The organism is Nocardioides ureilyticus, from assembly GCF_051280745.1.
Lineage (GTDB): Bacteria > Actinomycetota > Actinomycetes > Propionibacteriales > Nocardioidaceae > Nocardioides.
In genome coordinates, this window is the sequence record NZ_JBNCOG010000001.1 from 110485 (window position 1) to 165641 (window position 55157).

Here is a 55157-nt window from a genome sequence, read left to right on the forward strand (position 1 = left end):
CAGCTCCGGAGCGAAGGTCGGGCGGAGCACGGTGACGCTGTCCTCGTCGCAGACGGTCTCGACGACCGGCAGCACGTCGTACGCCGTGCGCTCGCCCTCGGGGACCACGTCGCGCAGCGCCGTCTGGTCCGGCGCCTCCCACTCCTCGACCGGGCCGAGGAAGTAGCCGAGCAGCCGCCGGGCGGTCGCTACCGCCTCGCCGGACGCCACGGCGACGTCGACGACGCCGTTGGCGGTCATCACGTCGATGGGCCCGACCTCGGCCGCTGCCACGTCGCCCAGCCCGCCTCCGGCGATCATCGCGGGCCCACCCATCCCGAGCGAGGCGCGCTCGGTGGCGACCACCAGGTCGGCGCAGCCGGCGACCACGGCGTTGCCGGCGAAGCAGTTGTCGTCGACGACCGCGATGCGGGGCACCCGCCCCGACAGTCGCGCCCAGGCGGCGAAGGTCGTGACGTCGAGCGCGGAGACGAGCGGGATGTCGGTGTCACCGGGCCGGCCGCCGCCGCCGGCCGCGAAGAAGACGGTCGGCAGGGCGAGCCGGTCGACGACGTGGAGGAGCCGGTCGGTCTTGCGGTGGCCGCGCATGCCCTGGGTGCCGGCCATCACGAGGTAGTCGTAGGAGAGCACCGCACACGCGTGGCCGTCGACGGTCGCGAGCCCGCCGACGATCCCGTCGGCGACCGTGCGGTCGAGCAGGTCGTCGACCTCCCGCTTGTCCTGCTGGGCCGCCGTGACGAAGCGGCCGTACTCCACGAGGCTGCCGGGGTCGACCAGCTCGCCGATGTTCTCCCGCGCGGTGCGCCCACCGCGGGCGTGGAGCCGCTCGACCGCGTCGGGCCGCGCGGCGTCCTCGGTCAGGGCCCGCCGTGCGAGCACCTCCAGCAGGTCCGCGCGGATCGACATGGCGCGGAGTCTAGGAGGCTGCCGGGGCCGCCGGGGGTCACCGACGGGTGACCCGGGCGGGCAGGTGGGTCCGCGGAGCCATCCGGGCGCCGTGCCGTGGCCGGCGCAGGCCTGCCGCGCCGAGGAGGGCGGGCACCCGGCCCCGGTGCGGGCGCCACGGCTCGAGGTACGCCTCGAGCTCGGCGTCGTCGAAGGGCACCCCGGTCAGCGCCCACCCGACGTCCTTCGCGACGTGGTAGTCGTCGAAGGAGACCGCGTCGGGGTCGCCCAGCGCCCGCTGGCGCACCTCGGCGGCGGTCCACCGCCCGATGCCGGGGATGGTGCAGAGCCGCCGCTCGACCTCGTCGCCGGCCAGGCCGGCGAGGCGCTCCAGGGCGTCGGCCACCCGGGCGACGGTCACGACGGCCCGCGAGCGCGCCGGGTCGACGTGCATCCGCAGCCACTCCCAGGACGGCATGCCACGGAGCGCGGCCGGGGTCGGCTGCACCCACAGGTCGAGGTCCGCGCCCGGACCGGGCGCGCGCTCGCCGTAGCGGCGCACGAGCATCCGGTAGCCGGCGAAGGCCTCCTGCCCGGTCACCCTCTGCTCCAGGATCGCGGGCAGCAGGGCCTCCATCACCCGGCCGGTCCGGCCGAGCCGGAGGTGCGGGTGGCGTCGGCGGGCATCGGCCAGGACGGGATGGCGCGGCTCGAAGCCGGTCCAGTCGTCACGTGCGCCGAGCAGGTCGGGGACCGAGGCCAGGACCCAGTCCGCGCCCGGGCCCCACGCCTCCGCCTGCACCTCGCCGGCCGAGGAGCGCGTCGAGAGGACCAGCGTCGCGGGACCCTCGGGGGTGCCGATGCCCCGCCAGTGCCGGCCGTGCCGGTCGACCCGGTACGTCGGGTCCCCGTCGCCGCGCTTGTGCGGGCGCAGCGTCCGCTCGACCGCGCACGGCCAGTCCGGGCGCCAGACGCGGGTGGAGGAGGTCACGGCGCAACGGTAGGCGTCGCGACCGACGACCGCCCGGTCCTGGAACGCGTTCCACCGGCGTCCTCCCGGCCGCCCTAGGGTGCCGGCATGCTGCAGACCTCCGACCAGCGCCGAGTGCGCACCCTCACGCTCGACCGGCCCGAGGCGCTCAACGCGTTCAACGAGGCGCTCTACGACGCCCTCGCCGACGCCCTGCTCGAGGCCGCCGAGGACCCGGCGGTGGCGGTCGTGCTGCTCACCGGGAGCGGCCGGGCCTTCAGCGCCGGCACCGACCTGCTGGAGATGCACCGGATCGCGACCGATCCGACGTTCGAGCGTGGCCGCCACGGGTTCCCCGGGCTCGTCGACGCGCTGGCGGCGTTCCCGAAGCCGCTGGTGGTCGCCGTCAACGGCGTGGGCCTCGGCATCGGCGCGACGGTGCTCGGCTTCGCCGACCTGGCGTTCATGGCGACCGACGCGCGGCTCAAGTGCCCGTTCACCTCGCTGGGGGTGGCGCCGGAGGCGGCCTCCTCCTACCTGCTGCCGCGGCTCGTCGGGCGCCAGCAGGCGGCCTGGCTGCTGCTGTCGGCGGAGTGGATCTCCGCTGCGGAGGCCGAGGAGATGGGCCTGGTCTGGCGGGTGTGCGAGCCGGAGGACCTCTTGCCCGAGGCGCGGCGCCACGCCGAGGTCCTCGCGGCCCGCCCGATCACCTCGCTGGTGGCCGTCAAGCAGACGATGACCGACCCCCTGCGGACCGGCATCGCCGACGCCCGGGCCCGGGAGAACGCCGCCTTCGCCGACCTGATGGGCGGGCCGGCGAACCTCGAGGCGCTGGCCGCGTTCGCGGAGGGGCGGGAGCCGGACTTCAGCGGTCTGTGAGCCGGCGATCCGCACAGAACCTGCACAGTTCGCACCCGGCCTCCGCGCGCCGACCTCCCTAGCCTTGCCGACATGAGAGCTGACGCCCACGGCACCCGTCGCCGGGTCCTCGTCGTGGAGGACGACCCGGTCATCAACCAGGCGGTCACGGACCGGCTGGCCGCCGAGGGGTACGACGTGGTGCGGGCCGTGGACGGGCCCGGCGCCGTCGCCGCCTGCGAGGAGCACTCCCCCGACCTCGTGGTGCTCGACGTGATGCTGCCCGGGTACGACGGGCTGGAGGTCTGCCGGCGGATCCAGGCCACCCGGCCGGTGCCGGTGCTGATGCTCACCGCCCGCGCCGAGGAGGCCGACGTGCTGGTGGGCCTCGGCGTGGGCGCGGACGACTACCTCACCAAGCCGTTCCGCATGCGTGAGCTGGTCGCCCGCGCCGGGGCCCTGCTGCGCCGGGTGGAGCGCGCCGCGCAGCTGGTCGACCGCCGACCGTTCGAGCTCGGCGACCTGCGGGTCGACGCGGCGGCCCGCCGGGTGTGGGTCGCGGACGAGGAGGTCCACCTGACGCCGACCGAGCTCGACCTGTTGGTCTGCCTGGCCGCCGACCCCGGTGCGGTGGTGTCGCGGGAGCGGCTGATGGCCCAGGTGTGGGGCTGGCCCGGCGCGTCCGGCACGCGCACCGTGGACAGCCACGTGAAGGGCCTGCGCGCCAAGGTCGGGGCCGACCGGATCCGGACCGCGCACGGAGTCGGCTACGCCCTCGAGACGGGGACGGACCGATGAGCCCCCTCGCCTGGGTCTCCTCCCTCAAGGTCAAGCTCGGCCTGCTCGTCGCCGCGAGCGTCGTGGTGGCCGCGCTGGTGGCGACCCTCGGGCGAGCCACCGGCGTGCCGCCTTGGCTCAGCGTGCCGGTGACCATCCTCCTCGCGCTGGCCGTGACCCAGCTCCTCGCGGTCGGCATGATCTCTCCGCTGCGGGAGATGACCGCGGCCGCCCGCCGGATGGCCACCGGCGACTACGCCGTGCGGGTCACCGAGACCTCCACCGACGAGGTGGGCGAGCTCGCCCGCACCTTCAACACCATGGCGCGCGACCTCGCCACCGTCGACGGCCAGCGGCGGGCGCTGGTCGCCAACGTGAGCCACGAGCTGCGCACGCCGCTGACCGCCCTCTGCGCGGTCCTGGAGAACCTGGCGGACGGCGTCGGCCCGCGCGACCCCGCCTCGCTCCGGGCGGCGCTGGACCAGGCCGAACGGCTCGGCGGCCTCGTCGAGGACCTGCTCGACCTCGCCCGTGTCGACGCCGGCAAGGCACCGCTCACGCCCGAGCCGGTCCGGGTCCGGCCGCTGCTCGAGGAGGCCGTGGCCGAGGCGCGGGTGCTCGGCAGGGACGTGGCGTACGACGTCTCCGTGGAGCCGGGCGACCTCGTGGTCCGTGCCGACCCCGCACGGCTGCGCCAGCTGGCGGCGAACCTCCTCGACAACGCCTCCCGGCACAGCCCCTCCGGCGGCACCGTCTCGGTGCTCGCGGTCCAGCACGGTGAGCGCTACCGGCTGGAGGTCCACGACGAGGGCCCCGGCGTGGCGGCAACCGACCGGGACCGGGTCTTCGAGCCTTTCGGGACACTGTCGGCGGCCGACGGCGGCGGTGGCGGCACCGGGCTCGGCCTGACGATCGCCCGCTGGGTCACCGACCTGCACGGCGGCACCATCGGCTTCGTGGACCCGGACCCCGGCCGCACCGGTGGGCGGGTCCGCGCCGACCTGCCGCTCGCACCGCCTGACCGGCCGGTGCCGTCGGTGCCTGCTGAGGAGGTGCCGGTGCGTGCGGCCCCGGCCGCGTCGGGGGCCCACCCGGCTGGGCTGGAGCCGGTCGCGGCGCGCTCCCTGCTCGACGACGTCTTCGGCCGCTTCTGGCCCGACCGCGGCGTCGGACCCCGCCTGGGCGTGCTGCTGGGAGCGGTCGCCACCGGCATCCTCGCCAGCATCCTGCTCCCCGAGCGACAGCTCGGGCTCGGCACCTTCCTCGTCCTCCTCGCGGCGGGAGGGGTGGTGCTGCTCGCCAGCCGGCACCGGGACGCGACGTTCACCCGGGCCTGCGCCGCGCTCTGCGTCGCCCTGGCCGCGACCACCCTCGTCCGTGCCGCCGAGTGGATCGTGGTCCTGTGCCTGCTCGGCGGGGCGGTGCTCTGCGTCTGCGGGGTCACCCGCGCCCGGTCCTTCCCGGGGTTCGTCCTCTCGGGGCTGGCGTGGCCGCTCGCCGGCCTCCGCGGGCTGCCGTGGCTGGGGCGCACCCTCGCGGTGCTGACCGGTCTCGGGCAGGGCGCGGCGCTGCTGCGCACGGTCGTCTGGTCGACGCTCGGCCTGTTGGTCTTCGGGGCGCTCTTCGCGTCCGCCGACGCCCTCCTGGCCGAGTGGGCCGACGCGCTGCTGCCGGACATCACGGTGGACGTGCTGGTCCTCCGCGCGTTCCTGGCGGTGGCCGTGGGCGGCGCGGTGCTCGCCGCGGCGTACCTCGCCCTCGACCCGCCCCGGGTCGAGCGCGGCGGCGACCGGCCCCGGCCGGTGGGGCGGCGGTTCGAGTGGCTCGCTCCGGTGGCCGTGGTGAACGCGGTCTTCGCGGCGCTGCTGGCGGCGCAGGCCACCGTGGCGTTCGGCGGCCACGACTACCTCCGGCGGACGACCGGCCTCACCTACGCGGAGTACGTGCACCAGGGCTTCGGGCAGCTGACGGTCGCGACCGCGCTGACGCTGCTGGTGATCTGGGCGGCCGCGCGGAAGGCGCCGCGGACGACGGCGGCCGACCGGGCGTGGCTGCGCGGGTCGCTCGGGCTGCTGTGCCTCCAGACCCTGGTCGTCGTCGCCTCGGCGCTGCACCGGATGCACGTCTACCAGGAGGCGTACGGCTTCACGCGGCTGCGGCTGCTGGTGGACGTCTTCGAGGGCTGGCTGGGGTTGCTGGTGCTCGCGGTCGTCGCCGCGGGGGTCACCCTCCGCGGTGGCTGGCTGCCACGGTTCGCCCTCGTCAGCGGCGTCGTCGCATTGCTCGGCCTGGCCGCCCTGAACCCGGACGCGTGGATCGCGGAGCGGAACCTCGACCGGTACGCCGAGACCGGTCGCGTGGACTGGACCTACCTCCGCTCGCTCTCCGCGGACGCCGTACCGGCCCTCGGCGACCTGCCCGCGGACGTCCGCCACTGCGCGCTCCCGCAGCCTCGCGTCCGGTCCGACCTCGACTCGAGCGACTGGCTGGAGTGGAACCTCGGACGCGCCCGAGCCGACGAGATCCTTGACCGCGTCGCCGCCACCCCGCCCCGGGGCTGCGTCGACTCCTGAGCCCGGTTCGGTGGTCGAGCAGCGTCCTCGGTGGTCGAGCAGCGTGTTCGGTGGTCGAGCTTGTCGAGACCACACGGGTCCTCGGTGGTCGAGAAGCGTGTTCGGTGGTCGAGCCTGTCGAGACGACGCCCGCCTAGTGGCTCAGATCGATGACACAGAACAGGTTCCCGTCGGGGTCGGCCAGCACGATGAAGTCGGCATCCTCGGGGTACTCCCAGTCCACTCGCCGAGCGCCGAGTGAGACGAGGCGCTCCACCTCGGCCAGCTGCTCGGCCTCGTCCTCGGCCCACAGGTCGAGGTGGGTCCTGTCGTCCGCGTCGAGGTGGAGCCGCGTACCGGGCGCTTCCTGCGGCACGAGGAAGGCCGGGTTGTGTGGCTGCCTGGCGTAGCCGAGCGCCTCGGCCCAGAAGCTCCCGGCCCGTCCGACGTCCGACACGTTCAAGACCACTGCTCCGAGTCGCAACATGCCCGCGACGGTGGCACGTGGAGGCGGGCTCATCAACCAGTCGACAACCAGGTCGTGGGGACGTCGGTCTAGATCCGTCGGTGGAAGGTGACGCTGCCGTCGCGATGTCGCTGGGTGGCGTAGGTGGGGTCGTGGATGCGGGCGTGGTGGTGGGGGCAGAGGTTGCGGGCGTTGGCGAGGTCGGTAGGCCCGCCGGAGTGCCAGGGGGTGTCGTGGTGGGCGTGGCAGAGATATGCGGGCCAGTCGCAGCCGACGGTGGTGCAGGTGGGTTGCGACTGGTTGAGGGCGGTGCGTTGGGCTTTGGTGAAGAGGCGGGTGGTGCGGCCGAGGTCGAGGACCTCGCCGTGGGTGCCGAGGACGGCGGGGATGATGCCTGCTTCGCAGGCGATGCGGCGGGCGTGGGCGGCGGAGATGACGCCGCCGGTGTCGAGCTGCGCGTGCTTGAGGCCGCCGAGGAGGGTGTCGAGGTCCATGGTGACCACGACGGTGGCGTTGGTGCCGCCGAGGTCGGGGAGCCGGTCGACAGGGAACCGCTCGATCAGCTCGACGAAGGCAGACCCGAGCCGTTCGGGTGAGGGCCGTCGTTCGTAGGCGCCGGCGCCGTCGGTGGCGGTGAGGTGCTTGGGCGCCGAGAGCGCCAGCAGCGCCTTGTGGAGCATCTGTCCCGCGGCTTCGGGCACGCTGAACTTCCCGACCATGCTGCCGCGACCGTCGGGGCACATCGTCAGGAAGGCGCGTGCCTCGGCTTCGCGTTCTTCCCGTTCCAGCGCCCGGGCGTCGTGGGCCTCGCCGATCTCGGGAGCGATGACGGTGAGCAGGTGCTTGCCGATCACCCGCAACGCTGTCGGGTCGTGATGGGCCGCCTCAGCCACCAAGTGCCGCTCAGCCCTGGAGTAGAGGTCGGGCTCCAACCCCTCGGGGAGTGCGTCCAACGCCCCGGTGATGACGCGGGCCTGCTCGGCGTTCATCCCACCGCCAGCGAGGGCACCGCGCACGAGGTGGAACCGCCCCAGCGCGTCTGCGAGCCGGACCCGGCCGGCGGCGGCACGCCGGTCCTGCCGCGTGGCGTGGGCCCACCAGCTCGCCGTCGACGTCGCACCGGTCTGCTCCTCGACACGAACCTCGCCGGCGTGCGCGGCCACGCGCAGCTCCAGCTCCGCGACCTGCGCCGCGAGCCCGGTCAGCTCCACCAGCGTCGCGCCGGTCTCCTCGGCGTCCAGGCCGAACAACGGCACCTCTGCCAGGCCGTCCAGCTCCGAACGCAGCCGCGCGACCGCACGCGAGACCGGGTGGTCTCCGCCGGGTCGCAGGTCCTTGGCCATGACCCCACTCAAGCACCGACCACCGACAGGTCGCTCGCTCTATTCACACACCTGTTCGACATCGCGAACACGTTCGGGGGTGCGATCGGCTTGGATGGCCCCATGCTCCTCGCCGACGTCGTCGCCACCTCGCAGGCCGTCGCGGCCACCCGGTCACGCAAGGCCAAGGTCACGGCTGTGGCCGAGCTGCTCCGTCGCCTCGTCCCGGTCGAGGGCGATCGGGACCGTGACGAGGCGGCGACGGTGGTCGCGTACGTCGCCGGGGCCCTGCGTCAGCGACGCACCGGCCTGGGGTGGCGCTCGCTCACCACGCTCCCGGCCCCGGCTGCGGAGCCGTCGCTGACCGTCCTCGGCGTCCACCAGCAGTTCGAGCGGATCGCGGGGATCGGTGGCGCGGGGTCGCAGGCCGTCCGGGCGACGGCCGTCGCGGACCTCTTCGGTCGCGCCACGGCCGACGAGCAGCACTGGCTGCGCGGACTCGTCACCGGGGAGGTCCGGCAGGGCGCCCTCGACGCGCTCGTCCAGGAGGGCGTCGCGGCCGCCGCCGGCGTCCCTCTGGCGGCCGTCCGGCGAGCCGCCATGCTCGCCGGGTCGACGATCGAGGTCGCGGTCGATGCCCTGGTGGGCGGCGAGGCCGCGCTGGCGTCGTACGGCTTGGAGGTCGGCCGACCGGTGCTGCCGATGCTGGCCTCGTCGGCGCCGTCGACCGAGGAGGCGATGGCCAAGGCGGGAGGCGGACGGGTCGCGATCGACACCAAGCTCGACGGCATCCGGATCCAGGTGCACCGCACCGGCGACGACGTCCGGCTGGCGACCCGGTCGTTGGACGACATCACCGACCGGCTCCCGGAGGTGGTGGCCGTCGCGCGCTCCCTCCCGGCGACGTCGTTCGTGCTCGACGGGGAGGCCATCGCGCTGGCCGACGACGGCCGGCCCCGACCGTTCCAGGAGACGGCGTCGCGCACGGCTCAGGAGTCCGGGATCGCCGTGACGCCGTACTTCTTCGACGTCCTGCACGTCGACGGCCGCGACTTCCTCGACGCCCCCGGCACCGAGCGGCTCGCCGAGCTGTCCCGGCTGGTGCCGCCGGAGCACCGCGTCGAGCGGCTGGAGACCGACGACGTCGCGGAGGCGGACCGGTTCGTCGCACGGGTGCTGGCCGCGGGCCACGAGGGCGTCGTGGTCAAGAACCTGGCAGCGCCGTACGACGCGGGGCGGCGCGGATCGGCATGGGTGAAGGTCAAGCCGGTGCTGACCCTCGACCTGGTGGTGCTCGCTGTCGAGTGGGGCTCGGGTCGTCGCCGCGGGTGGCTCTCCAACATCCACCTCGGCGCCCGCGACCCGGCGACCGGCGAGCTGGTCATGGTCGGCAAGACCTTCAAGGGGATGACCGACGAGATGCTCGCCTGGCAGACCGAGCGGTTCCTGGCGCTCGAGTCCGCCCGCGACGGCCACGTCGTCCACGTCCGCCCCGAGCAGGTGGTCGAGATCGCGATCGACGGCGTGCAGCGCTCGACGCGGTACCCCGGCGGCGTGGCGCTGCGGTTCGCCCGAGTCGTCCGGTACCGCGACGACAAGCGCCCGCAGGACGCCGACACCATCACCGCGGTGCAAGCGTTGTTGTGACGCTCGGAACCCGACGCGGCCTGCGGCCATAAAGAGGCATGAGCCAGATGTCGGAACGACCGCCGCCCACCGACGGGGAGCTGTGGCGCAGCGCCGCCACAGGCGACGGCGAGGCTTTCGGCCTCCTCTTCGACCGCCACTGCGAGGCGGTCCGCACGTACTGCGCGCGTCGCACCGGTTCCCTGGACGCAGCAGACGACCTCGTCTCCATGGTCTTCCTCGAGGCGTGGCGTCGTCGGGACGACGTCGAGCTCCACCACGACCAAGCGCTGCCCTGGCTGTACGGAGTCGCCAGGCGGATCGTCCAACAGCGGTGGCGCAGCGCCGTACGGCACCGACGCGCCCTCTCCCGCGTGCCCGCCACCGCCGTCACCGACGACCACGCGGACGGGGTCGCAGCCCGCGTCGACGACCAGGAGCAGCTCCGCCGCGTCGGCGAGGCCCTCGACCAGCTGCGACCGGCCGAGCGCGAGGTCCTGCTCCTGTGCGTGTGGCAGGAGCTCGACTACGTCTCCGCGTCGATCGCGCTCGGCATCCCGGTCGGGACGGTGCGCTCCCGGCTCAGCCGGGCCCGCGCCCGGCTCCGAGCCATCGAGGAGGGCCACGGCCCGGCCATCCCACCCACCGTCCCACACTGCGCCCAGGAGAACCGATGAGCACCCTCAGCCCCCTGCCGCCGCACCGGCACGCCGCGATCCGTCGGATGCTCGTCGAGCACGTGACCGCCGACGTCGACGCCGCTCCACAGGCCGCGCGGATCAGCCGCCGTGTCGGCTGGAGCCTGGCCGGCGCGAGCACCGTCGCAGCGGCCACGGCGGTCGGCGCCGTCGTGCTCGTGGCCACCGATCCGACGGCCCCGCCCTCGTACGCCAGCTGGACCGCCGTCCCTGAGACGGCACCCGGCGCGACGGTCACGGACGAGGACGCCCGCGAGTGGGCCTCGAGGTGCACCGACCTCGGCGTGGGGGGACTCACCTTGCCGTCGTACGTCGACAGGCCCGGCCCCGGCGACGTGCTGGTGGACCGTCGCGGGGACTTCACCTACTGCGTCGACATCCACCTCGGCGCCGGCACCGGCACCCACCCGCTCGTCGCACTGTCCGGCGTGCGGGCCGACGGCGGCCCCGAGCTGACCCACATGTCGGCGACCGTGTTCGACCAGCCGTACGAGGTGCCGACCGGTGGCGAGGTGTTGTCCCTCAACCAGCCCATGGACACACCGGACGAACCGGATCAGCACGTCCTCAGCCTCGACGTGCACCACCTGATGGGCCTGGCCGGGCCCGAGGTACGCGCGGTGGACATCGTGCTGAGCAACGGACTCCGCATCACCACCACCCTCGATGACGGCAGGTGGGCTGCCTGGTGGCCCGATGACCGTGGTCCCGCCAGCGGAGCCGTCCTCGAGGTCCGCACGGCGACCTCGACGAGAATCGTCACCCCGGCCGAGGTCGACATCTTCAACCAGTAGGCGCCGCGCGGACCGAGCCTCGCCCGGCCTGCGGCATGCTGACCGCCGTGCACTCCCGACGGCTGGCGGCCACGGCCCTCTCCTACGCCGTCCTGCACCACCTCGGGTTGCTGCCGGACGGGCTCGGCACCGCGCCGGAGGGCACCCGTTGGGCCGACTGGCTGGACCTCGCCGTGCCGTGGCTGGTCCTGGCACCTGCGGCGGCGACGCTCGCCTCGGCACCCGCCACCGGCCGCGCGTGGCTCACGTTCGGTGCCGGCGCCCTGGCGTACGCCTCTGGCCACGGCATCCACCTGGCGGCCAACTCGGTCGCCAACGCCGACCCGGGTCCCACCGCGCACCTGTGGGACGAGGTCGTCGGGCACGTGCTCTGGTACGCCGGCGTGGCGGTCGTCGCCGCCGCCGTCGCGACCACGATGCGCGGCCGCAGGCGGCCGACCGGGCACCGCGCCGCCGTCGGCATCGCGCTGGCCCTCGGGGTCGGGATCACCTGGGCGACGAACGCCCTCGGCGGCGTCGGTACGACGGTCCCCGGCCTCGTGGTGGCGCTGGCCGGCGCCGCCTGGGGATGGCGACACCGGCGCGAGCTCCCCGGACTCGTGCTCGTCGCCTCCGCAGCCGCTGTCGTGGTCCTGGGAGGGGCACTCGCGCTCCGAGCGACCTAGCGCCCGTCGATCGCGTCACACACGTGCAACTGCGAGTTGCACCATCGCTACGATCGGCGCCATGTCCACCGAGCGACCCGTGCCTGCCGTGCCGAGCGGACGGAGCGCTCCGGCGACCGACGGCCGGCGCTCCGCCGCGGCCGCGCGGCGGCGGGCACGCGAGCAGGAGATCATCGCCGCCACCCGTCGCCTCTTCGATCTGCGCGGCGTCCGCGACGCGCAGATCGAGGACATCGCCTCGGCGGTCGGCATCAACCGGGCCATCGTCTACCGGCACTTCTCCGGCAAGGAGGAGATCTTCGCGCTGACCCTGGTCTCCTACCTCGAGGAGCTCCGCGAGGCCCTCGCCACCGCCGCACCCGTCGGGGCCGACGCGCGCACCCGGCTCGAGGCCCTCGTGACGGCCTTCGTCGACTACGGCTTGGCTCACCCGGCGTTCGTGGACTGCGCCCAGGCCCTGATGCGCCGTACGGGCAGCGAGCTGCTCGACGAGATCAGCGAGAGCGCGCTCTTCCGGCTCGGGCGCGGCATCTCCTCCTGCCTCTCCCTGCTCGCCGCCGCGCTGGAGCACGGCGTCGAGAGCGGCGAGTTCCGGGTCGACAACCCCGCGCTCCTCGCGAACACCCTGTACGCCAGCGGGCTGGGCGCCCTGCAGCTGGCGCGGCTCGGCATCCTGGTCGAGGAGGCGGCACCGGGCGTGCCGACGGTCGGGCAGATCTCCCCCGACCAGGTCCGTCACTACCTGGTCACCTCGGCGCTGGCGCTGGCCACGCACCCGCCCGCCTGACGGGCGACCGGCTCAGGACTGCCGGAGCCCGGCCTCGAGCTCGGCCAGGGCCGACGGCAGGTCGGTCGCCGGCGACCACCCCCACGCCCGAGCCCGGTCCGCGGCGATCCGCCCGGTCCAACCGGGGCCGTCCTCCCACACCGGCTCCACGTCCACGGCACGGGCCACCGTCTCGTGGTAGTCGCGGACCGTCGCCGGCGGGGCAGCGACGTTGACCGGGGTGCAGGCACCCTCGACCGGGCCGCTCGCGGGATCGCTCGCCGTGGGCACGCGTCCGGTGGCGACGTCGGCGACCAGGCTCACGAGGTCGTCGACGTGCACCCAGGCGAACGTCCGGTCCGGTACGGCGTGCCGCGCCTCGGGCTGGTCGCGGATGGCCTGGGGACGCAGCGTGTTCCACACCGACCTCTTCCCCGGCCCGAGGATCGCCGGCGGGCGGACCAGCACGGTGGTCAGGCCGTCGACCTCGGCCAGCGCCGCGTCGGTGTCGCGCTTCGTCACCGAGTACGGGTCGGCGTCGTCCGGCACCAACGCCGACGACTCGTCGATGTCACCGGCACCGGGCGACCGGTCGTAGACGGAGCCGGTCGACACGTGGACCAGCCGGTCGACACCCGCGTCCCGCGCGGCCCGGGCGAGCACGGGCGTGCCCACGACGGCGACCTCGTGCTGGGTCGCCAGGTCAGTGCCCATCGGGTGGACGGTGGTGACCACGGCGGTGGCGCCCCGCACGACCTCGGCCGCGAACGCCGGGTCGCCGAACTCGCCGACCCACTCCTCCACCCCCGGCAGGTCCGGCGCCGTACCGGGGCGACGTACCACCGCGCGGACGGTGGCACCGCGCTCGGCGAGCGCAGCGCAGGCACGGCCCCCGACGAAGCCGTTCGCGCCGGTCACCACGACGACAGGGTGCGAGGAGGACGAGGAGCTCGAGGCGGCCATGGCGCCAGCGTGGCACGCGGGGCAAGGCACGCTGCGGGGTGCTTGCTCAGCGCTCCAGGATCGCGACGACGCCCTGACCGCCGGCGGCGCAGATCGAGATCAGGCCGCGGCCCGAGCCCTTCTCGGCCAGCAGCTTCGCCAGGTTGGCGATGATCCGGCCGCCGGTCGCGGCGAACGGGTGCCCCGCAGCGAGCGAGGAGCCGTTGACGTTGAGCTTCGAGCGGTCGATCGAGCCGAGCGGCGCGTCGAGGCCGAGGCGCTCCTTGCAGAAGACCGGGTCCTCCCACGCCTTGAGGGTGGAGAGGACCTGCGAGGCGAACGCCTCGTGGATCTCGTAGTAGTCGAAGTCCTGCAGGGAGAGCCCGTTGCGCTGCAGCATCCGCGGCACGGCGTACGCCGGCGCCATCAGCAGCCCCTCGCCGCCGTGGACGTAGTCGACGGCGGCGGTCTCGGAGTCGACGAAGTAGGCGAGCACGTCGAGCCCGTGCTCCTCCGCCCAGTCCTCCGAGCCCAGCAGCACCGCGGAGGCACCGTCGGTCAACGGCGTGGAGTTGGCGGCGGTCATGGTTGCGGCGTCGCCCTTGCCGAAGACCGGCTTGAGCTTCGCGAGCTTCTCCACCGAGGAGTCGGGGCGCAGGTTGTTGTCGCGCTCGAGACCCCGGAACGGCGTCACCAGGTCGTCCTGGAAGCCCCTGTCGTACGCCGCCGCCAGCTTCTGGTGCGAGGAGGCGGCGAGCTCGTCCTGCTCCTCGCGGGAGACCTGCCACTCCAGCGCGGTCAGCGCGGCGTGGTCGCCCATCGACAGGCCGGTGCGCGGCTCACCGTTCTTGGGGATCTCCAGGCCGATGTCGGCCGGCCGGATCGCGCCGAGGGCGGCGATGCGGCCCTTGGTGTCCTTCGCGGCGTTGACCTTCATCAGCTTCTTGCGCAGCTTGTCGCTGATCGCGACCGGCGCGTCGGAGGTGGTGTCGGTGCCGCCCGCGATGCCGGAGTCGATCTGGCCGAGCGCGATCTTGTTGGCGACCTGGACCGCGGCCTGCAGGCCGGTGCCGCAGGCCTCTTGGATGTCGGTGGCCGGCGTGGTCGCGTCGAGCTTCGAGCCCAGCACCGACTCGCGGGCCAGGTTGAAGTCGCGGGCGTGCTTGAGGACGGCGCCGGCGACGACCTCGCCCACGCGCTCGCCCTCGAGGCCGTAGCGGGCGACGAGCCCGTCGAGCGCGGCCGTGAGCATGTCCTGGTTCGACGCCGACGAGTAGGCGCCGTTCGACCGGGCGAAGGGGATGCGGTTGCCGCCGAGGACGGCGACGCGGCGAGTCGTGTTCTCCATGTTCCTATCCTTGCCCCGCACGGCCCCTCACCCAAGCCACTGAGGGGCACGTCACGAAATGTGGACTCCGAGTTACACCTCTAGTTACATGGAGCGACATGAGCGACCGTTACCGCGACTTCACCTCGTCCCCGATCGGCAAGATCCTGGTCAAGAACCTCGGCCTGCCGAGCCCGACCAAGCTGGAGCGGTACGAGGCGGGCGCCCCCCTCGTGCGCGGCACCGTCGGCCTCGGCGGGCGCGGCCGGCTGGCCGAGTCGCTCGCCGGGATCCTCGACACCGTCGGCATCTCCTCGACCGAGGTCGCCGCCGCCACCGACGACGGCCAGACGTACAAGGGCCTGGTCTTCGACGCCACGGGCCTGAAGAGCTCCGAGGACCTCGTGGCGCTGCGTGACTTCTTCACGCCGCTGCTGCGCAGCCTCGAGACCAACCCGCGGGTCGTCGTCCTCGGCACGCCGCCGGAGCAGGTGCAGGGCGGCGAGCGCGTCGCCCAGCGGGCCCTGGAGGGCTTCACCCGCAGCCTCGGCAAGGAGATCGGCCGCGGCGGCACGGTCCAGCTCGTCTACGTCGCCGAGGGCGCCGAGGGCGCGGTGACCAGCACGCTGGCCTTCCTGCTCTCCCCCAAGTCCGCCTACGTCTCCGGCCAGGTGATCCGGATCGGCGCCCACGGGAGCACCAGCGCGGGCGACGTCGCCGACTGGCAGCAGCCGCTCGCCGGCAAGGTCGCGCTCGTGACCGGCGCGAGCCGCGGCATCGGCGAGCAGATCGCCCGGGTCCTCCACCGCGACGGCGCCACCGTCGTCGGCGTCGACGTCCCCCAGGCCGCGAGCGAGCTCCAGTCGCTCATGAAGGAGCTCGACGGCGACTGGCTGACGCTCGACATCACCGGGAAGGACGCGCCCCAGCGCATCGCCCACCACCTCAAGGAGAAGCACGGCGGGGTGGACGTCGTCGTCCACAACGCCGGCATCACCCGCGACAAGAAGCTCGCCAACATGGCCGAGGACCGCTGGGAGTCGGTGATCGGGGTCAACCTGACCGCCCCCGAGCGGATCACCCGCGAGCTGCTCGACCAGGACGTCGTCAACGAGAACGGCTCGATCGTCGGCGTCGCCTCGATCGCCGGCATCGCCGGCAACGTCGGCCAGACCAACTACGCCGCCTCCAAGGCCGGTGTCATCGGCCTGGTCGACTCCCTCGCCGACGAGCTCGACAAGGGCATCACGGTCAACGCGGTCGCGCCCGGCTTCATCGTCACCCAGATGACCGCCGCCGTGCCGTTCGCCACCCGCGAGGTCGGCCAGCGCCTCAACGCGATGGCCCAGGGCGGGCAGCCCGTCGACGTCGCCGAGACCATCGCCTGGTACGCCAACCCCGCCTCGACCGCCGTCAACGGCAACGTCGTGCGGGTCTGCGGCCAGATGATGCTGGGCGCCTGATGGCCGGCCCCGCCCCGCAGGCCGCCCCGACGCGGGAGGTCTCCGGCAACGCCGGCGGCCTGACCACGCTGCTCAAGGCGGCGCTGCCGTCGCTGCCGGTCGTCGGGCAGCTGCCCGGCGTCCGGAAGGCCCCGGTCGAGGGCTTCGGCGGGCTGTCGTTCAGCCGGCCGGCGGTCACGGTGGACCGTGCCCACGTCGAGCGGTACGCCGAGGTGTGCGGGTTCCCGGTCAAGGACGCCGTCCCGCTGCCGTACCCGCACATGCTGGCGTTCCCGCTGCACATGGCGGCGATGACGGACCCGGCTTTCCCGGCCCCCGCCATCGGCACCGTCCACCTCGAGAACTCCATCACCCAGCACCGGCCGGTGCGGGTGGGCGAGAGCCTCGTCGTGCAGGTGACGGTCGGCGCACCCCGGCCGCACGCGAAGGGACGGGTCTTCGACTTCCTCACCACCGCCTCGGTCGACGGGGAGACCGTCTGGGAGGAGTCGTCGGCGTACCTGCGGCGCGGGGCCTCGACAGGCTCGACCAGCGATGACGCCGCGCCGGCCGGCACGACGTACCCGGAGGCCCCGCCCACGGGCGCGGTGTGGTCGCTGCCGGGCGACCTGGGCCGCACCTACGCAGCGGTGTCGGGGGACCACAACCCGATCCACCTCTACCCGCTGACCGCCAAGGCGCTCGGCTTCCCGCGGCAGATCGCGCACGGCATGTGGACCCTCGCCCGGTCGGTCGCGGCGTTGGAGAACCGGCTCCCCGACGCCGTCCGCGTCGACGTGGCGTTCAAGAAGCCGGTCCTGCTGCCCGGGAAGGTCGCCTTCGGCTCCCGCCCGGTCGACGGCGGCTACGCGTTCTCGCTCAGCAACCCGCGCAACGGCGCACCGCACCTGGCCGGCCGCACCACCGAGCTGTAGGCCGAGCGCCCGGTCTCACCCCCGCGGCCGCCCGAACCTCAGGTCCCGGGCGGCCGCGCGGGCGACGGTCGGCGAGGTGGCCCGGCGCTGGCTGAACGTGGCCGTCGCGGGCGTCCAGGAGCCGAGGTCGGTGCGGCCGTTGGCGTCCCAGTCCCCGGTGACCGGCAGGTCACCCGGCCGGCCCCAGGCGACGCTGGCCGTCCACACCGTTCCGTCCGCGTCGACCCGGCGCAGCGTGTAGGTGGCGGTGGTGAGGTCGTACACGCCGACGTCGGTCACGCCGTTGCCGTCCCAGTCACCCGTGACGGGCAGGTCGTCGGCGTCGCCGAGCGCCACCGTGGCGAGCGCACCGTCGGCCGCCCGCAGGAGGAAGTCGGCGGTGGCGGGCCGGTGGACGCCGATCTCCCAGGCACCGTCACCGTCCCAGTCCCCGGCGACGGCCGTGTCCTCCGTGGCGCCGAGCACGACCTCGAGCGTGCCGGCGCGCGACTTCAGCTGGAAGGTGCCGGTGGCGGGCGAGCGAACGCCGGGGTCGGTGCGCCCGTCGCCGTCCCAGTCGCCCACGACCGGCTGGTCGGTGGCGGTGCCGATGCGCATCACCCGCGGCTTCTTCTTGCCCCGCATGATCCGGAACGACGCGCGGTCCGCCCGCCGGAAGACGGCCAGCTCGGCGGCGGGCCCGCCGACGAAGTTGCCCGCCGCCGGGACGTCGACGCAGTTCTGGGACGTCTGGCTCCCGGGGGCGAACGCCGCGCCGTGGAACCACGCGTCCTGCACGGCCGACCCGACGCGCTGCTCGTAGTGCAGGTGCGGCCCGCTGCTGTTGCCCGTCGACCCGAGCAGCCCGAGCAGCGTCCCCTGGTCGACGGCCTGGCCCGCGGTGACCGCCAGCCGGTTCAGGTGGGCGTAGACGGTGGAGCCGCCCGAGGCATGCTCCACCACGACGTACGTGCCGTAGCCACGGCTGCCCTGGACCGCGGTGGTGACCCTGCCCGCCGCGGAGGCGACGACCGGGTCGTCCACGTCGTCCGGCCGGTTCCAGTCGATCGACTTCACGCTGGGGCTGTGGTGCGCCCGGGTGCTCCCGGTCCACGTCTGCCCGCACGGGAACGGCATCTCGTACGCCGTGGCGGGCGCCGTCGGCGGCTCGTCCGCCGTGGCGGCCGAGGCCGACGACAGTGCGGTGCCGGACAGGGTGGTGGCCGTCAGGCCACAGGTGAGTCCACCGACCAGCAGGGAACGTCCGAGCGCGCGCATGGGTGGCCTTCCGCCGAGGTGGGCAACGCTCGTCACATCCGTCGCAGGAGTGCACTCACGTCACAGCAGCGCGCTCACGTTACTCAGTGACGGCGTGTCGCGGCACCAATGTCTAGAATCACACCGGTGTAGTGCTATGCGCCTAGTCGTCGCGCGGCTCGCGGAGCGGCCGGATCAGCCCCTCCTGGGCGACCGTGGCGACGAGGGCCCCGTCCTCGGTGAAGACGTGGCCGAAGGAGAGCCCCCGGCCACCGGAGGCCGACGGCGACCACTGGTCGTAGAGCCACCACTCGTCGGCCCGGAACGGCCGGTGGAACCAGATGGTGTGGTCCAGCGAGGCCATCATCGTCCGGTCCGGGCTCGTGTCGTGCGCGGCCAGCGAGGCGCCCAGCAGGCTGATGTCGGTGGCGTAGGTGAAGACCGCGAGGTGGTCGACGGCGTTCTCGGAGAGGTCACCGTCGGCGCGGATCCACATCTGCGCCTGCGCCCGGTGGACGGGGTGCGGCGGCAGCCCGCGCCGGGTGTTGCCGAGGTAGCGGACGTCGATCGCGGCCCACTCCCGGCCCAGCGCGTCGGCCTCCGCGCCACCGCGGCGACGCATCAGCTCGACCATGGGGATGCCGTCCTCGGGCCGGCCGACCGACGGCATCGAGTCCTGGTGCACCCAGCCGTCCTCGGGCCGCTGGAAGCTGACGGTCTGGTAGTAGATCGGCCGGCCGTGCTGACGGGCGACCACGCGGCGGGTCGAGAACGAGCGGCCGTCCCGGATCCGCTCGACGTCGTAGACGATCGGCACGGAGTAGTCGCCGGGGAGCAGGAAGTAGGAGTGCAGCGAGTGCACGACCTGGTCGGGCCCGGCCGTGCGCACGGCCGCGATGAGCGCCTGCGCGGCCACCTGGCCGCCGTACACGCGGGCCCGCTCCGACGGCGGCTGGGCGCCGCGGAAGAGGTCGACGTCGATGTCCTCGAGGTCGAGCAGCGCGACGAGCTCCGCCAGCGGGGAAGCCATCCCTTACGCCTTATCCCGGGCCTTGCGCAGCAGCGCCTCCTGCGCCACGGACGCCACCAGCCGGCCGTCCGTGATGTGCACCCGGGCGTGGACCAGTCCGCGGCCGGCGCCGGCCCACGGCGACTCCTGGTCGTAGAGCCACCACTCGTCGGCCCGGAACGGGCGGTGGAACCAGATCGTGTGGTCCAGCGAGGCCACCATCGCCTCCCGGCCACCGATCCGGATGCCGTGCGGCGCCAGGGCCGCGCCCATCAAGGTCATGTCCGAGAAGTAGGTGAACGCGGCGACGTGGAGGAACGGGTCGTCGGGCAGCCGGTCGGAGACCCGCAGCCACACGCGCTGCCGGCCGGTGCCGGTGGCGTCGGGCTCGAGCATCCCGTCCAGGGTGCTGCCGACGTAGCGCAGGTCCATCACGTCGAACTCGTCGTCGCCCTCGCGCCGCGGCAGGTGCGCACGCGGGTCGATCGCCTCCTCCGGCGGAGGGACGACCGGGGCGGTCCGCTCGTGCTCCCACCCGTCCTCGGCGCGGTGGAAGTCGGCGGTGAGCGCGTAGATCGGCCGGCCGTGCTGGCGCCCCAGCACCCGCCGGGTCGCGAACGAGCGCCCGTCGCGCACGGTCTCCACGTCGTAGATGATCGGCGCCGAGGTGTCCCCCGGCTGCAGGAAGTAGGAGTGCAGCGAGTGGAGCAGGTACGACGGGTCGACGGTGCGGCCGGCGGCCACCACCGCCTGCGCGGCCGCCTGGCCGCCGAAGACCCGCGGCAGGGCCGACTCCGCGCGGGCCCCGCGGAAGAGGTTGGTGTCGATGGTCTCGAGGTCGAGCAGCTCGACCAGCTCGGCGGCGTTGCGGGGCATCAGCCGTTCTCGTCGTCTCGGGGGTCGTTCTTCGGGTCGTCGTCGAGCTGCGCGAGGAACTGCTCGAACTGCTGGCCGAGCTCCTCCCCGCTGGGCAGCGGCTCGTCGGCGGCCAGCAGGTTGCTGCCGGACTCCTCGGCGCGCTCGAAGGCGTCGTACTGGCGCTCGAGGGCGGCCACCACGTCGGCGACCTCCTCGTTGGTGGCGAGGTAGCGGCCGATCTCGACCTCGCGGTCCTCGGCCTCCGCGCGCAGCCCGGAGAGGTCGATGGTCAGCCGGCCGGCGAGCTCGACCTGCTCGAGGAGCACCGCCGCGGCCTTCGGGTAGTCGAGCTGCGCGAGGTAGTGCGGGATGTGCGCGACGAAGCCGAGCGCGGCGTGGCCCCACTCCCCCAGCCGGATCTCCAGCAGCGCCTGGGCGCTGCTCGGCACCCGCAGCTCCCCGCGCCACGGGCTCTGGCCGACCGGGGCCGCGTGGTCGTTGGCGTGGTGGGTGACCGCGATCGGTCGGGTGTGCGGGACGGCCATCGGTACCGAGCCCATGGAGACCACCCGGCTGACGCCGAGGCGCTCGACGACCTCGCGGACCGCGCGGGCGAAGGCCTCCCAGCGGTTGTCGGGCTCCGGCCCGTGCAGCAGCAGGTACGGCGTGCCGCCGGTGTCGTGCAGCAGCCGCACGACCAGCCGCGGGGCGTCGTACTGCTCGTAGTGGTCGCGGACGAAGGAGACCGCCGGCCGGCGCGCGCGGTAGTCGTGGAACTGGTCGACGTCGAAGGTCGCCACGACCTTGCCGCCGCTGAGCGGACCGTCGGAGAGGTCGACGAGGTGCTGGGCGGCGCGCGCGGCGGCGTTCCCGGCGTCGAGGAAGCCGTCGAGCACCAGCACCATCGTCACGTCAGCGGCGCCGTCGAGCTCGGGCACGTCGTCGACGATGTGCACGAGGCGGGCGTCAGAGGTCACCGGAGCAGCCTAACGGCGCAGGTCACCGGCCCCGAGACCAGCCTCGCGGGCGCGGATGATGGCCGCGGCCCGGTCCGTCGCCTGCAGCTTCGCGAGGATGGTGGAGACGTTGTTGCGCACCGTCTTCGGCGACAGGTACAGGTGCTGGGCGATCTGTGCGTTGTTCCGACCTGCCGCCACGAGGTCGAGGATCTCGAGCTCGCGCTCGGTCAGCTGCGGGAAGGCGGACCGGCTCGGGGTCGGCGCACCGGAGAGCAGCTCGGCGATGCGCAGGGCGAGGCTGGCCCCGAAGACGAGCCCTCCGGCGTGGACCGTGGAGATGGCGCGGCGCACCTCCTCCTGGCTCGCGCCCTTGACGAGGTAGCCCCGGGCCCCGGCGCGCATGGCGGCCAGGACGGTGCCGTCCTCCTCGCCCATGGTGAAGACCAGGACCCTGGTGCCGGGAAGCTCCGCGGCGAGGCGTCGGGTGGCCTCGATGCCGTTCATCCCCGGCATCTGCAGGTCCATCACCACTACATCGGGTCGGTGCACCAGCGCGTCCTCGACGGCGGCGAGACCGTCGGCGGCGCGCGCGACGACGACGATGCCCGGCTGGGTGCTCAACAGGGAGGCGAGGCCGTCCCGGAAGACCGGGTGGTCGTCAGCGATGAGCACGCGGACGGGCGGGCCGTCGACAGGCTCGGCGGTGGGCTCGGCGGTGGGCTCGGCGGTGGGCTCGGCGGTGGGCTCGGTCATGGGCTCTCCTCGCTGCTCGAGCGGCTGACGGGCAGCCAGGCGCGGACGCGGGTGCCGCCGGAGGCGGGGCACACGATCTCGGTGCGCCCACCGAGCTCCGCGGCGCGTTCGCGGATCGACCGCAGCCCCACACCAGCGGTCACGGCCGGGTCGATCCCCGTGCCGTCGTCGGTGACCTCGACGAGCAGCTGCCCCGGCTGGCCGACCAGGCGCAGGCACGCGCGAGCGGCACCGGCGTGCCGGACGACGTTCGTGAGTGCCTCGGAGGCGATGCGGTACGCCGCGACCTCCACCGCCGCCGGCAGCACCGGCACGTCGACCGCCTCCAGTCCGACGTCGAGCCGGTCGCGCGTCCGGTCGACCTGCTGGCGGAGGGCGTCGAGCAGCCCGAGGTCGTCGAGTGCCGGTGGGCGCAGGCCGTGCACCAGCCGGCGGACGTCGGCGAGCGCCTCGGTGATGTCCTGGCGCGACTGGGCGACCATCGTGCGCGCGGCCGACGGATCGGTCTCCATCGAGTTCGAGGCGGCGTCGAGGCGCATGGCGACTCCACCGAGCACGGGGCCCAGCCCGTCGTGCAGGTCGCGGCGGATGCGCCGCCGATCCTCCTCCCGGTCGAGCACCAGCCGCTCACGGCTGGCCTGCAGGTCCTCGGCGAGGCGAGCGCTGCGCACCGCCATCGCCGCCTGCCGCACGACGTCGAACAGCAGCTCCTGGTCGCGGCGGCTCAGCATCGACCGCACGCCGCGGGCGGGCAGCACCAGGCGGCCGACGTCCTCGGTGCCGTACCGGATCGGGACCTCCCGCGTCGCAGCGGGCTCCGTGCCGTGGGTGGCGCTGTGGGTTCCCCCGCCGTGCCCGATCACCTCGACCCGGACGAACCTGAGCTTGAAGGCGTGCGCCACCGCGCCGGCCAGCGCCGGCAGCTGCGTGCGGACGTCCGGGGACCCCTCGAGCTGCGCGGCCAGGCCGACGACGACGTCGTACCGATCGCCTCTCCGGCCGACGAGCAGCCTCCGGACGGCGGCGACCGCCCACGTGCGCAGGGGCCCGTACGCCGCGACCGCCACCAGGAGGACCAGCAGGGTGACCTGCCGCTGGTCGAGCCGCTCCCCCAGGACGGCGTCGATCCCGGCGACGAGCACGACGTCGAGAGCGATGACGCAGGCGGCGACGAGGGCGTAGACCAGCGTGCCGCCCATCAGGGCGTCGACGTCGGTGAGGTCGGGACGCAGGATGCCGATCACGACGGACACCCCAGTCACGGCCAGGGACGCCACGAGCGCGACGGTGGTGACGGGCCCGTTCGGCGCGACGAGGGCCGCGAGGGTGAACAGCACGCACATGACGGCGGCCCACAGCAACCAGCGGACCTGGGCCCGTTCCAGCCCGTCGGCGCGGCGCTGACGCGCGAAGAGGACGGCGAGCGCGAGCGGCACCGAGAGCAGGGTCACGGTGCGCGCGACCGTGAGGACGGCGAGGAAGGTCTGCTCCGACATCGGCAGCTCGGGCATGCCCGTGGCCACGGGGAGCCCGTTGTCCCCCACGCGCGACATCGGCGCGAACGCCAGCAGCAGTGGCATGGCGAGGGCCATCGCGAGGGCGACGACGCTCACGGCACGCCAGGCACCCGGCATCAGCCGGCCAGTGGGGTAGAGCACGAGCAGGAGCGGGAGGCACAGCAGCAGCGACGCGCCCAGCTGCGCGACGACCCAGACCGAGAAGCCGGTCAGCGGCAGGTCCGGCGAGGCCGCCAGCCCTCGGGCCGCCCAGGACTCGGCGACCCCGTCGTACCCCCAGAGCAGCCCGGTCAGGGCCATCACCCAGCCGACGGGGTGCCGCACGTGGCGAGCGACGACCGGTACGGCGCACGCCACCAGCAGCAACCCGACCGACGCCGAGAAGGTCCCCCAGCCCATCATCGCCGCGCGACGCTCGGCCGCCGTGCTCGCGAGGTCGAGGACGAGCGTGGCGACCAGCGCACCGACGCTGAGGACAACCAAGGTGACGGGGACAGCCACGGTGACGGGGACAGCCACGGTGACGGGGACAGCCACGGTGACGGGGACGGGCAGGGTGCGGCGCACGCACAGATCATCGCGCTCCATGCGTCCCGCCGTCCCGGGATCAGCGTCCCGAGGCGGCGGGACGCGCCGACGGGTCGGCCGACGGGACGCCGGGCCCTGCTGCCCGGGACGGCGGGCGGCGGAGGCTCCCGGCATGGACATGATCTCGCAGACCCCCGCCCTTGCCCGCTCCGACGTCCGGTCGCCCCGCGGCACCTCGGCGTCCCCGACCCGGCCCTTCCGTCGGCACGGACTCCTGCTCAGCGCCGGCGCGGTCAGCTGGGGCATCGCCCAGCTGGCCGTGGGCGTGAACGTCGACCACGACGCGCTGGTCCCCAACCTGGCCTACTCCCTCACGGCCCTGCTGTTCCAGGCCGGCCTGCTCGCCCTGCTGAGCGTCGTCCTGCGCACCGGCGCCCTCGGCTCCGGCCGGCTCGCCCGGGCGCTCGTCCGGGTCGAGATGGCCCTGGTGGCGCTGGCCATGCTCTCCACCGCCGGCGACGCCGCGGGCCTGACCGACATGGACCAGCTCGGCTGGCTCCTGCTCGACATGAACTGGCCGCTGTCGATGCTCGGCATGTTCCTCATCGGCGTCCGGGTCGCCGTGGCCGGCCGGTGGCAGGGTCGCGCCCGTTACTGGCCGCTGCTCGCCGAGAGCTGGCTGGTCGTCGTGATGCCGACGATGGTCGTCCTGGGCGAGGGCGCCGCGACCGTCGTGTCCTTCCTCCACCTCACCCTCGGGTACGGCGTCCTCGGACGAATCGTGGCGGCGAAGGAGACCGATCGGGCATGATCCTGCGGTGATCAGAGTGCTCCCGGCCGTCGTGGTGTTCATCCTGTGGGCCTACTGCCTGGTGGACTCGATCGGTACGCGCGAGGACCGGGTGCGCAACCTGCCCAAGGTCGCCTGGGTCGTCCTGGTGCTCCTCTTCCCGCTCGTCGGGTCGATCGCCTGGCTCGTGGCCGGGCGTCCCCAGGGCGGTCCTGCGCTGACCCGTCCGCAGGGAGCGGCGCCCGGCTTCCCCGAGTACGAGCGGCCGGGGCGGATGGCGGCCAGTGACCCGGAGGCCGACGAGGCGTTCCTGCGACAGGTGCGCGAGCGCGCGGAGGAGCAGCGCCGCCGCTACGACGCCGAGCGCCGCCGCCGGTCGGAGGAGCCGGACGGCTCGGCCACCTGACCGTCGCCCGCCACCTCCTCGGACAGGTCCTCCGGCAGGCTGGACGGCGCGGTCGGCGGCAGCCGCTCCGGCGCGAACGTCGCGATCATCGCGCGGGCGGCCCTGCGGGCCAGCTCGCGCCCCGTGAGTCCGACGAGCTCCTCGAGGCGCGCCTCGGTGTCGACGTCACGGCCGTTCAGCTCCTCCAGCAGGGTCCACAGGGTCGCCTCGCCGAAGGACGACGCGAGGTACTCGCAGATCCACCAGGACAGCCCGTAGCCGACGACGGGGGCCTCTCCCGCCTCGAGGAACGACGCATCGCTGGGCAGGTCGTCGACCCCGCGCAGCGCGGCGTCGAGCGCGGCCGCTCCGACCAGCCGGTCCTGGCGCGGGATCGGTCGCACCGAGACGTACTCGGCGATGCCCTCGCTCAGCCACACCGGCACGCGGTCGTCGCGCTCCCCGAGGGCGACGTGGACCAGCTCGTGACGGACGAGGCGGTCGCGCTCCGCGCCGCTGCGCGCCAGCATCCGGGGGTGGAGGGCGAACCGGGTGGCGGCGACGCCCTCGGCGCGTGGTCCTGCGGGGACCGGGAACGCGACGCCGTCGAGCCGCTCCGGGCTGCCGCCGGGGAGGTCCTCGAGCCGCTCCAGGAAGTCCGTGGAGGACAGGGCGTAGACCACCACGGTCCGCCGCCAGTCCAACGGGACGGCCGCGGACACATCGGCGATCCCGCGCTCGACGGAGGCGATGATCGCCGGCGCCTCGCCCAGGCTGCCTGCGTCGAAGACGCCCAGCACCCCGTAGCCACCCCGCACCTGGACCGGGCCGAGGTCCCAGGGCTGGACGCGCGGCCGGTGCTCCTCCTCCCAGCCGCGGTCGGTGACCGAGGTGAGCAGCATCCGGGCGGGCCGCTTGCGGGCCGGGCGGAACCGGTACCGGTCGAGCGAGACCACCGGCCGTGCGTCGTACCCGGCGAGCTGGGTCTCGACCTGGACCACCACCCAGTAGGCGTCGCCGCGGCGCTCGACGTCGCGCGGGTCGAAGGCGTAGTCGAACCGGGCCAGCGGCAGCTGCACCATGTTGTCGAAGTACGTCGACTGCGCCCGCCGCACGCGGGGCTCCCGCGCCAGGCCGGCGGTGAAGGCCCGCCGGTCCCCCGCGCGGACCGCCCGCGCGCGGCGGTCCAGCGCGCGCTCCAGCGAGGCCACCACGTCCGGCGGCGCGGGGAGGCCGACGGTCGCCCCCGCCGGGTCCGCGACGGGGTCGCTGTCGTCACCGAGCAGCGAGCAGGCCGGGAGGAGCCAGACCACCAGGGCGAGCAGGACCCCCAGCGTGGCCGCGCGCGCGGAGCTGCGTGAGGGGTGAGGCGGCTCAGACCTGGTGATCGACATCAATGGGTGAACGACCGTCGTCGAGCGAGGTCATGTACTCGACGACGTCGAGCGCGAGCGCCTGCGCCGTGAGCCCGACGCGCTCGAGGATCGCGGCCCGCTTCGCGTGCTGCAGGAACTCCTGCGGGATGCCCCGGAGCCGCACCGGCGTGGTGACCCCGGCCTCGACGAGGGTCTGCAGCAGCACCGCGCCGCAGCCGCCGACGACGCCGTTGTCCTCGACCGAGAGGACCAGCCGGTGCTCCCGGGCCAGCTCCACGATCGCGGGGTCGACCGGCTTGACCCAGCGCGGGTCCACGACGGTGACGCCGATCCCCTGGGCGACCAGCCGGTCGGCGACGCCGAGCGCGACCTCGTTCATCGACCCGACCGCGACCACGAGCACGTCCTTGGTCCCCTTGCGCACCAGCACGTCGGCGCCGCCGGCCTTGCCGACCGCCTCGACGTCCTCGGGCGGCGGGCCCTTCGGGAAGCGCACGACGGTGGGGGCGTCCTCGACGTCCACGGCCTCGTTGAGCAGCTCGCGCAGCCGGGCCGCGTCGCGCGGGGCCGCCAGCCGGAGCCCCGGGACGACCTGGAGGACCGACATGTCCCACATGCCGTTGTGCGAGGCGCCGTCGTCGCCGGTGACCCCGGCACGATCGAGCACGAAGGTGACGCCGCAGCGGTGCAGCGCGCAGTCCATGAGGACCTGGTCGAAGGCGCGGTTGAGGAACGTCGCGTAGACGGCCACGACCGGGTGCAGGCCGCCGATGGCCAGCCCCGCGGCCGACGTCGCGGCGTGCTGCTCGGCGATGCCGACGTCGAAGGTCCGCTCCGGGAACCGCGCCTGGAAGTGGTCGAGCCCCACCGGGTGCATCATCGCCGCGGTGAGGGCCACGACGTCCTTGCGCCGCTGGCCGATGTGGACGATCTCGTCGGCGAAGACGTCGGTCCAGATCCGGCCGCGGGCCCGCTCCTCGCCGGTCTCGATGTCGAAGGGCTGCGGCGAGTGGAACTGGTCGGCCTCGTGGCGCTCCGCGGCGTCGTACCCGAACCCCTTGCGGGTCAGCGCGTGCACGATGACCGGTCCGCCGAACCGCTTGGCCTGGAGGAGCGCCTGCTCCATCGCGGCGCGGTCGTGCCCGTCGACGGGGCCGACGTACTTCAGCCCGAGGTCCTCGAAGAGCCCCTGCGGCGCCAGGGCGTCCTTGAGCCCCTTCTTCATCGCGTGCAGGGCGTCGTACGTCGTGCTGCCGACGCCGGGGACCGCCTGCAGGCGCTTCTTGACCAGGTCGAGGACCTGCTCGTATCGCGGGTTGGTGCGCAGCGTGGTCAGCGCGTTCGCCAGGCCACCGATGGTCGGCGTGTATGACCGGCCGTTGTCGTTGACGACGATGACCAGCTTGCTGTCCTTGGCGATGGCGATGTTGTTGAGCGCCTCCCAGGCCATGCCGCCGGTGAGCGCGCCGTCGCCGATGACCGCGACGGTGTGCCGGTCCTCGCCCCGGATGGCGAACGCCTTCGCGATGCCGTCGGCGTAGGACAGCGCCGTGGAGGCATGGGAGTTCTCGACCAGGTCGTGCTCGGACTCCGCCTGGCTCGGGTAGCCCGACAGGCCGCCCTCCTTGCGGAGGCCGTCGAACTGCCGCGCACGCCCGGTCAGGATCTTGTGCACGTAGGACTGGTGGCCGGTGTCGAGCACGATGCGGTCACGCGGGCTGTCGAAGACCCGGTGGATGGCGAGGGTCAGCTCGACGACGCCGAGGTTGGGGCCGAGGTGGCCGCCGATGCGCGAGCACGTCTGCACGAGCAGGTCGCGGATCTCGGCGCACAGGGTCTCCAGCTCCTCGGCGGAGAGCCCGCGGAGGTCCCGCGGACCGGTGATCGAGTCGAGGAGCGACATGCCGTCGAGTCTAGGACGTCACAGGTCGTGCACGGCGATCGCGGACTCGTGCAGGCTTCCCATCCAGACCCGACCCTCGTGCTCACGGACTCCGGTGACCATGTGGTAGCCCTCGCCGGGCAGGTCGAGGTCGTGGACCAGGCGGCCGGTCTCGTCGTAGGCCTGCACGCGCACCGTGCGAGCCGGCTTCGGCTGCAGCCGCTCGGGGATCCGGGTGGTCAGCTTGCGCACCGGCATCGGCGCGGACTGGAGCCGCTCCACGACGGGGTCGCGCGGGCTCGCGATGGTCACCCAGATGAGCCCGTCGCTGCCGCGGGCGATGTTGTCGGGGTAGCCCGGCAGGTTCTGGCAGAGCAGGTCCCGCATGCCGGCGCGGTCCCCGGTGAGCCAGCGGCGTACGACGGTGCGCGCGCCGGTCTCGGCGACGCACACGAAGTCCTCGCTCGCGCTCAGCGCCACGCCGTTGGCGAACGCGAGCCCGTCGAGCACGACCGTCACGGTGCCGTCCGGGTCGAGCCGCAGCAGCCGGCCGGTGCGGGTGTTGCGGATGAAGTCGTCCTTCCAGCGGTCGATCCCGAACTGGGTGGAGGAGTCGGAGAACCACACCGTGCCGTCGCTCGCGACCGCGGCGTTGTTGCAGAAGACCATCGGGGCCCCGTGCACCCGGTCGGTGACGGTCTCGACCCGGCCGGTGGCGAGGTCCACGCGGAGCAGGCCCCGCCGCGCGTCGCAGACCAGCAGCCGCCCGTCGCCGTCGAGCTCCAGGCCCAGCGGGCGCCCGCCGGTGTCGGCGACCTTCTCGACCCGGGCGCCGTCCGCAGCGACCCGGAAGATGCTGCCGTCGTCGGTGCCCGTGAGCACCGACCCCTCGTGCGGTCCGGAGGTGAGGACGACGACGTCCTCGGCGCCGTGGCCGGGGACAGGGACGACGGTCGGGGCGGTGCCGCGCGCAGGTGTGCTCATGGACACATGGTGCGGTAGAGGTCGCTGGCGAGGAACGCCGGGAGGATGTCGCGCGCGGATCCGGTGAGCGGCAGCGTCGGCACTTCGGCCGGGTCGACGAAGACGATCCGGCGGCCCTCGCCGCAGGTGATGTCGGCGTCGGTGAGGTCGACCGCCGCGACGTAGACGTCCATCTCCCCCGTCCCGAACGACGGGTGGGCGACCGCGAAGGTGCGCCACCTCCGCAGGTCCCCGTCCGCCAGCCGGACGCCCGTCTCCTCGGCGAGCTCGCGTCGGGCCGCCGGCCCGTAGGCCTCGCCCTCCTCGACGTGCCCGCCGGGGAGGCCCCAGCACTCGGGGTCGATCACGGGGTGCTCGTCGCGCTCCTGGAGCAGCAGCCAGCCGCGGCGGTCGACGAGCAGCACACCGGCGAAACGGGTCGGCTGGTCGGTCATGGTCGGACGGTAGCGGCCGGTGCCGAGGAGCACAGCGGCGATCTGCGTCATCCGACCGACCCAGGGGCATTCCCACTGACAGACTCGCCCGGTGATCCCCCGCGCCCGCCGAGGCCTCGCTGCGTCCCTCGCCATGTCCCTCACCGTGTCCCTCACCGTGTCCCTCACCGTGTCCCTCACCGTGTCCCTCACCGCGCCCCTGACCGCGTCGGCCGCCCCCGCCACCACCGTCCCGGCCGCCGACCAGCGGCCGTTGCCGACCACCGGCTACGTGCTCGCCAGCACAACCGCGGCGGTCATCGAGGAGAACGCCCCGGCGCTCGCGGCGCTCGGCGTCGCGTCGGTGCCGATCACCTCCGACGGGCGTGACGTGCGCTGGCCGGGCGCGCTCACCCGCCAGCTCCGGCGCGCGCACCAGCACGGGCTGCGGGCCGAGCTGCTGGTGAGCAACTACAGCAACGCGCTGGGCGGCTTCGACAGCCGGGCGGCGCGGCGCCTGCTGCGGCACGAGAGCCGGGTGCGCACGGTGGCGCAGCGGCTGGCCGGCATCGTGCGTCGCCAGGGCTGGGACGGGATCACCGTCGACCTCGAGTCGCTCTCGCGCGCGGACGGCCGGGGTCTGGTGCTCCTGCTGCGCGAGCTCCAGGCACGCATGCCCGCGGACCGCACCGTGACCGTCGACGTCCAGCCCTCGCCGACCGCCGCCGGCTACCGCGACCGGGGCTTCCGGATCGGCGCGATCGGCCGGGTCGCGGACGTCGTCGTGGTCATGGCCTACGACCGGCACGGCCCGACCTGGTCGGGCCCCGGCCCGGTCGGACCGCTCGACTGGCAGCGCACGGTGGTCGAGGCGGTGCTGACGGAGGTGCCCGCGGCGAAGGTCGACCTGGGGGTCGCCGGCTACGGCTACACCTGGCCCAGCGACGGCACCGGCCGGAGCGTCACCGTGCGCGGCGCCCGCAGGCTGGTGGCGGAGGACGGCGCCCGAGCCGTGTGGAAGGCGGGTGCCGGCGAGTGGCGCGCCCGGCTCTCCGACGGCACCGTCCTGTGGTGGGCCGACGGCCGGTCCTTCCGCCTCCGCGAGGAGCTCGCCCGGGATCTCGGCCTGCACGGCCGCGCGCTGTGGCGGCTCGGATCGGCGGACCCGCTGGTCTGAGTCGTCCGAGGCGTCCGGAGCGTCGGTGACTCTCCGTAGGCTCGGCGGGTCCACCGGGAGGATCCTGTGCAGTTGACGACCGACTCGTTCGAGCGGCCCGACGACCTCGGCGACCGCGCCGACCCGCGGGTGCTGTTCGCCCGCTCCTACCTGCTGATCCGCACGGTCGTCGGCCTGGTCGGCATCTGCCTGCCGATCGCGCTCCTGCTCCTCGACGCCGCCTTCCTCCGCGAGCCGATCACGGCCCGCGGCTCGCTGTCGGCGTACTACCACTCCGGGGCGCGCGACCTGTTCGTCGGCACGCTCTGCGTGACCGGCGTCCTGCTGATGACCTATCTCTCCGGGCGGCGCGACACCTGGGACCACTGGCTCAGCTCGGTGGCCGGCGTCGCCGCGCTGGGCGTGGCGCTGCTGCCGACCGCGCGGCCGGACGACGTCGGCGTCGCCGCGACTCCGCTTCAGCTACGGCTGGGTGAGGACGTCGTCTCGGCAGCCCACTTCGTGTGCGCCGCCGTGTTCGTGCTCAGCCTCGCGGGACAGGCCTTCGTCTTCGCCCACCGCGACCGGCGCCGTGGCGGTCGCGTGCTCATCCACCAGGTCTGCGGCGCGGTGATCCTGGCGGCCGTCGCGTGGGCCGGGCTGGGCTTCCTGCTGCCGCTCGACATCGGCTGGCTGACCTCGCTCTACCTGGGCGAGGTCGTCGCGGTCTGGGCGTTCGGGGTGTCGTGGCTGGCCAAGGGCCACGACCTGCGCCGGCTGTTCGGGCGTCGGCGGGTCACCAGGGACGGCCCGCTCAGCCGCCGAGGAAGCTGAGCCGCACCTGCCGCTCGTGGTTGTCGACGTTCAGGTCGACCAGGCAGATGCTCTGCCAGGTCCCCAGCGCCAGCTCGCCGCCGAGGACCGGCACCGACGCGTACGGCGGCACGAGGGCCGGCATCACGTGCGAGCGGCCGTGGCCCGGCGTCCCGTGCTGGTGCTGCCACCGGTCGTCGGCGGGGAGCAGGTCGGCCAGCGCCGCGAGCAGGTCGTCGTCGCTGCCCGACCCGGTCTCGAGGATCGCCAGCCCGGCGGTCGCGTGGGGCACGAACAGGTGCAGCAGGCCGTCACCGCGGCCGGAGACGAAGCCCGCGCAGTCACGGGTGAGGTCGAGGACCGTGTCGCGGTCGCCGGTACGGAAGGTCCTGGTCTCGGTGTCCATGGGTCCGATGCTGCCGGAGCCGTGGGCGCCGCGGGGCGTCAGACCGGCGAGCCTGGCTCGGGTGCTTCGCCCTGCGGGTCCGGAGTGCCGCCGGCACAGGAGGCGAACGGCTCCGGCGCGGTGCCGCCGTCGCCGTACCGCTCGATGAAGAGCTCCAGCCGCGGGTCGTCCGCGCCCACGAGCGCGAGCTGGCGACCCCAGACGGTGACGACCACCGGCGCGCCGAGGCCCGGGTACGGCGAGAGGATGCCGTTCTGCGGCAGCTGCTCGGCCAGGCGCTCGACGTCGTCGGCGGGCAGGTCCGGGTCGTGGGTGATCCAGACGGTGCCGTGCTCGAGGTCGTGGACGGCGTTCTCCTCGCGGACCGGCTCGTCGTAGACGCCGCAGTCCAGCCACACCGGGTCGTGGGGGCCACCGGCGGGCGGCACGGCCGGGTAGGTGACGTCGCCCTGGGTGTGCTGCGTGCTGAGGGCCTCGTAGCTCACGACGGCGTCCAGGTTGCGGGCCACCTCGGCAGCGTCGTCGGCGCGCATCTGTCCGACGGCGACGGGCAGGCCGATCGCGAGGAGGAGCACCGCGGCCGCGCCGAGGACGGCCAGGACCACGGCCGAGGACCGGTCGCGTCGCGGCGGCGGCCCGGTGGGGTCCGCGGCTGGGGCAGGATCCGCCGGGGCGGGGTCCGGGGCAGCAGTCGGGAGCGGGTCGTCCGACTCGCTCACTCCTGGCCCTCGGACCCGCCGAGCAGCCGCTCGACCCGCTCCACCTTGCCGGTCAGCTCACCGGTGTGGCCCGGGCGGATGTCGGCCTTGAGCACCAGGCCCACGCGCGGGGACACCTCGGCGACGACGTCGACCGCACGCTTGACCACGGCCATCACCTCGTCCCACTCCCCCTCGATGTTGGTGAACATCGCGTTCGTCTCGTGGGGCAGCCCGGACTCGCGGACCACCCGGACGGCGGCGGCCACCGCCTCGGAGACGCCCCCCGTCTCGTCACCGGTCGTGGGGCTGATGCTGAACGCGACGATCATGGCCCCACGGTAGCCGTGGCCTCGTCCTCCTCGACGGGGACCAGCGCACGCAGCCGGGCCAGGGCGTCGCGGGCCTGGGACTTCACCGTGCCCACCGCGATGCCGAGCGCCTCCGCGGTCTGCCGCTCGGTGAGGTCCTCGTAGTAGCGCAGCACGATGACCGCCCGCTGCCGCGGCGCGAGCCGGCCCAGCGCCACCCGTAGCGCCTCACGGTCGCCGGGATCGTCCTGCGCCCCCGAGACCTCGGGCACCTCGGCGGTGCTGACCTCGCGCCACCGCCGACGACGCCACCGCGAGACGCTCTCGCGCGCCAGGACGCGGCGGACGTAGGGCTCGGGGTGGTCGGCGATCCGGCGCCAGTGCGGGACCACCTTGACCAGCGCGACCTGGACCAGGTCCTCGGCGTCGTCGTGGTCGCCGGTGAGGAGGTACGCCGTGCGCAGCAGGGCCGGCCGCCGGGCCGCGACGTACTCCTCGAAGCCGACGTGGTCAGGGGCGGGCATGGCGCCTCCACAGCAGCACACCGAGCGCGGCAAGGACCAGGGCGAGGCCCGCGCCGGTCAGCAGCCGCGGGTCGGTGCGGGTCTGCGGCTCCGGCGGCTCCACCGACGGCGCGGTGAGGAGCTCCTCGGCGAAGTGGACGTCGGAGCCGCCACCGGTGTGCGCCGGGAACGTCGTCACCCGCTCCACCGATCCTGAGCGCACGTCGTGGCGCACCAGGTCGATGGGGCCGGCGATGCCATCACGGGTGCGCCAGCGCACCGCGGCCACGGTCGACTCGTCCAGCCACCCCAGCATCTGTGAGGTCCGCTCGCCGCCGGCGACCGGGCGGAGAGCGGACCGGCCGCGCGCCGCGACCTGCGCCACGTCGCCGACGGCCAGCGGCGCTGGGTTCCGGTTGCCGGGCAGCGAGGCGACGGCGCCGAGGTCGTCGCTCACCGCGACCGAGCCGCTGCCCATGGGCTCGAGCTGCAGCCACGGCGTGAGCCGCCGACCCCGGGTGTCAGTCCACCGGTAGCTACCGTCCGTGGGTCCTCCCCCGACGACAAGGCGGCCGTCGGCGGCTCCTGCGAGCCACCCCGAGGACGACCACCGCTGCAGCCGTTCCGGCGTGGAGCCCGGGACCCACACCTCCGGCGGCCGTCCTCTGCTGCTAGAGGACCGGTGGATGTCGTCGTAGCCGCCGACGATGTGGCCGTAGTGCAGGACGACGGTCTCCTCGTCCACCCAGCCGAGACTGTGCTGATGCAGCCCGTGCTCGGTCGGGATGTCGTGCCGCACCACCTCCCCCGTGGCGGCGTCCCACACCGCCACGCCGGTCACCGGCTCCTCGTCCCGGCTGGCGGGGAGCCCGCCGGTCTCCCCCGTCGTCCAGAAGACCACCCGCCGACCGTCCGGGGAGAGCTGGCTGAACCCGCCGGGTGAGACCCCCGGCACGGCGTCAGCGGGGAGGTCCAGCCAGACCAGGGACCCGTCGGCTGCGGAGACGCCCGCCAGCGCGCGCTCCGGCCCCGTCCACGTGCCCCGCTCGCCGCCGACGATCGCCGAGAGACGACCCGGCAGGCCGGCCTCGTCGGTCCCGAGCAACCAGGCTGGCGGGTCGCCGAGCCGGTCCGGCAGGACCGCCTCGTCGAGGGGCACGGGGCTGACCGGCGCCGGCCGGTCGCCTGTGACGTCCGGCGCCACGGCGAGGGCGAGGGTCCCGCTGCCGGCCACCACGGCGACCACGGCGGCCACCGCGAGCGCCCGACGCCGACGGGCGTACCTCCGCCCCCGGGCCCACAGCGCCGAGCCGGGAACGGCGCCACGCCCGTCGACGGCGGCGCCGGCCTCCCCCGCCAGGTCCACCAGCCGGTCGTGCAACGTGCTCATCGCGTCTCCTCCGTCGGGCTCTCCCCCTCACCACGCCTCGAGCACCCCAGGCGGAGGGGTCGGTCCGCGGAAACTTCCTCCGGACGACGACCCGGGACGCGGAACGGCCCGCCACCCAGAGGTGGCGGGCCGTCCGAGGCGGTCCTCGAGGTCTGGATCAGGCCTTGCGGAGGTTGCGCAGGACGTACTGCATGATGCCGCCGTTGCGGTAGTAGTTCGCCTCGCCCGGGGTGTCGATGCGGACCACCGCGTCGAACTCGGTGTCGCCTGCCTTGACCTTCACGGTCTTCGGCGTGCGGCCCTCGTTGAGCTCGGTGATGCCGGTGATGGAGAACTCCTCCTCGCCGGTGAGGCCGAGCGACTCGGCGCTCTCACCCTCGGGGAACTGCAGCGGGATGACGCCCATGCCGATCAGGTTCGAGCGGTGGATGCGCTCGTAGGACTCGGCGATCACAGCCTTGACACCCAGCAGCGAGGTGCCCTTGGCGGCCCAGTCGCGCGAGGACCCGGAGCCGTACTCCTTGCCCGCGAGGACGACCAGCGGGGTGCCCGCCGCGAGGTAGTTCTCCGAGGCCTCGAAGACCGTCGTCACCTCGCCACCGTTGGTGAAGTCGCGGGTGAACCCGCCCTCGGTGCCCGGCGCCAGCTGGTTGCGCAGCCGGATGTTGGCGAAGGTGCCCCGGATCATCACCTCGTGGTTGCCGCGGCGCGAGCCGTAGGAGTTGAAGTCCCGCTGCTGCACGCCGTGCTCGGCGAGGTAGGTGCCCGCCGGGGAGTCCTTCTTGATGGCGCCGGCCGGGCTGATGTGGTCGGTGGTGACCGAGTCACCGAGCTTCAGCAGGACGCGCGCGCCCTCGATGTCGGTGACGGGCTCCGGCTCGTCGGGCATGCCGTCGAAGTAGGGAGGCTTGCGGACGTAGGTCGACTCCGGGTCCCAGGCGAACGTGTCGCCCTCGGGCGTCGACAGCGAGCGCCAGCGCTCGTCGCCGGCGAAGACGTCGGAGTAGGAAGAGTCGAACATGTCCGACGAGATGGACTCGCCGATGACCCGCTCGACCTCCTGCGGGGAGGGCCAGATGTCCCTCATGTAGACGTCGTTGCCGTCGCTGTCCTGGCCCAGCGGGTCGTTGAACAGGTCGACGTCCATGGAGCCGGCCAGCGCGTAGGCGACGACCAGCGGCGGGGACGCGAGGTAGTTCATCTTCACGTCGGGGTTGATCCGACCCTCGAAGTTCCGGTTGCCCGAGAGCACCGAGACGACGGCGAGGTCCTTCTCCTGGACCGCGGCGCTGACCTCGGGGATGAGCGGGCCCGAGTTGCCGATGCAGGTGGTGCAGCCGTAGCCGACGAGGTTGAAGCCCAGCTTGTCGAGGTACGGCGTGAGGCCGGCGCGCTCGTAGTAGTCGGAGACCACCTGCGAGCCGGGCGCCAGCGTGGTCTTGACCCACGGCTTGCGCTGCAGGCCCTTCTCGACGGCGTTCTTGGCCAGCAGCGCCGCGCCGATCATCACCGACGGGTTCGAGGTGTTGGTGCAGGACGTGATCGCCGCGATCGCGACCGCCCCGTGGTCGAGCTCGAACTCGGTGCCGTCCTCGAGGGTGACCTTGACCGGGTTGCTCGGGCGGCCCTCGGCCTTGGCCGCAGCGGAGTGCCAGTCGGCCGGTGCCGCGGCACCGTCGTGGCCGTCACCGTTGCCGTTGGTCGCCGGCGGGTCCGAGGACGGGAAGGACTCGGCCGAGGCCTCGTCGGCGCCGGTGTTGACGCCGTAGGGCTGCTTGTTCCCCGGCACGCCCGGCTTGCGGTCCTCGGTGCCGGTCTCGTCGTCGCTGACGTACTCGGCCAGGGCGATGCGGAAGGCCTCGGCTGCGTCGGCGAGGGCGACGCGGTCCTGCGGACGCTTCGGTCCCGCGAGCGAGGGGACGACGGTGGAGAGGTCGAGCTCGAGCTTCTCGGAGTAGCGCGGCTCGGCGTCCGGGTCGTGCCAGAGGCCCTGCTCCTTGGCGTAGGCCTCGACCAGCTTCAGCTGCTCCTGGGGGCGGCCGGTGAGCTCGAGGTACTCGAGGGTCTGCTCGTCGATCGGGAAGACCGCGATCGTGGAGCCGAACTCGGGGCTCATGTTGCCGATCGTGGCCCGGTTGGCCAGCGGGAGCGCGGAGACGCCGGGGCCGTAGAACTCGACGAACTTGCCGACCACGCCGTGCTCGCGCAGCATCTCGGTGATCGTGAGCACCAGGTCGGTGGCGGTCGAGCCCTCGGGCAGGTCACCGTTGAGCTTGAAGCCGACCACCCGCGGGATGAGCATGGAGACGGGCTGGCCGAGCATCGCGGCCTCGGCCTCGATGCCGCCCACGCCCCAGCCGACCACGCCGATGCCGTTGACCATCGTGGTGTGGGAGTCGGTGCCGACGCAGGTGTCGGGGTACGCCACCTTCACACCGCTCTCGGCCTCGCGGACCATGACGGTGCGCGCGAGGTGCTCGATGTTGACCTGGTGGACGATGCCCGTGCCCGGGGGGACGACCTTGAAGTCGTCGAAGGCGCCCTGGCCCCAGCGGAGGAACTGGTACCGCTCGCGGTTGCGCTCGTACTCGATCTCGACGTTGCGCTCGAACGACTCGGGCGTGCCGAAGACGTCGGCGATGACCGAGTGGTCGATGACCATCTCGGCCGGCGCCAGCGGGTTGATCCGCGACGGGTCGCCGCCGAGGTCGGCCATCGCCTCGCGCATGGTGGCGAGGTCGACGACGCAGGGCACGCCGGTGAAGTCCTGCATGATCACGCGCGCCGGCGTGAACTGGATCTCCTTGTCCGGGTGCGCGTCCGCGTCCCAGCCGGCGAGCGCCTTGATGTCGTCGGCGGTGATGTCGGCGCCGTCCTCGGTGCGCAGGAGGTTCTCGAGCAGGACCTTGAGGCTGAAGGGCAGCGTCTCGACGTCCAGGCCCTCCCCCGTCACCGCGTCGAGGCGGTAGATCTCGTAGGACTGTCCGTCCACGTCCAGGGTGCTCTTGGCACCGAAGCTGTCCTGACTGGCCACTGCTGACTCTCCTCGTGACGTCCGTGGTGCGCGATCGCTGTGCGTCCGGTCCTTGCCATCTTGCCGCTGGGGCGGTGGCCGACGGAAGGAAGGCTTCCCTAAGCCGGGCTCGGTCCGGCGGATCGGCAATGTCTCTTGATATCAAGATACATGACGTCGAGGAATTCCGGCACCACGGCCGGGGCGCTCACCGCGTGAGCAGCGCGACGCACTCCACGTGGTGGGTCATCGGGAAGAGGTCGAAGGCCCGCAGGCGCTCGAGCCGGTAGCCGTGCTCGGCGAAGATCGCGACGTCGCGGGCCAGCGCGGCCGGGTCGCAGGCGACGTACGCGACCGCTCGGGGCGTGCGCGCCACCACCTGCTCGACGACCGGCCGCCGCGCGCCCTCCCGGGGCGGGTCCAGCACGACGAGGTCCCACGATCCGTGGACGCCGGCGTCCAGCACCTCGGCCACCGAGCCGGTGTGCACGTCGACCCCCGGGCAGTTGTGGGCCGCGTGGCGGGCGGCGGCCGGCTCCCCCTCGACGGCGACGACCCGGCCCTGCGGACCGACCACCTCGGAGAGGAAGCCGGCGAAGAGCCCCACGCCCGCGTAGAGGTCCAGCACCGACTCGCCCGCACGCGGCTCGAGGAAGGAGAGCACCGCGTCCGTCAGGACTCGCGGCGCCCCGGGGTGCACCTGCCAGAAGCCGTCGGACGCCACGGCGAACTCCCGGTCGCCGACCCGCTCGGTCCGCACGCCCGGCGCCGGCTCGCGCGCCTCGGGGTGGGCGATGCGGCAGTCGTCGATGACCACGACGTCACGGGAGCGGTGCCGTCGCATCGCGAGCGCACCGTCGGGCAGGCGGACGTAGCGCTGCCGGGTGCGCCAGCGCAGGCCGGCCAGCTGCTCGGGCAGGTCCCCGGCGACCGGCTCGACCTCGAAGCCGGCCAGGGCCTCGCCCTCCACCCCGGCCAGCCGCTGCAGCTGCTCGCGCACCACGTCGGCCTTCAGCTCGCGCTGGCGAGCCAGGTCGACGTGCTGGAAGTCGCAGCCACCGCACAGCCCGGGCCCCGCGAACGGGCACGGAGGAACCACCCGGTCCGGGGAGGCCTCGAGCACCTCGACCACGTCGCCGCGCCAGAACCGGTCGCCCTCGGTGCCCTCGGTGAGCTCGAGGACCACCCGCTCCCCCGGGATCCCGTGGCGGGTGAAGACGACCCGGGTCTCGACGGGCTCGACCGACGGATCGCTCACCACCCGGACGATGCAGTGCCCCCCGTGGGCGACCGGGCCCACGACCGCCTCGAACCGGCGGCCGACCACCGACGCGCCGCGCGCCTTGCGCTGACGCGGCTGCCGGCTCATCGGCCACCCGGGCGGCCGCGCTTGCCGACCCGCCCGCTGCGGAGGTCGCCGGCGCGCACCCGCAGCTCCTCGTTCTCGACGCGCTCGCGGGCCACCTCGGAGGAGCGCAGCTGGTAGGGCACGGAGGTCACCATGACACCCGGGGTGAAGAGCAGCCGGCCCTTGAGCCGCAGCGCCGTCTGGTTGTGGAGCAGCTGCTCCCACCAGTGGCCCACGACGTACTCGGGGATGTAGACCGCCACGACACCGCGCGGGTTCGCGCGGCGGATCTCGGCGATGTACTGCAGGAACGGGCGGATCAGCTCCCGGTACGGCGAGTGCAGCACCTTGAGCGGCACGTCGAGGCGCCGCTCGTCCCACTCCTCCAGCAGGCGCTGCGTCGCGGCGGGGTCCACGTCGACGTAGATGGCCTCGAGGACGTTCGGGCGGGTCGCCTTCGCGAAGGCCAGCGCCCGCAGCGTCGGCTTGTGCAGCTTGGAGACCAGCAAGATGGCGTGGACACGCGTCGGGAGGACCTTGTCCTCCTCGTCCGCGGCCAGCTCCAGCGCGACCTTGTCGTAGTGCCCCCGGATCGCGCGCATCACGACGTAGAAGGCCGCAAGCGCCAGGATCGTGATCCACGCGCCGGCGAGGAACTTCGTGACCACGATGATGACCAGCACCGCGGCGGTGAGGCCGAGGCCGAAGCCGTTGATCGCGCGCGAGCGCTGCATCCGGCGCCGCGTCGCAGGGTCGCCCTCCGAGCGCAGCAGCCGCGTCCAGTGCCGGACCATGCCGAGCTGGCTGAGGGTGAAGCTGACGAAGACGCCGACGATGTAGAGCTGGATCAGCCGGGTCACCTCGGCGTCGAAGGCGACGACCAGGGCGATGGCCAGTGCGGCGAGGAAGACGATGCCGTTGCTGTAGGCGAGCCGGTCGCCGCGCGACCCCAGGGCCCGCGGCGCGTACCCGTCGCGGGCGAGGATCGAGCCCAGCACCGGGAAGCCGTTGAACGCGGTGTTCGACGCCAACACCAGGATGACGCCGGTCGCGAGGATGACGAAGTAGTAGCCCGGCGGGAACGCCGCGAACACGCCCTCGGCGATCTGCGCGATCAGCGTGTGCTGGTCCATCTCCACCGGCTGGCCGTCGGCGTCGACGAGCCGGTCCAGCTCGTGCGGGTCGACGTAGCGCACCTGCATGGCGTTGGCCAGCGAGACCACACCGAGCATGAGGGTCACCGCGACCACGCCCAGGAGCAGGAGCGTCGTCGCGGCGTTGCGGCTCTTGGGCCGGCGGAAGGCCGGCACGCCGTTGGAGACCGCCTCGACGCCGGTGAGCGCGGCACAGCCGGAGGAGAAGGCACGGGCGACGAGGAAGACGAGCGCGACGGTGCTGATCTCACCGGCGTAGCCGTCGGCCTCGATGATCTGCAGGTCGGCGCTCTCGGCGAGCGGCAGCGTGCCCGCCATCGCCTGGGCGAACCCGACCAGGCACATCCCCCCGAGCGCCAGCATGAAGGCGTAGGCGGGCAGCGCGAAGGACGTCCCGGACTCGCGGACGCCGCGCAGGTTCATCAGGGTCAGGAAGACGACGAGCGCGGTGGCGACCACCGCCTCGTGGCCGGCGAGGAAACCCATCGCGGAGGCGGCGTACTGCGCGGCCGAGGAGAGCGACACCGCGACCACGAGCACGTAGTCGATGATCAGCGCGCTCCCGACGGTCACGCCGGCACGCGGGCCGAGGTTGACCATCGCGACCTCGTAGTCGCCGCCCCCGCTGGGATAGGCGTGGACCGTCTGCCGGTACGACGCGATGACGGTGAGCATCACCAGCGCGACGGCGACGGCCACCGGCCACGAGAAGGCGTAGGCCGACACCCCGGCCAACGAGAGGATGATGAAGATCTCGTCGGGCGCGTAGGCGACCGACGAGAGCGCGTCGCTGGCGAAGACGGGGAAGGCGACCTTCTTCGACAGAAGGGTCTCGCCCATCTGCGAGCTCCGCAGCTTGCGCCCCAGCAGGATCCGCTTGGAGACGTCACCGACACCCACGGGTGGGAACGGTACGGCACCGGGGCCGTCGAGCCCCCCTCGCCGAGCCGCAGGAGTACGGTCGTCCCGTGCACGTCGTGATCATGGGCTGCGGCCGGGTGGGCTCCACCCTCGCCCGCAGCCTCGAGGACCGGAACCACACGGTGTCGATCATCGACAACGAGCCGGACGCGTTCCGCCGCCTCGGGCCGGGGTTCAACGGGGACAAGATCGCCGGGGTCGGCTTCGACCAAGAGGTCCTGGGCAAGGCCGGCATCCGCCGCGCGGACGCGTTCGCCGCCGTCTCGTCCGGCGACAACTCCAACATCATCGCAGCGCGGGTGGCGCGGGAGACCTTCGGCATCCAACAGGTCGTCGCCCGCATCTACGACCCCGGCCGTGCGGAGGTCTACCAGCGGCTCGGGATCACGACCGTCGCCACCGTGAAGTGGACGGCCGACCAGGTGCTGCGCCGGCTGCTGCCGGCGGGCGCCGAGCCGGACTTCCGGGACCCCTCCGGCACCATCCGCGTCGACCACGTGCCGGCGCCGGAGGCGTGGGTGGGCCACCGCACCGTCCACTTCCAGGAGCAGACCGGCAGCCGGATCGCCTGGATCGACCGGCTCGGCGAGGGCATGCTGCCCAAGCGCGACTCGGTCATCCAGGAGGGAGACCTGATCCACCTGGTGGTGCGCGAGGAGAACGCTGCGCACGCGATGGCCGTCGTCAAGCGCGGACCGCGAGAGGACTAGGAACGCCATGCGTGTCGCCATCGCCGGGGCTGGAGCCGTCGGCCGCTCCATCGCCCGCGAGCTCATCCACAACGGTCACGAGGTGCTGCTGATCGACAAGAGCCCCCACTCCATCCGGCCCGAACGGGTGCCGGACGCCGAGTGGCTGCTCGCCGACTCCTGCGAGCTCTCCTCCCTCGAGGAGGCGCGCCTGGACCGCTGCGACGTCGTCATCGCCGCGACCGGCGACGACAAGGTCAACCTGGTGACCTCGCTGCTGGCCAAGACCGAGTTCGGCGTGCCCCGCACCGTCGGCCGGGTCAACCATCCCAACAACGAGTGGCTCTTCACCGAGGCGTGGGGCGTCGACGTCAACGTCTCGACGCCGCGGATCATGTCCGCGCTGGTCGAGGAGGCGGTGACGGTCGGCGACCTGGTGCGCCTGTTCACCTTCCGCCAGGGCGGCGCGAACCTCGTCGAGATGACGCTGCCGGCGGACTCGCCGTACGTCGGGAAACCCAGCGGCCTCATCCCGCTGCCGGAGAACTGCGCGCTGGTGACGATCCTGCGCGACGGCCAGGTCTACGTGCCGAGCGCCGAGCAGCCGGTGGAGTCGGGCGACGAGCTGCTGTTCGTCGTGCCGGCCGAGGGCGAGGACGCGCTCGAGCGGCTGCTGGCCCCCTCCAACCACGGCGGGTGAGCGGGGAGCCGCCTCCCGATCTGCCGCGGACAGCGCACGTCGGGCCGGGGGCGCGGGCAGGCAGGCGTCGCCGAACGTGCACAACGACGCTCGCGGCGACAGCCACCTGCGCACACGCATCCTGAGCGAGTGGTTGTGTACGTTCGACGACGGTCGACACTCCGCCGGTGGCCCGGTGAGCGCGCTGACGACCGCGACAGAGTCGGGTCCGTCGTCTGGGCGGTCCGGGATCGTGACCTGCACCGTGATGGCGACCGGGGGCTGGCGCGCCCGCGGAGTCGGTCGCTCGCGTGACAGACGTCCTCTCCTCCGCAGGTACCGACTTCCTGGCCCCAAGTACCGCGTGCGTCCGAACGGCGCCGATCGCACGCAGTCGGCCTTCAAGATTGGTCCGTGAACCCCTCTCCGCGCACCTTCTCGTCCGCCCTGGCCGTGGTCGGCGCCAGCCTACTGCTGGGCGGTCTGACCTCGTGGCTCCAGGGCCTGCTGCCCGACGCGCTCGCATCGTTCGCCAACTCGCCGTCCGGGTGGACGGCACTGACCGCCCTGCTCGTCGCCGCGGCGCGACCGTCACTGCCATGGGGCGCGGCGCTCGGAGTGGCGTCGTTCGTCGCCCTGGTGCTGGGCTACACCGTCGCCTCCGAGCTGCGCGGGCTCTCCTACGACCCGGTGTTCTGGAGTGTGGTCGGCATCATCGCCGGCCCGTTCGTCGGCGCAGCGGCTGCCGCGGTCGTGGGCCTTCGCGCCGTCCACGCGGCGCTCGGCGCGGGCGCCCTCGCGGGCGTGCTGATCGCCGACGGGATCTACGGCCTGACCGTCGTCGACTCCACCACCAGCCCGGTCTACTGGACCCTGTGCCTGGTGGCCGGTGCCGCCGTGGTTGGGCTCACGGCCGTCCGGCTGCGCACGCCCGCCGCCGCGGCAGGCGTCGTCGCCAGCGCCGCGGCGGCCACCGGCGTGCTGAGCCTGGGGTACGGCGTCCTCAACTCGGTGTACTGAACCCGCAACGACGAATGCCTCGCGCGGGCGGCGCGGTCAGGCAGCCGGACGGACCGGGGTGCGGTTGCGGCCGAGCACCCAGGCCATTCCCGCGAGCGCGGCGAGCTGGAGTGGCCAGCCCAGGGCGATCTTCAAGATGCCCAACGCCGCCACCACCGTGTCGACGTCCATCGCCCCGCCCTGCCCGGCCAGCCACAGCGGCGCCTGGACCACGACCCGCAGCAGGCACGGGAGGACGAGCAGCCAGGTCAGCGTGGTGCACAACCGCACCACCTGCGGGTCGTCGTGCCACGCGGTCGCGTCACCGGTGACGCTGCCCACCATGAAGCCGACCAGAGGCCAACCGACGAGGCAGGTGAGCGCCAGCACGACCGTGTAGCCGGTGTTGTAGAGGATCCCGGGCAGGAAGTACGCCAGGGCCTGCTCGCTCTCGCTGCCACCCCGGCTGGCCGCCATCCGGACGAAGAGCCACCCGATGCCGATGCCGAAGAGCGCGTTGAGCGCGAACTGGACCGTGCTCCGCTGGACCAGCCGCACCACGAGCAGCACCACGGCCGTGGCGACACTGATCGTCAACGACAGGGTGAGCCGGCTCGTCGTCAGCCACAGCACCGTGAACATGATCGTCGGCACGGCAGCCTCGACCATGCCCCGGCGGCCGCCGAGCGCCTTGGCCAGCTGGGCGCGGACGACGGCCTCGACGGTGTCGAGGGACGGCGCCTGCTCCGTGGTCACGGCATGAGCTCGTAGCGCGGGTTGTACATGATCCGGGTGCCGTCGTGCGTGCCGATCCGGCCCTGCACGTCGACCGAGCGGCCCGGGGTGATGCCGGCGATCCGGCGCCGGCCCAGCCACACGATGGTGATCGTCCCCGAGCCGTCGTACAGGTCCGCCTCGAGCGCCGGCACACCGCCGCGCGGCCGCAGCGTCACCGTCCGCAGCGTGCCCCTCAGGTGCACCCGCTCGCGGTCAGGCGCACAGTCGACGGTCTGGCAGCCCGTCATCTCATGGGCCTTGCGGGTGTCGCGCGCGTGCTGGTCCTCGGAGTCGGCCCACCGGCTCAGGCTGCGCCGCAGCCGGCTCACTGGACCTTCCTCGCGTTCTCCGGCACGGTCACCGGAAGCGGCTCGCCCGGGGGCAGCGCACCCTCGCCGCGCCGGACCGCCACGGTGGTGATCACGTCCTCCCACTCCCGGCCCGCCTCGGCGTCGACCGCGGGGCGGCCGAGCAGCGTCGCACGCAGCAGCCAGCGGCTGCCGTTGATGCCGATGATCCGCGAGGGCTGCGTTGCGGCCTGGCCGTCGGGGCGGGTGACGGGCAGGTTGCAGACCACCTCGGTGCCGAACCGGCCCTCCCGCTCGGTGGCCGTGCCGCCGCGCTGCGCCATCTCGGCCGCGATCCGCGGACGCAGCTCGCTCCAGAGGTCGCCGTTGCGGGGAGCGGCGAAGGCGCGCATCTCCAGCGCACCGTCCTCGGCGGTCAGCAGCACCGCCTGCACCTGACCGGTGCGCTCGTCGACCTGCAGCCGCAGGTCGCGCCCCGGCTGGGGCCCGATGAGCAGCGACCCGAGGTCGACCCGCTCGACGTCGTCCGGCGGGAGCTCGCTGACGTCGAAGGGACCGACCGGCGCCTCGGTGGGCTCCACGTCGGACGGCACCTCCTCCGTGGCGGCGGCCTCGGCGGACTTGCGGCGGAACTTCACGAACGACTCCCTCGACTGGCTTGCTGGCGGCCGGTCACGGGCGACCGAACCCACCGGTAGAACCGTAGCCTCCGTCGCCCCGTTCGGAAGAGGGGAGGACGTCCACCTCGACGAACGACGCGGTCTCGAAGCGCTGGACCACCAGCTGCGCCACCCGGTCCCCGCGCCGCAGGGCGACCGGCTCGATCGGGTCGAGGTTGACCAGCAGCACCTTCACCTCCCCGCGGTAGCCCGCGTCGATGGTCCCCGGGGCGTTGACGATGGAGACGCCGTGCCGGGCGGCCAGGCCCGAGCGTGGGTGCACCAGGGCGACGTACCCCTCCGGCAGCGCCAGGGCGATCCCCGTCGGCACCAGCGCCCGCTCCCCCGGTGCCAGCACCAGGTCGACAGTCGTGTGCAGGTCGGCGCCGGCATCGCCGCGATGCGCGTACGCCGGCAGCGGCAGGTCGCGGTCCAGCCGGACCACGGGGATCTCGAGCTCGCTCACGCCCGGACCCTAGAGCACCCGGAGGGCAGCCCTCGTCGGCGCGGGCGGGCGCGGGGATGGCAGGCTGGTGGGGTGCCCGGACAGCGCCCCACCGACCACCACGAGCGCCTGACGGTCCCCCTCCGCTGGTGGGTCCTCGGCGCGGGCTTCGTCGTCTCGCTCTGGCTCGCCGTGGATGCCGCCGCGCCAGCCCTCTTCTCGCTGGCGGTGGGAGTGGTGGGCATGGCGGTCCTGGCTGCACTCCTGCTGTCCTACGGCTCGCGGCGGGTGGAGGTCGCCGACGGCGTGCTCCGCGCCGGACGCGCCACGATCGAGGGCGAGCACCTCGGCGAGGTCGAGGTGCTCGACGCGGTGGCCACCCGCCGCACCGCCGGCCCGGAGGCGGACGCGCGGGCCTACCTCGCGACGCGCCCCTACGTCCGGACCTCGGTCAAGGTCGAGATCACCGACCCGGCCGACCGCACGCCGTACTGGCTGATCAGCACGCGTCGTCCCGAGCGGCTGGCCGCCGCGATCGGCGCCCTCCGCGAGGCGGGTCGGCGGGCCTGACGCCGCCGCGTGGCCGCGGGGCGGCTGGGTACTGTGCCGCCATGGCTTCTGACTCCTCCAAGGTGTGGTCGGTCTTCTCGCTGGTCTCCGCGCTCGGCGCGGCCGCGATGGCGAGGAAGGGGCTCGAGCGCGCGTGGCGGATCGCCACCGGCCGCAAGCCCCCGGAGAACCCGGCCGACCCGGACGTGGCGCTGCGCGAGGCGGTCGCCTGGGCCAACGCGACCGGTACGGCGGTCGGCGTGGCGCGGATGCTCGCGCAGCGGCGGGCCGCGTCGTACTACACCCGCTCCACCGGGCACCTGCCGCCCGGCCTGCACCCCGACGGCCAGTAGGCCGAGCAGGCCCCCGGGGGCGAACCGATCCCGAGCACGGCGAAGGCCCGCGACCACCAGGTCGCGGGCCTTCTCGATCAGTACTGATCGGTCTCGATCAGTCCAGCGTCACACGCAGTCGCGGCAGATCAGCTTCTTGCTGTCGGCCAGCTGGCTGCGGTGGTGGACCAGGAAGCAGCTCATGCAGGTGAACTCGTCGTCCTGCTTCGGCTTCACCTCGACGGCGAGCTCCTCGTGCGAGAGGTCGGCGCCGGGGAGCTCGAAGGACTCAGCGGCCTCCGCCTCGTCCTCGTCGACCTTCCCGGAGTTCTTGTCGTGGCGACGAGCCTTGAGCTCCTCGATGGACTCCTCGGACTGGTCTTCCTCGTTCTTGCGCGGTGCGTCGTAGTCCGTCGCCATGCGTCGCTCACTCCCCTCGTCCTCGATGCCTCGCCTGCCGGTCCGGCCCGGCACCGTGCCGTCGTCGGCGCCAGATTGTGCACCATCGGTCCTCGTCTGCCCACACCGGTGGGCGGTGCGGCAGGTGAACCTCCCGCGGTGGTGCCCTATTCCCCGTCCAGCGCCGGGTCATCCGTCCGGGTGTCCGCATACCCCGCGGCCAGCACCGCGTCGCGGAACTCGGCGAAGCCGTGCGCCGGCGCCGCCAGGAGGAGCGGGCTCCCGCCCACCCCTCGGAGCAGCTCGGTGCGGGCCCCCGCCGCCCGCGCCACCAGCCCTCCCGCAGCGTGGTCCCACAGGTGCACGCCCTCCTCGACGTAGGCATCGAGCGAGCCCTCGGCGAGGTGGCAGAGGTCGAGGGCGCACGACCCCATCCGACGGATGTCACGCACGCGCGGCAGCAGCTGCACGAGCGCCTCGGCCTGCAGCGCGCGCCGCCGGCTCTCGTAGGAGAACCCCGTGCCGACCAGTCGCCGGGCCAGCGGCGTCGGTGCCGCCACGGTGATGGGCGCACCGTCCCGGGTGGCGCTCGCCGTGCCGTCGGCGGCGACGTGCGCGCCGTACTCGGTGCCCGTCACGGCGTTGACGACGACACCCGCGACCACCTCCCCCGCCACCTCGGCGGCCACGGAGACGGCGTACTCGGGGATGCCGTAGAGGAAGTTCACCGTGCCGTCGATCGGGTCGACGATCCACCGGACCCCGCTGGTCCCCGGCACGTCGTCGCCCTCCTCGCCCAGCACCGCGTCGTCGGGCCGTCGCTCGGCCAGCAGCCGGCGCACCAGCGCCTCGCTCGCGCGGTCGGCCTCGGTCACGACGTCGACGTCGCTGCTCTTCGTCGCGGCGACCCCGACCCCGCGCTCCGCGTGCTCCCGCACGACGACCACCGCCGCACGCGCCACGTCGAGGGCGACCTCGCGGAGCTCCTGGGGACTCACCGGCACGTCACTGGTCGATCGGCTCGCGCTCACCGGTGAGGGCCGGGCGCGGCCCCTTCGGGTTCGCGCAGCAGCCCACGGGGCAGCGGTCCCACATCGGCCCGATCTCACCGACGGCGTTGCGGGCCACCGCCTCGCCGCGCTCCACCGCGGCCCGCTCGAGCAGCAGGTCGCGGACGGCCCGCACGAACCGGGGGTCCGAGCCGGCCGTGCCGGCCCGCCGGGCGGGCAGGCCCAGGCGCTCGGCGGTCGCCATCGCCTCGGTGTCGAGGTCGTAGATGACCTCCATGTGGTCGGACACGAAGCCCACCGGCACCATCACCACCGCCGGCACCCGGCGCTCGTGGAGCGCCTCGAGGTGGTCGTTGACGTCCGGCTCGAGCCACGGCACGTGCGGCGCGCCGGACCGCGAGCAGTAGACGAGCTCGTGCGCGTGGCTGCGACCGGTCTCCTCCCGGACGCGTTCCGTGATGACCTCCGCGACGTCGAGGTGCTGGCGGACGTAGGCCCCGCCGCCGAGCTCCGGCGGCCCGCTGCTGTCGTTCATCGCGGTCGGGATCGAGTGGGTGACGAAGGCGAGGTGCGCGCCGTCGCGGACGTCGTCGGGCAGGTCCGCGAGCGCGGCGAGGGTCGCGTCGACGACCGGCTCCACGAACCCGGGGTGGTTGAAGTAGTGGCGCAGCTTGTCCAGCCGGGGCGCCCGCTCCAGCGGGGCCACCGCGTCCGCGAGGTTCTCGCGGTACTGCCGGCAGCTGGACCAGGAGGAGTAGGCGCTGGTCATGAAGCAGGCCGCCCGCTGAATACCGTCGGCGGCCATCTGCGCCAGTGTGTCGGTGAGGTACGGGTCCCAGTTCCGGTTGCCCCAGTAGACCGGCAGGTCGACCCCGGACTCGGCGAGGTCGGCCCGCAGCGAGGCCAGGAACTCCCGGTTCTGATCGTTGATCGGCGAGCGGCCGCCGAAGAGGTGGTAGTGCTCGCCGACCTCCTCGAGCCGCTCGCGGGGGATCCCGCGGCCCCGGGTCACGTTCTCCAGGAACGGCACCACGTCGTCCGGCCCCTCGGGGCCGCCGAACGACACGAGCAGGAGGGCGTCGTACGGCGTGGGGTCGGTCGCGCGGTCGGGCGTCGGCATGACCACATCGTAGGGAGGGCCGGTGGCGCACCGGTCCGGCGCCCGGCGCCACCCTCGACGGGTGCGCGGGGATTGGCTGCGCGTGACCGCCGAGCCCTAACTTGAGCGCGCCATGCCCATGTTCGCCGCCTACCGCCGGGTGCTCTCCGAGCCCGGCGCCGCCCTGTTCTCGGCGACGGGTCTGGTCGCGCGCCTGCCGATCTCCATGGTCGGTCTCGGCATCGTGCTCCTCGTCGAGTCCTCGACCGGCTCCTACGGCCTCGCCGGGGCCGTCTCCGCGGCCTACATGGTCGCCAACGCTCTGCTCGCGATCGTGCAGGGCCGGCTCCTCGACGCGGCGGGGCAGGGGCGCGTGCTGTCGATCGCCAGCGTCGTCTTCGGGTTGGCGATGTCGGTGCTGGTCTGGTCGATCCAGGCCGAGCAGCCCCTAGCGCTGACCTATGTCGCGGCCGCCGTCGCCGGCGGCTCGTTGCCGCAGATCGGCTCGTGCGTCCGCGCCCGCTGGGCCTGGGTGCTGCGCGAGCCCGCCGACAAGCACACGGCGTACGCGCTCGAGGCGGTGGCGGACGAGGCGGTCTTCATCGCCGGACCGATCCTGGTCACCCTGCTCGCCACGACGGTGCACCCGGTGGCCGGCCTGGCCACCGCGGTCGTCGCCGGGGTCGGTGGCAGCCTGCTCTTCGCCGCCCAGCGCCGCACCGCACCGCCGCCCCACCGGCACGACCGGGCGACCGGCGCCCGGCCCCCGCTCCCCTGGCGCACGCTCGTGCCGCTCGCCGTGGTCAGCGCCGCCCTCGGCGTGCTCTTCGGCGCCGCCGAGGTGACCACGGTCGCGTTCGCCGACGAGCAGGGCAACGAGGCGTACGCCGGTGGGCTGCTCGCGCTGTGGGCGCTCGGCAGCCTGACCGCCGGCGTCGTCACCGGCGCGGTCACCTGGCGCCGAGGACCCGCGGCCCGCGTCCGCTGGGGCGCGGCCGCGATGGCCTGCGCGATGGCCCCGCTCTACCTTGCCGACTCGGTCGCGGTCATGGCCGTCCTGCTGCTGGCGGGGGGCGTCACCATCGCCCCGACGCTGGTCGCCACCATGTCGCTGACCGAGCAGACCATGCCGCCCGGCCGGCTCACCGAGGGCATGGCGATCATGCAGACCGGCCTGGTGGCGGGCGTCGCCCCCGGCGCGGCCGCGAGCGGGTACGTCGTCGACCACCACGGCGCCTCCGCGGCGTACCTCGTGAGCCTGGCCGCCGGGCTGCTGGCGGCCCTGGCGGCGCAGGCGATCCCCCGGCGGGAGTGACCCCCGCGCGGTACGTTGCGCCGGTGGAGTGGAGGAACTGGTCGCACCTCGAGACCGCCCGGCCCAGCCGCGTCGTACGGGTCCCCGACGCCGACGCGGTCGCGGCGGAGGTCCGGCGGGCGCGGGAGCGGCGCAGCACGGTGAAGATGGCGGGCAGCAGCCACTCCTTCACCGGCATCGCCGTGCCCGGCGAGACCATGCTCGTGCCCGACGCCCTGTCCGGCATCGTCGCCGTCGACCGGGACGCGATGACGGTGACCGCGCTGGCCGGGACCCGGCTGGCGGACCTCAACGCCGGCCTCGAGCGCCTGGGGCTGAGCCTGCACAACATGGGCGACATCGCCGAGCAGACGCTGGCCGGCGCGGTGTCGACCGGCACCCACGGCACCGGTGGGCTCGTCGGCGGGCTGGCCGGCCAGCTGGCGGGCCTGGAGCTGGTCACGGGCACCGGCGAGCTGGTCCGGGCGACCCCGGAGGAGAACCCCGAGGTGCTCGACCTCGCCCGGGTGGGCCTGGGCGCCCTCGGCGTGCTGACGACGGTGACGTTCCGCGTCGAGCCGCTGTTCCTGCTGGAGGCGGACGAGCGGCCGATGGCGTGGGACGAGGCCCTCGCGACGTACGACGAGATGGCGGCGAGCAGCCACCACCTCGACCTGTACTGGTTCCCGCACACCCACCGCACGCTGGTCAAGCGCAACGACCGGCTCGCCGACCCGCTGGCGCAGGCACGACCGCTGCCCCGGTGGCGTGCCTGGCTGGACGACGACCTGCTGGCCAACACCGTCTTCGGCGCGGTCACCGCTGCCGCGAACCGCGTCCCGGCCGCGATCCCGCGGGTGAACCAGGTGGCTGCTCGTGCCCTGGGTCCGCGGACCTACAGCGACGTCGCCCACCGCGTGTTCACCACGCCCCGGCGGGTGGTCTTCCGCGAGATGGAGTACGCCGTGCCGCGCGAGGTGGGCCTGGAGGTGCTCCGCGAGTGCCGACGCGTCATCGACGCCTCCGACGTGACGGTCAGCTTCCCGGTGGAGGTCCGCAGCACCCCTGCCGACGACGTGCCGCTGTCCACCAGCTCCGGCCGCGACTCGCTGTACCTCGCCTTCCACACCCACCGCGACGCCGACCACCGGCGCTACTTCGCGCTCGTCGAGCCGGTGCTGCGCGCCGCCGGGGGCCGGCCGCACTGGGGCAAGCTGCACTCCTGCACCGCGGCCGACCTCGCCCCGCTCTACCCGCGGTTCCCCGACTTCCTCGCCCTGCGCGACCGGCTCGACCCCGACCGGGTCTTCGCCAACGACTACCTGCGCACGGTGCTCGGCGACTGACCCCCTGCCGGCGCGGCCTCAGGTCTTCCGGTTGTACATCCGCAGGGCGACCGGGGCGAAGAGCGCCGTGATCGCCGCGGACAGCACCAGCACGACGAGGATGTCGCCGCCGTCCGGCGAGCCGTTCATCAGTCCGCGAGCCGCCTCGACCAGCAAGGTCACGGGGTTGACCTCGACGAAGGCCTGCAACCAGCCCGGCATCGTCTCGGGCGGGGCGAAGACGGAGCTGACGAAGGTCAGCGGGAAGAGCACCATCATCGAGGTGCCCATGACGGCGTTCGGGGTGCGGACCTTCAGGCCCACGATGAGCCACAGCCAGCTCAGCGAGAAGCAGAAGACGAGCAGCAGCACGACGGCCGCGAGGACCCCCGGCAGGCCGCCGGGCGCGCGGTAGCCGATCAGCAGACCGACCACGAGCACCATGGCCGAGGCGAGCGCGTAGCGCAGGGTGTCGCCCAGGAGCGCGCCGACCAGCAGGGCCGGCCGCCACACCGGCAGCGAGCGGAACCGGTCGAAGACGCCCTTCTCGATGTCGGTGTTGATGGTCAAGGCGGTGTACATCGTGATGAAGACGACCGTCTGGGTGAGGATGCCCGGCAGGGCGTACTGGAGGTACTCCCCGGGCGAGCCGGCGACCGCCCCGCCGAAGACGTAGGTGAACATCAGCGTGAACATGATCGGGAACATGGTCACGTCGAACAGCTGCTCGGGGACGTGCTTGATCTTGAGCAGCGCCCGCCAGCCGTAGGTGAGCGACGCGCTCACCGGGCCGGCGTGCCCAGGGCGCTCGGCGCTGCCGAGGGCTGCGACGACGGAGGCGTCCAGCGACGGCTCGGTCGTGGGGGTGGTCGTGCCGGCGCTCATGCGGGCACCTCCTCCTGGTCGGGTCGGTCGTCGGACGGCGAGGGTGCTCGGTCCTCGGCTGGTCGGCCGGTGAGGGCCAGGAAGACCTCGTCGAGGCTGGGCTGGCCCAGCGAGTACTCCGTGATCCGCAGCCCGCGCTCGCCCGCCTGCTGCAGGGCGCCGGCGACCCGCGTCGGGTCGGCGACGCGGAGCGAGAGCGAGGCCGGGTCGGAGTCGAGCACCGGCTCGGCCCCGAGGTACTGCCCCAGCAGCGCGCCGAGCGGCGCCCGGTCGGCCGGGTCGGCGACCCGGACCCGCACCGCTCCCGACCCGACCGACGCCTTCAGCTGGCCGCTCGTGCCCTCCGCGATCACCCGGCCGTGGTCGATGACGGCGATCCGGTCGGCCAGCTGGTCGGCCTCCTCGAGGTACTGCGTGGTGAGAAGGATGGTCGTGCCGGCGTCGACGAGCGCACGGACGATGCCCCACACCTGGTTGCGGCTGCGCGGGTCGAGCCCGGTGGTGGGCTCGTCGAGGAACATCAGGTCCGGGCGGACCACGATCGAGCCGGCGATGTCGAGACGCCGGCGCATCCCGCCGGAGTAGGCCTTGACCTGCTTGCGGGCCGCGGCCGAGAGGTCGAAGGCCTCCAGCAGCTCGAGGGCACGCCGCTTCGCCGAGGCCCGGTCGTGGCCGTGCAGCCGGGCGAGGAGCGTGAGGTTCTCCAGGCCGGTGAGGTCCTCGTCGAGGGACGCGAACTGGCCGGTGAGGGCGACCCGGGCGCGGACGGCCGCGGGCTCGCGCACGACGTCGTGGCCGAGCACCCGCGCGGTGCCGCCGTCGGGCACCACGAGCGTGGCCAGCATGCGGATGGTCGTGGTCTTACCGGCGCCGTTGGGCCCGAGCACGGCGAAGACCCCGCCGGTGGCGATCGACAGGTCGACGCCGTCGACGGCCCGGGTGTCGCCGTAGGTCTTGACCAGGCCGTGGGTCTCGACGGCGAGGTCGGTGCTTGCCGCGGTGTCGGGGTGCGAGGTCATGGTCGTCACCGTGCCACCACCCACCGACAGCGTGCACGCGCTTTCTGGGGACGTCGTCTGCTCATGGACCCTCAGACCGACGCCGGCCCGGGAACTCATCGGTCCCGGGCCGACTCTCACACGCTCGCCGACGTGGCCGGGGTGGGCGCCTGCCAGCCGCGCCACATCGCCAGCAGCCGCCACACCAGGCAGGTCGCCGCGCCGACCAGCGCCACACCCACCCGCGGCAGGTCCAGCTCGAGGCCCACGACCACCGCGGTCGCACCCGCGAGTGCCGGGATGGCGTAGAGCTCGCCGCGGAACACGACGGGGACCCGGCCGGCGAGCAGGTCGCGGACCATGCCGCCACCGATGGCGGTCACCATCCCCAGCAGCGCGGCCGGGATCGGCCCCAGCCCGACGTCGTACGCCTTGAGCGCCCCGGCCACGCAGAAGACCGCGAGCCCGCAGGCGTCGAAGACGTTGACCGTGCGCTCCATCCGGCCCAGCGTGGGGTGGTAGCCGAAGGTCAGCAGCCCGGCGCCGACCGGCACGAGCAGGTAGCGCCAGTCCGCCAGCGCGGCGGGCGGGGTCGCGCCGATCAGCACGTCGCGGAGGAAGCCGCCGCCCAGCCCGGTCGTCCCGGCCAGCACCAGGACGCCGAAGAGGTCGAGGTCCTTGCGGACCGCCACCAGCCCACCGGAGACCGCGAAGACGAAGATCCCGACCAGGTCGAGCACGACGAGGGTCGGCACGCTCGGAGGTTACCCGCCGGTGACGGCACGCTGGCGTAGGCTCGTCCGCACCTCGGCTGCACGCGGGGAGACCCATCCACGACCAGCAGGAACAGGCAAGGACCACGCCATGGCGCACCTCGAGCTCACCGGTGTGAGCGAGGACGGGAAGCGCCTGCTCCTGACCGACGAGACCGGCACCGAGCACGACGTCGTGATCGACCAGCGGCTGCGCGATGCGCTGCGGGAGAAGTCCGCCAGCGGCACGTCCCCGCGCGACCAGCCGTCGCGCCGAATGGAGAAGCAGATGGAGAGCACCCTCCGACCCCGCGACATCCAGGCACGGGTCCGTGCCGGCGAGAGCGCCGAGCGGCTCGCGGAGATCGCGGGGACGTCGGTCGAGCGGATCATGGCCTTCGCCGGACCCGTGCTGGCCGAGCGCCAGCACGTGGCCCAGCGCGCGCAGCGGTCCTCGGTACGCCGCCGCGCCGGCGAGTCGGCCGGCTCGGCGCGGACGTTGGGCGAGGCGGTCGAGGGCCGCCTGCGCG

General features: G+C 73.7%; 56 protein-coding genes (2 of these 56 only partly in view). 22 read left to right on the forward strand and 34 right to left on the reverse strand.

The window, feature by feature from the left end:
- Together ACSMHG_RS00575 and ACSMHG_RS00580 are read right to left on the reverse strand one after the other, a co-directional pair.
- On the reverse strand, positions 1-906 hold the 5' portion of the coding sequence (locus ACSMHG_RS00575; protein WP_435741375.1) for an acyl-CoA carboxylase subunit beta. It extends 630 nt beyond the left edge of the window; only the first 906 of its 1536 coding nucleotides appear in the window; it begins with the start codon at positions 904-906; its stop codon lies beyond the left edge, outside the window.
- A gap of 37 nt (positions 907-943) precedes the next feature.
- Complete coding sequence (locus ACSMHG_RS00580; protein ID WP_435741376.1) at positions 944-1876, reverse strand: DNA-3-methyladenine glycosylase family protein; 933 nt, start codon at positions 1874-1876, stop codon at positions 944-946.
- An 87-nt stretch (positions 1877-1963) separates the two neighbouring features.
- Here ACSMHG_RS00580 and ACSMHG_RS00585 point away from each other — a divergent pair, with 87 nt between their 5' ends.
- The 3 genes from ACSMHG_RS00585 to ACSMHG_RS00595 all read left to right on the forward strand — a co-directional run bounded on the left by ACSMHG_RS00585 (position 1964) and on the right by ACSMHG_RS00595 (position 6063).
- The gene (locus tag ACSMHG_RS00585) at positions 1964-2734 is read left to right on the forward strand and encodes an enoyl-CoA hydratase/isomerase family protein (protein ID WP_435741377.1); all 771 of its coding nucleotides are present in this window, start codon (positions 1964-1966) and stop codon (positions 2732-2734) included.
- Positions 2735-2806: 72 nt separating this feature from the next.
- A complete protein-coding gene (locus tag ACSMHG_RS00590; RefSeq protein ID WP_435741378.1) occupies positions 2807-3511 on the forward strand; it encodes a response regulator transcription factor in 705 nt (234 codons plus the stop codon).
- Positions 3508-6063, forward strand: a complete 2556-nt coding sequence (locus tag ACSMHG_RS00595; protein WP_435741379.1) for a DUF4153 domain-containing protein — start codon at positions 3508-3510, stop codon at positions 6061-6063. The genes ACSMHG_RS00590 and ACSMHG_RS00595 overlap by 4 nt, the downstream gene beginning before the upstream one ends.
- Before the next feature lie 133 nt (positions 6064-6196).
- On the opposite strand, the gene ACSMHG_RS00600 is transcribed toward ACSMHG_RS00595, so the two are convergent.
- The gene (locus tag ACSMHG_RS00600) at positions 6197-6529 is read right to left on the reverse strand and encodes a VOC family protein (RefSeq protein ID WP_435741380.1); all 333 of its coding nucleotides are present in this window, start codon (positions 6527-6529) and stop codon (positions 6197-6199) included.
- Between the two features lie 68 nt (positions 6530-6597).
- Entirely contained in the window at positions 6598-7851 is a 1254-nt protein-coding gene (locus tag ACSMHG_RS00605; protein WP_435741381.1) for an HNH endonuclease signature motif containing protein, read from the reverse strand.
- Positions 7852-7953: 102 nt separating this feature from the next.
- On the opposite strand from ACSMHG_RS00605, the gene ACSMHG_RS00610 reads away from it, so the two are divergent.
- The 5 genes from ACSMHG_RS00610 to ACSMHG_RS00630 all read left to right on the forward strand — a co-directional run bounded on the left by ACSMHG_RS00610 (position 7954) and on the right by ACSMHG_RS00630 (position 12400).
- Positions 7954-9477 carry an ATP-dependent DNA ligase gene (locus ACSMHG_RS00610; protein ID WP_435741382.1) on the forward strand — a complete coding sequence of 508 codons (1524 nt, stop codon included), beginning with the start codon at positions 7954-7956 and terminating at the stop codon, positions 9475-9477.
- 38 nt (positions 9478-9515) lie between these two features.
- Entirely contained in the window at positions 9516-10133 is a 618-nt protein-coding gene (locus tag ACSMHG_RS00615; protein ID WP_435741383.1) for an RNA polymerase sigma factor, read from the forward strand.
- The gene (locus ACSMHG_RS00620; protein ID WP_435741384.1) at positions 10130-10948 is read left to right on the forward strand and encodes a hypothetical protein; all 819 of its coding nucleotides are present in this window, start codon (positions 10130-10132) and stop codon (positions 10946-10948) included. The genes ACSMHG_RS00615 and ACSMHG_RS00620 overlap by 4 nt, the downstream gene beginning before the upstream one ends.
- Positions 10949-10995: 47 nt before the next feature.
- Complete coding sequence (locus ACSMHG_RS00625; protein WP_435741385.1) at positions 10996-11613, forward strand: hypothetical protein; 618 nt, start codon at positions 10996-10998, stop codon at positions 11611-11613.
- 61 nt (positions 11614-11674) lie between these two features.
- Positions 11675-12400 carry a TetR/AcrR family transcriptional regulator gene (locus tag ACSMHG_RS00630; protein WP_435741386.1) on the forward strand — a complete coding sequence of 242 codons (726 nt, stop codon included), beginning with the start codon at positions 11675-11677 and terminating at the stop codon, positions 12398-12400.
- A 12-nt stretch (positions 12401-12412) separates the two neighbouring features.
- Here ACSMHG_RS00630 and ACSMHG_RS00635 read toward each other — a convergent pair whose 3' ends face one another.
- Both ACSMHG_RS00635 and ACSMHG_RS00640 read right to left on the reverse strand, forming a co-directional pair.
- Positions 12413-13342, reverse strand: coding sequence for an NAD-dependent epimerase/dehydratase family protein (locus ACSMHG_RS00635; protein ID WP_435741387.1), 930 nt, complete (start codon positions 13340-13342; stop codon positions 12413-12415).
- A 46-nt stretch (positions 13343-13388) separates the two neighbouring features.
- Positions 13389-14669, reverse strand: a complete 1281-nt coding sequence (locus tag ACSMHG_RS00640; RefSeq protein WP_435741388.1) for an acetyl-CoA C-acetyltransferase — start codon at positions 14667-14669, stop codon at positions 13389-13391.
- A gap of 98 nt (positions 14670-14767) precedes the next feature.
- Here ACSMHG_RS00640 and ACSMHG_RS00645 point away from each other — a divergent pair, with 98 nt between their 5' ends.
- A complete protein-coding gene (locus tag ACSMHG_RS00645) occupies positions 14768-16111 on the forward strand; it encodes a 3-oxoacyl-ACP reductase (RefSeq protein WP_435741389.1) in 1344 nt (447 codons plus the stop codon).
- On the forward strand, positions 16111-17025 hold the full coding sequence (locus tag ACSMHG_RS00650) for a MaoC/PaaZ C-terminal domain-containing protein (RefSeq protein ID WP_435741390.1): 915 nt from the start codon (positions 16111-16113) through the stop codon (positions 17023-17025). Before ACSMHG_RS00645 ends, ACSMHG_RS00650 begins: the two co-directional genes overlap by 1 nt.
- 15 nt (positions 17026-17040) lie before the next feature.
- On the opposite strand, the gene ACSMHG_RS00655 is transcribed toward ACSMHG_RS00650, so the two are convergent.
- The 6 genes from ACSMHG_RS00655 to ACSMHG_RS00680 form a co-directional block, all read right to left on the reverse strand.
- The gene (locus ACSMHG_RS00655) at positions 17041-18282 is read right to left on the reverse strand and encodes a M23 family metallopeptidase (protein WP_435741391.1); all 1242 of its coding nucleotides are present in this window, start codon (positions 18280-18282) and stop codon (positions 17041-17043) included.
- Positions 18283-18424: 142 nt separating this feature from the next.
- On the reverse strand, positions 18425-19291 hold the full coding sequence (locus ACSMHG_RS00660) for an acyl-CoA thioesterase (protein ID WP_435741392.1): 867 nt from the start codon (positions 19289-19291) through the stop codon (positions 18425-18427).
- Positions 19292-19294: 3 nt separating this feature from the next.
- A complete protein-coding gene (locus ACSMHG_RS00665; RefSeq protein WP_435741393.1) occupies positions 19295-20146 on the reverse strand; it encodes an acyl-CoA thioesterase in 852 nt (283 codons plus the stop codon).
- Complete coding sequence (locus tag ACSMHG_RS00670; protein WP_435741394.1) at positions 20146-21105, reverse strand: PAC2 family protein; 960 nt, start codon at positions 21103-21105, stop codon at positions 20146-20148. Before ACSMHG_RS00670 ends, ACSMHG_RS00665 begins: the two co-directional genes overlap by 1 nt.
- Positions 21106-21114: 9 nt before the next feature.
- Positions 21115-21840 (reverse strand): response regulator, encoded by a 726-nt coding sequence (locus ACSMHG_RS00675; protein WP_435741395.1) that lies wholly within the window; start codon positions 21838-21840, stop codon positions 21115-21117.
- Entirely contained in the window at positions 21837-23924 is a 2088-nt protein-coding gene (locus ACSMHG_RS00680; protein WP_435741396.1) for a sensor histidine kinase, read from the reverse strand. The genes ACSMHG_RS00675 and ACSMHG_RS00680 overlap by 4 nt, the downstream gene beginning before the upstream one ends.
- Positions 23925-24057: 133 nt before the next feature.
- Between ACSMHG_RS00680 and ACSMHG_RS00685 the strand changes: the two genes are divergently transcribed.
- Entirely contained in the window at positions 24058-24696 is a 639-nt protein-coding gene (locus ACSMHG_RS00685; RefSeq protein ID WP_435741398.1) for a hypothetical protein, read from the forward strand.
- A 7-nt stretch (positions 24697-24703) separates the two neighbouring features.
- Positions 24704-25081: a PLDc N-terminal domain-containing protein gene (locus tag ACSMHG_RS00690; RefSeq protein ID WP_435741400.1), complete on the forward strand. Its 378-nt coding sequence runs from the start codon at positions 24704-24706 to the stop codon at positions 25079-25081.
- Here ACSMHG_RS00690 and ACSMHG_RS00695 read toward each other — a convergent pair.
- From ACSMHG_RS00695 to ACSMHG_RS00710, 4 genes are read right to left on the reverse strand one after another with little or no spacing between them, the layout of a single operon-like run.
- Positions 25027-26454 (reverse strand): hypothetical protein, encoded by a 1428-nt coding sequence (locus ACSMHG_RS00695; RefSeq protein WP_435741402.1) that lies wholly within the window; start codon positions 26452-26454, stop codon positions 25027-25029. The genes ACSMHG_RS00690 and ACSMHG_RS00695 overlap by 55 nt on opposite strands.
- Positions 26435-28339: a 1-deoxy-D-xylulose-5-phosphate synthase gene (gene dxs / locus ACSMHG_RS00700; RefSeq protein WP_435741403.1), complete on the reverse strand. Its 1905-nt coding sequence runs from the start codon at positions 28337-28339 to the stop codon at positions 26435-26437. Before dxs ends, ACSMHG_RS00695 begins: the two co-directional genes overlap by 20 nt.
- A gap of 18 nt (positions 28340-28357) precedes the next feature.
- The gene (locus tag ACSMHG_RS00705) at positions 28358-29302 is read right to left on the reverse strand and encodes an SMP-30/gluconolactonase/LRE family protein (RefSeq protein WP_435741404.1); all 945 of its coding nucleotides are present in this window, start codon (positions 29300-29302) and stop codon (positions 28358-28360) included.
- Positions 29299-29736, reverse strand: coding sequence for an NUDIX domain-containing protein (locus ACSMHG_RS00710; RefSeq protein WP_435741405.1), 438 nt, complete (start codon positions 29734-29736; stop codon positions 29299-29301). Before ACSMHG_RS00710 ends, ACSMHG_RS00705 begins: the two co-directional genes overlap by 4 nt.
- A gap of 91 nt (positions 29737-29827) precedes the next feature.
- Between ACSMHG_RS00710 and ACSMHG_RS00715 the strand changes: the two genes are divergently transcribed.
- Both ACSMHG_RS00715 and ACSMHG_RS00720 read left to right on the forward strand, forming a co-directional pair.
- A complete protein-coding gene (locus ACSMHG_RS00715; RefSeq protein ID WP_435741406.1) occupies positions 29828-30892 on the forward strand; it encodes a glycosyl hydrolase family 18 protein in 1065 nt (354 codons plus the stop codon).
- Positions 30893-30964: 72 nt separating this feature from the next.
- Entirely contained in the window at positions 30965-31705 is a 741-nt protein-coding gene (locus tag ACSMHG_RS00720; protein WP_435741407.1) for a hypothetical protein, read from the forward strand.
- Here the strand turns inward: ACSMHG_RS00720 and ACSMHG_RS00725 are convergent.
- The 8 genes from ACSMHG_RS00725 to ACSMHG_RS00760 all read right to left on the reverse strand — a co-directional run bounded on the left by ACSMHG_RS00725 (position 31686) and on the right by ACSMHG_RS00760 (position 41407).
- Positions 31686-32090 (reverse strand): secondary thiamine-phosphate synthase enzyme YjbQ, encoded by a 405-nt coding sequence (locus tag ACSMHG_RS00725; protein ID WP_435741408.1) that lies wholly within the window; start codon positions 32088-32090, stop codon positions 31686-31688. The genes ACSMHG_RS00720 and ACSMHG_RS00725 overlap by 20 nt on opposite strands.
- 38 nt (positions 32091-32128) lie before the next feature.
- The gene (locus tag ACSMHG_RS00730) at positions 32129-32809 is read right to left on the reverse strand and encodes a thioredoxin-like domain-containing protein (RefSeq protein ID WP_435741409.1); all 681 of its coding nucleotides are present in this window, start codon (positions 32807-32809) and stop codon (positions 32129-32131) included.
- The gene (locus tag ACSMHG_RS00735; RefSeq protein WP_435741410.1) at positions 32806-33120 is read right to left on the reverse strand and encodes a thiamine-binding protein; all 315 of its coding nucleotides are present in this window, start codon (positions 33118-33120) and stop codon (positions 32806-32808) included. Before ACSMHG_RS00735 ends, ACSMHG_RS00730 begins: the two co-directional genes overlap by 4 nt.
- Positions 33117-33623, reverse strand: a complete 507-nt coding sequence (locus ACSMHG_RS00740; RefSeq protein ID WP_435741411.1) for a SigE family RNA polymerase sigma factor — start codon at positions 33621-33623, stop codon at positions 33117-33119. Before ACSMHG_RS00740 ends, ACSMHG_RS00735 begins: the two co-directional genes overlap by 4 nt.
- A complete protein-coding gene (locus tag ACSMHG_RS00745) occupies positions 33610-34992 on the reverse strand; it encodes a hypothetical protein (protein WP_435741412.1) in 1383 nt (460 codons plus the stop codon). The genes ACSMHG_RS00740 and ACSMHG_RS00745 overlap by 14 nt, the downstream gene beginning before the upstream one ends.
- Positions 34993-35149: 157 nt before the next feature.
- The gene (locus ACSMHG_RS00750; RefSeq protein ID WP_435741413.1) at positions 35150-38026 is read right to left on the reverse strand and encodes an aconitate hydratase; all 2877 of its coding nucleotides are present in this window, start codon (positions 38024-38026) and stop codon (positions 35150-35152) included.
- A 187-nt stretch (positions 38027-38213) separates the two neighbouring features.
- Positions 38214-39374 (reverse strand): class I SAM-dependent RNA methyltransferase, encoded by a 1161-nt coding sequence (locus ACSMHG_RS00755; RefSeq protein WP_435741414.1) that lies wholly within the window; start codon positions 39372-39374, stop codon positions 38214-38216.
- Positions 39371-41407, reverse strand: coding sequence for an APC family permease (locus ACSMHG_RS00760; RefSeq protein ID WP_435741415.1), 2037 nt, complete (start codon positions 41405-41407; stop codon positions 39371-39373). The genes ACSMHG_RS00755 and ACSMHG_RS00760 overlap by 4 nt, the downstream gene beginning before the upstream one ends.
- Before the next feature lie 83 nt (positions 41408-41490).
- On the opposite strand from ACSMHG_RS00760, the gene ACSMHG_RS00765 reads away from it, so the two are divergent.
- From ACSMHG_RS00765 to ACSMHG_RS00775, 3 genes are all read left to right on the forward strand, one after another.
- The gene (locus ACSMHG_RS00765) at positions 41491-42138 is read left to right on the forward strand and encodes a potassium channel family protein (RefSeq protein WP_435741539.1); all 648 of its coding nucleotides are present in this window, start codon (positions 41491-41493) and stop codon (positions 42136-42138) included.
- Between the two features lie 7 nt (positions 42139-42145).
- Positions 42146-42817 (forward strand): potassium channel family protein, encoded by a 672-nt coding sequence (locus ACSMHG_RS00770; protein WP_435741416.1) that lies wholly within the window; start codon positions 42146-42148, stop codon positions 42815-42817.
- A gap of 393 nt (positions 42818-43210) precedes the next feature.
- A complete protein-coding gene (locus ACSMHG_RS00775; RefSeq protein ID WP_435741417.1) occupies positions 43211-43816 on the forward strand; it encodes a DUF6518 family protein in 606 nt (201 codons plus the stop codon).
- 36 nt (positions 43817-43852) lie between these two features.
- Here ACSMHG_RS00775 and ACSMHG_RS00780 read toward each other — a convergent pair whose 3' ends face one another.
- Genes ACSMHG_RS00780 through dut form a run of 4 tightly spaced genes read right to left on the reverse strand, consistent with a single transcriptional unit; the run spans position 43853 to position 46005 of the window.
- Positions 43853-44551 (reverse strand): DUF3159 domain-containing protein, encoded by a 699-nt coding sequence (locus tag ACSMHG_RS00780; RefSeq protein ID WP_435741419.1) that lies wholly within the window; start codon positions 44549-44551, stop codon positions 43853-43855.
- Complete coding sequence (locus tag ACSMHG_RS00785; protein WP_435741420.1) at positions 44548-44901, reverse strand: OB-fold nucleic acid binding domain-containing protein; 354 nt, start codon at positions 44899-44901, stop codon at positions 44548-44550. Before ACSMHG_RS00785 ends, ACSMHG_RS00780 begins: the two co-directional genes overlap by 4 nt.
- A complete protein-coding gene (locus ACSMHG_RS00790) occupies positions 44898-45518 on the reverse strand; it encodes a DUF3710 domain-containing protein (protein WP_435741421.1) in 621 nt (206 codons plus the stop codon). The genes ACSMHG_RS00785 and ACSMHG_RS00790 overlap by 4 nt, the downstream gene beginning before the upstream one ends.
- A 34-nt stretch (positions 45519-45552) precedes the next feature.
- Entirely contained in the window at positions 45553-46005 is a 453-nt protein-coding gene (gene dut / locus ACSMHG_RS00795; protein ID WP_435741422.1) for a dUTP diphosphatase, read from the reverse strand.
- Between the two features lie 72 nt (positions 46006-46077).
- Between dut and ACSMHG_RS00800 the strand changes: the two genes are divergently transcribed.
- On the forward strand, positions 46078-46554 hold the full coding sequence (locus ACSMHG_RS00800; RefSeq protein ID WP_435741423.1) for a DUF3093 domain-containing protein: 477 nt from the start codon (positions 46078-46080) through the stop codon (positions 46552-46554).
- Positions 46555-46595: 41 nt separating this feature from the next.
- Positions 46596-46886 (forward strand): DUF4235 domain-containing protein, encoded by a 291-nt coding sequence (locus tag ACSMHG_RS00805; RefSeq protein WP_435741424.1) that lies wholly within the window; start codon positions 46596-46598, stop codon positions 46884-46886.
- Between the two features lie 108 nt (positions 46887-46994).
- On the opposite strand, the gene ACSMHG_RS00810 is transcribed toward ACSMHG_RS00805, so the two are convergent.
- The 3 genes from ACSMHG_RS00810 to ACSMHG_RS00820 all read right to left on the reverse strand — a co-directional run bounded on the left by ACSMHG_RS00810 (position 46995) and on the right by ACSMHG_RS00820 (position 49394).
- Entirely contained in the window at positions 46995-47285 is a 291-nt protein-coding gene (locus ACSMHG_RS00810) for a DUF4193 domain-containing protein (RefSeq protein ID WP_435741425.1), read from the reverse strand.
- 146 nt (positions 47286-47431) lie between these two features.
- The gene (locus tag ACSMHG_RS00815) at positions 47432-48262 is read right to left on the reverse strand and encodes an inositol monophosphatase family protein (RefSeq protein ID WP_435741426.1); all 831 of its coding nucleotides are present in this window, start codon (positions 48260-48262) and stop codon (positions 47432-47434) included.
- Positions 48263-48269: 7 nt separating this feature from the next.
- Positions 48270-49394, reverse strand: a complete 1125-nt coding sequence (locus ACSMHG_RS00820; RefSeq protein WP_435741427.1) for a ferrochelatase — start codon at positions 49392-49394, stop codon at positions 48270-48272.
- Positions 49395-49506: 112 nt separating this feature from the next.
- Between ACSMHG_RS00820 and ACSMHG_RS00825 the strand changes: the two genes are divergently transcribed.
- Both ACSMHG_RS00825 and ACSMHG_RS00830 read left to right on the forward strand, forming a co-directional pair.
- A complete protein-coding gene (locus ACSMHG_RS00825; protein WP_435741428.1) occupies positions 49507-50688 on the forward strand; it encodes an MFS transporter in 1182 nt (393 codons plus the stop codon).
- A gap of 23 nt (positions 50689-50711) precedes the next feature.
- Positions 50712-52013 (forward strand): D-arabinono-1,4-lactone oxidase, encoded by a 1302-nt coding sequence (locus ACSMHG_RS00830; RefSeq protein WP_435741429.1) that lies wholly within the window; start codon positions 50712-50714, stop codon positions 52011-52013.
- Between the two features lie 18 nt (positions 52014-52031).
- On the opposite strand, the gene ACSMHG_RS00835 is transcribed toward ACSMHG_RS00830, so the two are convergent.
- From ACSMHG_RS00835 to ACSMHG_RS00845, 3 genes are all read right to left on the reverse strand, one after another.
- Entirely contained in the window at positions 52032-52877 is an 846-nt protein-coding gene (locus ACSMHG_RS00835; protein WP_435741430.1) for an ABC transporter permease, read from the reverse strand.
- Positions 52874-53896 carry an ATP-binding cassette domain-containing protein gene (locus ACSMHG_RS00840; RefSeq protein WP_435741431.1) on the reverse strand — a complete coding sequence of 341 codons (1023 nt, stop codon included), beginning with the start codon at positions 53894-53896 and terminating at the stop codon, positions 52874-52876. The genes ACSMHG_RS00835 and ACSMHG_RS00840 overlap by 4 nt, the downstream gene beginning before the upstream one ends.
- A gap of 116 nt (positions 53897-54012) precedes the next feature.
- Positions 54013-54630, reverse strand: coding sequence for a trimeric intracellular cation channel family protein (locus ACSMHG_RS00845; RefSeq protein ID WP_435741432.1), 618 nt, complete (start codon positions 54628-54630; stop codon positions 54013-54015).
- A 109-nt stretch (positions 54631-54739) separates the two neighbouring features.
- Between ACSMHG_RS00845 and sepH the strand changes: the two genes are divergently transcribed.
- Positions 54740-55157: the start of a septation protein SepH gene (gene sepH, locus ACSMHG_RS00850; RefSeq protein ID WP_435741433.1), read on the forward strand. The gene runs 596 nt beyond the window's last position; 418 of the gene's 1014 nt are visible here — the first part of the coding sequence; it begins with the start codon at positions 54740-54742; the stop codon falls past the right edge of the window.

Coding starts and splice junctions, on each gene's coding strand:
- ACSMHG_RS00585 (WP_435741377.1), top strand. CDS start 1,964: ATGCTGCAGACCTCCGACCAGCGCCGAGTGCGCACCCTCACGCTCGAC.
- ACSMHG_RS00590 (WP_435741378.1), top strand. CDS start 2,807: ATGAGAGCTGACGCCCACGGCACCCGTCGCCGGGTCCTCGTCGTGGAG.
- ACSMHG_RS00595 (WP_435741379.1), top strand. CDS start 3,508: ATGAGCCCCCTCGCCTGGGTCTCCTCCCTCAAGGTCAAGCTCGGCCTG.
- ACSMHG_RS00600 (WP_435741380.1), bottom strand. CDS start 6,529: ATGTTGCGACTCGGAGCAGTGGTCTTGAACGTGTCGGACGTCGGACGG.
- ACSMHG_RS00605 (WP_435741381.1), bottom strand. CDS start 7,851: ATGGCCAAGGACCTGCGACCCGGCGGAGACCACCCGGTCTCGCGTGCG.
- ACSMHG_RS00610 (WP_435741382.1), top strand. CDS start 7,954: ATGCTCCTCGCCGACGTCGTCGCCACCTCGCAGGCCGTCGCGGCCACC.
- ACSMHG_RS00615 (WP_435741383.1), top strand. CDS start 9,516: ATGAGCCAGATGTCGGAACGACCGCCGCCCACCGACGGGGAGCTGTGG.
- ACSMHG_RS00620 (WP_435741384.1), top strand. CDS start 10,130: ATGAGCACCCTCAGCCCCCTGCCGCCGCACCGGCACGCCGCGATCCGT.
- ACSMHG_RS00630 (WP_435741386.1), top strand. CDS start 11,675: ATGTCCACCGAGCGACCCGTGCCTGCCGTGCCGAGCGGACGGAGCGCT.
- ACSMHG_RS00635 (WP_435741387.1), bottom strand. CDS start 13,342: ATGGCCGCCTCGAGCTCCTCGTCCTCCTCGCACCCTGTCGTCGTGGTG.
- ACSMHG_RS00640 (WP_435741388.1), bottom strand. CDS start 14,669: ATGGAGAACACGACTCGCCGCGTCGCCGTCCTCGGCGGCAACCGCATC.
- ACSMHG_RS00645 (WP_435741389.1), top strand. CDS start 14,768: ATGAGCGACCGTTACCGCGACTTCACCTCGTCCCCGATCGGCAAGATC.
- ACSMHG_RS00650 (WP_435741390.1), top strand. CDS start 16,111: ATGGCCGGCCCCGCCCCGCAGGCCGCCCCGACGCGGGAGGTCTCCGGC.
- ACSMHG_RS00655 (WP_435741391.1), bottom strand. CDS start 18,282: ATGCGCGCGCTCGGACGTTCCCTGCTGGTCGGTGGACTCACCTGTGGC.
- ACSMHG_RS00660 (WP_435741392.1), bottom strand. CDS start 19,291: ATGGCTTCCCCGCTGGCGGAGCTCGTCGCGCTGCTCGACCTCGAGGAC.
- ACSMHG_RS00665 (WP_435741393.1), bottom strand. CDS start 20,146: ATGCCCCGCAACGCCGCCGAGCTGGTCGAGCTGCTCGACCTCGAGACC.
- ACSMHG_RS00675 (WP_435741395.1), bottom strand. CDS start 21,840: ATGACCGAGCCCACCGCCGAGCCCACCGCCGAGCCCACCGCCGAGCCC.
- ACSMHG_RS00685 (WP_435741398.1), top strand. CDS start 24,058: ATGGACATGATCTCGCAGACCCCCGCCCTTGCCCGCTCCGACGTCCGG.
- ACSMHG_RS00695 (WP_435741402.1), bottom strand. CDS start 26,454: ATGTCGATCACCAGGTCTGAGCCGCCTCACCCCTCACGCAGCTCCGCG.
- dxs (WP_435741403.1), bottom strand. CDS start 28,339: ATGTCGCTCCTCGACTCGATCACCGGTCCGCGGGACCTCCGCGGGCTC.
- ACSMHG_RS00705 (WP_435741404.1), bottom strand. CDS start 29,302: ATGAGCACACCTGCGCGCGGCACCGCCCCGACCGTCGTCCCTGTCCCC.
- ACSMHG_RS00710 (WP_435741405.1), bottom strand. CDS start 29,736: ATGACCGACCAGCCGACCCGTTTCGCCGGTGTGCTGCTCGTCGACCGC.
- ACSMHG_RS00725 (WP_435741408.1), bottom strand. CDS start 32,090: ATGGACACCGAGACCAGGACCTTCCGTACCGGCGACCGCGACACGGTC.
- ACSMHG_RS00735 (WP_435741410.1), bottom strand. CDS start 33,120: ATGATCGTCGCGTTCAGCATCAGCCCCACGACCGGTGACGAGACGGGG.
- ACSMHG_RS00740 (WP_435741411.1), bottom strand. CDS start 33,623: ATGCCCGCCCCTGACCACGTCGGCTTCGAGGAGTACGTCGCGGCCCGG.
- ACSMHG_RS00745 (WP_435741412.1), bottom strand. CDS start 34,992: ATGAGCACGTTGCACGACCGGCTGGTGGACCTGGCGGGGGAGGCCGGC.
- ACSMHG_RS00755 (WP_435741414.1), bottom strand. CDS start 39,374: ATGAGCCGGCAGCCGCGTCAGCGCAAGGCGCGCGGCGCGTCGGTGGTC.
- ACSMHG_RS00765 (WP_435741539.1), top strand. CDS start 41,491: ATGGGCTGCGGCCGGGTGGGCTCCACCCTCGCCCGCAGCCTCGAGGAC.
- ACSMHG_RS00770 (WP_435741416.1), top strand. CDS start 42,146: ATGCGTGTCGCCATCGCCGGGGCTGGAGCCGTCGGCCGCTCCATCGCC.
- ACSMHG_RS00805 (WP_435741424.1), top strand. CDS start 46,596: ATGGCTTCTGACTCCTCCAAGGTGTGGTCGGTCTTCTCGCTGGTCTCC.
- ACSMHG_RS00810 (WP_435741425.1), bottom strand. CDS start 47,285: ATGGCGACGGACTACGACGCACCGCGCAAGAACGAGGAAGACCAGTCC.
- ACSMHG_RS00820 (WP_435741427.1), bottom strand. CDS start 49,394: ATGCCGACGCCCGACCGCGCGACCGACCCCACGCCGTACGACGCCCTC.
- ACSMHG_RS00825 (WP_435741428.1), top strand. CDS start 49,507: ATGCCCATGTTCGCCGCCTACCGCCGGGTGCTCTCCGAGCCCGGCGCC.
- ACSMHG_RS00835 (WP_435741430.1), bottom strand. CDS start 52,877: ATGAGCGCCGGCACGACCACCCCCACGACCGAGCCGTCGCTGGACGCC.
- ACSMHG_RS00840 (WP_435741431.1), bottom strand. CDS start 53,896: ATGACCTCGCACCCCGACACCGCGGCAAGCACCGACCTCGCCGTCGAG.